Raw genomic sequence first — 56375 nt, forward strand, 5'->3', positions numbered from 1 at the left:
CAGGTCAGGCCGACATCCGGGTTGTCGACATATCGAGCGATATGATCACGCTTTCCGTAGATTGGCCGACCTATCCTCTTACGAACCCCATCAGGCGACGGCCTTGCGCCGATCCCGTACAGAAGCAGGTTTCCGGCGAGCGGATGACGCAAAAGGGATTGACTAATCGAGGCCCGTTACAGAAGCCCGGATGGAGCGTAAGCGTAATCCGGGGCGACTCCGGCCGCTTGCGCCATTCCCCGGATTGCGCTTCGCTTTATCCGGGCTACGAATAACAAGGAAAATTCCGGCGTGACCACTAAAGACCTGCACTTCTACGAGCCGAAGAACGGCCACGGCCTCAAGCACGATCCCTTCAACGCCATCATCGCGCCACGCCCGATCGGGTGGATTTCCTCGCGCGACGGCAACGGCAACGTCAACCTGGCGCCCTACAGCTTCTTCAACGCCTTCTGCTATGTGCCGCCGATCATTGGCTTTTCCTCGACCAACTGGAAAGACAGCGCAGGCAATATCCAGGACACCGGGGAATTCGTCTGGAATCTCGCCACGATGGATCTCGCAAAGCAGATGAACGCGACCGCCGCCCATCTTGCCCGTGATGTCGATGAGTTCAAGATCGCAGGGCTGACGGCTGCGCCCTGCAAGCTCATCAACGTGCCGCGCGTGGCGGAAAGTCCGGTCGCCTTCGAGTGCAAGCTGACGCAGATCATCCAGTTGCAGGGCAAGGACGGTGAAAAGGCGCAGGCCTGGCTGACACTGGGCGAGGTCGTCGCCGTGCATATCGACAAGGCCTTCATCAAGGACGGCGTCTACCAGACCGGGCTCGCCCACCCCATCGTCCGCGCCGGCCGCCGCGGCGATTATTTCGAGATCAAGCCGGAAAACATGTTCGAGATGATCCGCCCGGATTGATTGTCGAATGTACGGGCTACGCGGCTCTCTTTGTGCCAGCCACCAGCACGGAACTCCGACCCGTCCAAATTCTTATTAGACGGTATTTTGGAGATTCCCGATGATCCGCGTTTTGGTCGGAATAGTCCTGCTCGCGTGCCTCGTCCGTCCCGTCGTTGCCGGCCCGGACGCCGCCACGGTCAACAAGGCGGAGTTTAGGGGCAGGGCGCCGGCCGACGACAAGATTCATCCGGTGATCGTCAAGGCGCAGGTGCTGCTCGACCGCGCCAATTTCTCGCCCGGAGAGATCGACGGCAAGCTTGGCGAAAATGCCGAGAAGGCCCTGAAGGCATTTGCCGAAGCCAAGGGCCTGGCCGTGAACAAACTGCCCCTGACTTCTGAAGTCTGGGGTGCACTGGTCGCGACCAGTGCGGATGCTGTTATCGTCGACTACAAGATCACGGAAAAGGACGTAAAGGGTCCGTTCCTGAAGAAGCTCCCGGCGAAGATGGAGGACATGAAGAGCCTGAAGGCGCTGCGCTACACCAGTCCGCGCGAGGCCATCGCCGAAAAATTTCATATGAGCGAGACGCTTCTCGCAGCTCTAAATCCCGGCAAGAAATTTGATGAGGCCGGTCTAACGATTTCGGTGGCAAATGTCGCGGTGAGCGAGACGAAGCCGAACGGGACGAAGCCGGCTGTAACGCGCGTCGAGGTCGACAAATCGGCCCAAACCGTCAAGGCCTTCGCGAATTCCGAATTGATCTTCTTCTTTCCGGCGACCGTGGGCAGCGAGGAAAAGCCGACGCCGAGCGGCACGCTCAAGGTGGTCTCGATCGATGTCTCTCCGTATTATCGCTACAACCCGGATTACAAATTCAAGGAGGTCAGATCCAGGCGAGCTTTCACCATCAAGCCGGGCCCGAACAACCCCGTGGGCATCTATTGGATCGGACTTTCAGCAGAAGGATATGGCATTCACGGGACGTCCAATCCTTCGAAGGTCAGCAAGGCGGAATCGCACGGCTGCGTGCGTCTCACCAACTGGGACGTCGACAAATTGGCAAAGTTTCTGAAGAAGGGCGCCGAAGTGTCGTTCATCGAGCGCGCGGCGGCGAACCGGAAGTGACTTCAATCGCCCCAATGGCGAAGCTTCCCGACAAACAAACATGCGTTGGACGAGGTAATGCCATTTTCGACTGCAAGCTTGAACCGCGAGCAAAATTGAAAGCAGCTCTCGCAACCGGACGCGCTCCGGATTAACCTCAAGTTGCCAGGCCGGATCAACGGCCGGTGAACACACTGGGAGGATGCGATGACACGCCAAGAGCGGGGCGATTCACAACAGCGGCGCGATTCAGAATTCACGATTACACGACGAACCCTTGTCCACGGCCTGGCCGCCTGCGCCGGCGCCACCGTGGCAGGGGTCAGCGGCGCACTGGCCCAGAGCGGCCCTGTGGCGCCGCCGTCGACGATTACCAGCCCGCCGCGTGATTTCAGTCCGCGAGGCGCGCCGACCACCTATTTCTGGGATCCCGACATCATCGCGGTCGATCCATCTTTCAACAATCTCGCCCAGCCCAACACCGCGATCAAGCGCCTTCATACCGGGCTGTTGTGGGCGGAGGGGCCGGCCTGGAGCGCGCAGGGCCGTTATCTGCTGTGGAGCGACATCCCCAACAACAGGCAGATGAGATGGTCGGAGGATGACGGTCACGTCAGCGTCTTCCGCACGCCCTCCAACAACTCAAACGGCAACTCGTTCGACTTCCAGGGGCGACAGCTCTCCTGCGAACATCTTACCCGCCGTGTCGTGCGCTATGAACACGACGGCACCGCGACCGTGCTGGCCGACTCCTACAACGGCAAGAAGCTCAACTCGCCGAACGACGTCGTCGCGCATCCCGACGGCAGCTACTGGTTCACCGATCCGCCCTATGGCGGCATGCTCTATGAGGGCGAGCCCGACGTCGCGGGAGGTCCGAGCAACGCTGCCGGCAAGCTCAATCCGCGGATCGGCCAGCCGGCCGGCTTCGTACCGGGCAAGCGCGAATTGCCGACCAACTGTTATCGCATCGATCCTTCCGGCCGCGTCGACCTCGTGGTGACCGAAGAGCAGGTGCCCGATCCCAACGGTCTCTGCTTCTCGCCCGATTACAAGAAGCTGTACGTCGCCTCTACCGGCAAGGGGCCGGGCGATACTGGCGCGGGCGGCAAGGGCGACATGTTCGTGTTCGATGTCGGCACCGACAACAAGCTCACCAACCACAAGCGGTTCAGCGATTTCATGGTCGACGGCGTGAAATGCGGACCGGACGGCGTACGCTGCGACGTCAACGGCAATGTCTGGTGCTCAAGCAACGCCGGCCGCGCGGTCGGCTATAGTGGCGTGACGGTGTGGTCGCCGGATGGCAAGCTGATCGGCCGGATCCGCCTGCCCGAAGTGTGCGGCAACATCTGCTTCGGCGGACCCAAGCGCAACCGCCTGTTCATGGCCGCAAGCCAGTCGCTCTATGCCGTGTACACCGCCACGCAAGGCGCGGGACCGGGCTAGCCTGGTTTTGCCTCGCCGCTGGTCATTCCGGGATGCGCCCGCTTGGGCGCAGGCCCGGAATCCATCGGACCGCAGCTACTGCTGCAGAATGGATTCCGGGCTCTCGCTTCGCGAGCCCCGGAATGACGAGAGGGCGATTCACTAAAATTCGTCACAAATTGGCAACCGGCAGCGAACTGTTCCGGCAAAAGCTGGGCGTCCTTAAACCTCAGCTTTGTTGCGAGCGATGCACCCTTCCTTCGAAGAAGGGAGCCGCGTCTATCAATGCCTATTTTCAAGTATTTTACCTACGTCGGATCGGCGTTACTCGTATTGTTGTTTGTTTCAAACGCTTATCTCACCGACGACGAGAGCAATTTGCGGTTCGATGGATCGCTGTACGGGAGCGCCATTTACGCGCCTCGGGTGGAGGAAACTTCGGCAACCGCGGAAGTTCGCTTTACTCGCGACGTCACGCCTGCCGTTCGCGTCAGGGAAGTGTTTGCCGTATTCGTTCCCAACGAACGAAGACGCGGTAAGCGTTATTTGTAGATAGCATGTCTGCCCGCGCGGGTTGCTGGGGCAGGCCAGGCGAAGACCATTTCGTGTGGCTCGCGCCAGCCTTGCTAGCCGGTCTTCAAACGCCGGATAATGCAGCCACCCTGGAACGGGTCCGGGACGTCAGCCGTTATCTCCCGGTTTATCAATTTCGCTTCATTCCCGGTGCAAACTGCCTCGAATCCCACGCTTTTCAGCTAGGATGAACCGACGTTTGGCACAGGTGTGGCGCGACGTCGCGTCCCCGATCATGAGGAGGTCGCCATGAGCTTCCGCCGCGATTTCATCAGCAAGCCGATCTTCGCTTTCGCGCGTGGCGCCATGCCCGCGATGTCCGACACCGAGCGCGAGGCGCTCGAAGCGGGCGACGTCTGGTGGGATGCCGATCTCTTCACGGGCAACCCCGACTGGTCGAAATTGCTGGCGACAGCGCCGGCGACGCTGACTGATGAGGAAAAGGCGTTTCTCAACGGTCCGGTCGACGAGCTCTGCGCCATGCTCGACGAATGGAAGATCAATTGGGAATGGCGCGACCTGCCGCCGGAGGTATGGGCCTTCATCAAGCGTCACAAATTTTTCGGCATGATTATCCCGAAGGAGTTTGGCGGGCTCGGTTTCTCGCCCTATGCGCATTCGGAAGTGGTGCGAAAACTTTCCTCGCGATCGCTGACCGCGGCCGTCACCGTGATGGTACCGAACTCGCTCGGGCCGGGTGAACTGCTGATGCGCTTTGGCACCAGCGAGCAGCAGCAGAGATGGTTGCCGCGGCTTGCCGAAGGCGCCGACATTCCCTGCTTCGGCCTGACCAGCCCGGAAGCGGGCTCCGACGCCGCGTCGATGGTCGACACCGGCATCATCTGCAAGGGTAATTTCGAGGGCCGCGAGGTGCTCGGCCTGCGGCTGAACTGGCACAAGCGCTACATCACGCTTGGCCCGGTCGCGACGCTGCTCGGTCTTGCCTTCAAGGCCTATGATCCCGATCATCTCGTGGGAGATCAGGAAGACCTCGGCATTACGGTCGCGCTGATCCCGACCGACCTGCCCGGCGTCGAGATCGGCCGCCGCCACCTGCCGGCGATGCAGATGTTCCAGAACGGCCCGAACTGGGGCCGCGACGTCTTTATCCCGATGGACTACATCATCGGCGGACAGGACCGGTTGGGTGAGGGCTGGAAGATGCTGATGACGGCGCTTGCCGCCGGCCGCGGCATCTCGCTGCCGTCGTTGTCTGCGGCGGGCGCGGCCTATGCAGCACGCACCACCGGCGCCTATGCCCGGATCCGCGAGCAGTTCGGAATCTCTATCAGCAAGTTCGAAGGCATCGAGGAGCCGCTCGCCCGCATCGCCGGCACGGCCTATCTGCTCGACGCCGCGCGACGGCTGACCTGCGCGGCGCTTAATCAGGGGCATCATCCCGCCGTCATTTCCGGCATCATGAAGCTGCACGCCACCGAGCGGATGCGGATCGTGATCGACGACGCCATGGACATCCACGGCGGCAAGGCCGTGATCGACGGGCCGCAGAATTATATGGGCAACCTCTATCGCGCGGTGCCGGTCGGCATCACCGTCGAGGGCGCCAATATCCTCACGCGAAATCTCATCGTGTTTGGCCAGGGTGCGATCCGCGCTCATCCATTCCTGCTCGACGAGATGAATGCGCTGGGTGAAGCCGATCGCGCCAAGGGGCTCGACGCCTTCGACCGGGTGTTCTGGAAACACATTGGCCACAGCTTCAAGACCGTGTTCCGCGCCTGGGGCCGGAGCTGGAGCGGCGGGCTGTTTGCGCCCGCACCCGATGCCGGCGAGGCGACGCGATTCTATCGCCAGCTCTCGCGCTACTGTTCGGCGTTTGCATTATGCGCCGACATGGCGCTGTTGACGCTCGGCGGCGCGCTCAAGCGCAAGGAAATGCTCTCGGCGCGGTTCGGCGATATCCTGTCCGAGCTCTATCTGTTGTCGGCGGCGCTGAAGCGCTGGCAGGAGGAGGGACGGCAGAAGGAGGATTTCGCCGCGCTCGAATGGTGCATGGCGAGCGGCTTCAAGACGATCGAGAACCGCTTTGCCGAAATCCTCGCCAACCTGCCGAACCGGTTCGTAGCAATCATCCTGAAATTCCTGATCCAGCCGTTCGGCGCAAGGGTAATCGGCCCGTCCGACCGCGTCGTGCATCAATGCGCGCAGCTCGTGCTGGAGCCGTCGGCGGCGCGCGACCGGCTCACCGCGGATCTCTCCGCCGTCGACGACGATGGCGGCATCGCGCGGCTGCAGAAGGCATTCCTGCTGGTAACGGCCGCAGAGGATGTTGCCAAACAGATGCGCGCCGCGCGCCTGCATGACTGGAAGGACGCGGTGAAGAGGGGCGTCATCACCCAGGCCGACGGCGAGAAGCTGCAGGCGGCGCATGAAGCCGTTGCGAAGGTGATTGAGGTCGACGATTTCGCGCCTGAGGCATTGTCGCCGATTTACAGGAAGGGCACCGACGTGCATCAGTTCTTCCAGGAACTGGGTGAGCAGAGGGCGGCAGGCTGATGGCAAGACCGGTTTATATTGTCGACGGCAGCCGGACGCCGTTCCTGAAAGCGCGCTCCGGTCCCGGGCCGTTCACCCCGGTCGATCTCGCCGTGCAATGCGGCCGGCCGCTATTGGCGCGGCAGCCTTTCGCGCCCGACGCCTTCAACCAGGTCATCCTCGGCTGCGTCAATGTCATTGCCGACGAGATGAACCCGGCCCGGGTCGCCGCGCTACGGCTCGGCATGGGCGAGAAGATGGTTGCCTTCACCGTGCAGATCAATTGCGGCTCCGGCATGCAGTCGATCGACACGGCTTACCGCTACATTCGCGAGGGCGTCTCAGACCTTATTCTGGCGGGCGGCGCCGAGGCGCTGAGCCACGCGCCGCTGGTGTGGCCGCAACAGGGGGTGCGCTGGTTCGCCGGCCTTGCCGGCGCCAAGGGCATCGGCGCAAAGATCATGGCCGCGCTGAAGGTGAAGCCGAGCTATTTCAAGCCGATCATCGGGCTGGAGCGCGGGCTCACCGATCCCATCACCGAACTCAATATGGGCCAGACCGCCGAAGTGGTCGGGCATCTCTTCGGCATCACGCGCGCGCAGTCCGACGCCTATGCCGCCGAAAGCCACAAGCGGCTGGCAAAGGCGCAGTCGGAAGGCTGGCTCAAGGGCGAGGTTGAAACCGCGTTCGCACGCGACGGAAAATTCTACGATCATGACGACGGCGTGCGCCCGGACTCGACGCCGGAGAGCTTGTCAAAACTGAAGCCGGTGTTCGAGCGTCCCTGGGGCAAGGTCACCGCCGGCAATTCCTCGCAGATCACCGACGGCGCGTCGTGGGTGATCCTCGCCTCCGAAGAGGCCGTCGCCAAGCACGGGTTAACGCCGAAGGCGGTCATTCTCGACAGCCAGTGGTCGGCGCTCGATCCCGGCATCATGGGCTTGGGCCCGGTGCTGTCGGCAACGGAGCTATTGAAGCGCAATGAACTGACGTTTGCCGATATCGAGACCTGGGAATTGAACGAGGCGTTCGCGACGCAGGTGCTGGGCTGTCTTGCCGCCTGGAGCGATGAAAAATTCTGCAAGGAAATTCTCGGCCTCGACGGCGCGGCCGGCGGACTCGACCAGGGCAAATTGAACGTCGATGGCGGGGCGATCAGCCTCGGCCATCCCGTGGGCTGCAGCGGTAATCGCATTGTGCTGCATCTCGTCAATGCCATGAAGCGATTGGGCACCAGGCGCGGCATCGCCACCGAGTGTATCGGCGGCGGGCAGGGCGGCGCGATGCTGATAGAGACGGTGTGATCATGGAATCACAGATCATGGACGTTCTCGGCGATCGCGTGCTCGAGCTCGGGCCGACGCCCGATGCCGGGGGTCCGTACAAAAACTTCAAGCTGACCCGCGATGGCGACGGCGTCGCCTGGCTGCTGTTCGATCGCGAGGGCACCAGCGCCAACACGCTGTCGGCTGATCTGATTGAGGAGCTGGACAAGATAATAACCGAACTCGAAGGCCAGCGGCCGACGGGTCTCGTCATCCGCTCCGGCAAGAAATCCGGCTTCATTGCCGGCGCTGACGTCAACGCGTTTCGCGGCGCGACCGACGCAGGCGCGGTCGAGACCGAGATCGGCCGCGCCCATGCCGTGATCGACCGCTTGGAGGCCTTGCGGATTCCGAGCGTGGCCGTGATCCATGGCTTCTGCCTCGGCGGCGGCCTCGAGGTGGCGCTGGCCTGCCAGATGCGGATTGCGATCGAGGACGCACGGTTCGGATTTCCCGAGGTGATGCTCGGCCTGCATCCCGGCCTTGGCGGCACCGTGCGCTTCACGCAGCTCGTCAATCCGATGCAGGCGATGCCGCTGATGCTCACCGGCAAGACCATCGATGCGCGCAAAGCGAAATCGCTGGGGCTGGTCGACGCCGTGACGCAGGAGCGTCACGTGCGCAATGCGGTCAAGGACGCCGTGTCCGGCCGCCTCAAGCGTGCGCGGCCCGGCTTCCTCAACACCGTCTTTTCGCTCGGCCCCGTCAGGGGCTTCCTTGCCTCGCGGATGCGCAGCGAGGCTGGCAAGACCGCGCCGGAGGCGCATTATCCCGCGCCCTATGCGCTGATCGATCTCTGGGAAAAGCATGGCGGCGATCGGGCGGCGATGCTCAACGCCGAGAAGGCGTCGTTTGCCAAATTGATGGTGACGCCGACCGCGCAGAATTTGATCCGCGTATTTTTCCTGCGCGAGCAAATGAAGAAGCTCGCAGGAGACGGTAACAAGATCGAGCACGTTCACGTCATCGGCGCCGGTGCGATGGGCGGCGACATTGCCGCCTGGTGCGCCGGCCAGAATTTGCGGGTGACGCTCGCCGACATGAAGCCGGAGCCGATTGCGGGCGCGATCAAGCGTGCCGCCGATCTCTACGGCAAGATCCTGCGCAAGCGCACCGCGGTGCGCGATGCGCTCGATCGGCTGATGCCGGACATGCAGGCCGAAGGCGTCCGCAACGCCGATCTCATCATCGAAGCTGTGCCGGAAAAGCTGGAGCTGAAGCAGAAGGTCTATGCCGGGCTCGAGCCGAAGATGAAGCCCGGTGCGATCCTGGCGACCAACACGTCCAGCATTCCGCTGCAGGACCTGCGTACCACGTTAGAGAAGCCCGAGCGGTTGCTGGGACTTCACTTCTTCAATCCGGTCTCGCGACTGCAGCTTGTCGAGGTCGTCAGCCATGACGGCACCGATCCGCAACTCCTGAAGGAGGCGCTCGCTTTCGTCGGCGCCATCGACCGCCTGCCGCTGCCCGTAAAATCGTCGCCTGGCTTCCTCGTCAACCGCGCGCTGACGCCTTACATGCTGGAAGCGATGCTGATGCTCGACGAGAAGATCGACAAGATGGTCATCGACGCTGCCGCGAAGAAGTTCGGCATGCCGATGGGCCCGATCGAGCTCGCCGACCAGGTCGGCCTCGATATCTGCCTCGATGTCGGCGACATGCTGCGCTCGAAGTTCGGCAACCTGCTGCCGTCGACGCCGGCGTGGTTGCGCGACAAGGTCGCGAGAGGCGAGCTCGGCCGCAAGACCGGCAAGGGTTTTTATACCTGGAAGGACGGCAAAGCCGATACTTCGGGCGCGCTCGCGATGTCGGAACCGTCGGCCGAGATGATCGATCGTCTGATCCTGCCTATGTCGAATGTCTGCGTCGCCTGTCTGCGTGAAGGCATTGTCGACAACGCAGATGTGGTCGACGGCGCCGTCATCTTCGGTACGGGTTACGCGCCGTTCCGCGGCGGTCCCTTGAACTATGCGCGAACCCGCGGCGTGGAGAACGTGGTCTCGACCCTGGATGCGCTGACCGACAAATTCGGCGGCCGATTCACACCGGATGTTGGCTGGGAGACTTTCAAGTGACCGAAACTCACGTGCACGCGCCGGTTAACACCGAGACCGAGCCGCGCGGCGATCTCTGCATCCGCACGCTGGCGATGCCGGCCGACACCAATGCCAATGGCGACATTTTTGGCGGCTGGCTGCTGAGCCAGATGGACATCGGCGGCGGCGTGTTCGCCTCCAAGATCACTAAATCACGCACGGTGACGGTCGCGATCGAGGCGATGAATTTCCGCAAAGCGGTCTATGTCGGCGATCTCGTTTCGGTCTACGCCAATCTGGTGCGGGTCGGGCGCACCTCGATCACGGTCCATCTTGAGGCGTGGGTCGTGCGCCGCAAGGAGTTGCAGTCGATCCTGGTGACCGACGGTAACTTCACCTACGTCTCGATCGACGATAATGGCCGCCCGCAGCCGGTCAGCCCGGACGGCATTATCACGACCTGAATCTTATGGGCAGGGACGCTCGTAGCCGTCGCGGCCGATGAACGTGCCTCGGCGCGGATCATAGGAGCGATAGCGCGTGCAGGCCGGCGCATCATAGACCGGCGCCGGGGCGTATTGCGCCTGGATGCCGCAATAGCGCGGCGAAACTTCCTGCCAGCCGCCGGGCTGCTCCACGTAGCAGCCGCCTTGATAGTAGCGATAACCGCCAGGCCGCGGCTCGCCCTGGGCGCCGATCGCGGCTCCCGTCGTAGCACCCACGATCGCGCCAACTGCCGCACCCCGGCCGCCGCCGAGCGCACCGCCGAGAATGGCGCCGGCGGCGCCGCCGAACAGCGCGCCCCCGAGCGTGCTTTCCTGCGCCGCCGCCTCCTGGAGCGGTGCGCAGACCGCAAGGGCAACCAGCATCGAGAGCGCGAATTTCGGCATCATGTCAGTTCTCCAGCCATTTCAACGATTCGCCAGCGTACTTCGCGACCAGCTTTGACATAGGTTGGCCTTGCGGCGCAACGCTGGATGCAGGGAACGATTTGCCCTGCAACCGGTTGTAGGCCCGGAAGAAATCAGAGGCTGGGTCATGTCGGACACCTATATCATCGAAGTCGGCTCGCAGCCGGCTGGGATTGTTGTGCGCACTCCCGGCGGCTACCGGTTCTTTGCCGCTACGCACCAATTCAACCGGCTGGAAGGGCAGGTATTCCGCAACGCTCGCGAGGCCGAGCGTGCTGCCCAACGCCTCGCCAGCGGGATGCCGCTGGCGGCGTAACCGCCAGCGCCCGCCTGTCAGAGCTTGGTGGCCGACCGCGATAGCAGTTTCCAGTCCGAGCCCTGTTTTTGCCAGTTCATCAGGATGTGAAGGTTCTGCGGAACCTTCTTGCCATCGGCCGCAAATTCCTGCTCGCCAACAAAATTGAAACGTACGATGGCGGCCGGACCGACGATGCGGATCGTGGGGTTCTTGTATTCAAGCGACGTCCATTTGTATTTCGCATTCTTGACGCCCGCCAGCAGTGCCGCCTTGTCGTCGACAGCTCCACTGGAGTGGCTGTAGCTGAGCTCTTCCGCGCAGAGCGGGGCGATCCCCTCGGCATTGCCAGCCGCCTGCGCCGCACGGAAGGCTTCGACGTTCTTTGCGATGGCATCCTCGTCCGCACCGGCAAAAGCGGGGACGACGCTCATGAGCCCAACCCCAAGCCCAAGTGCGAGGACAGGCAAGGCGAGCTGACGGCGATCGATGTTCATGGTTTCCTCCACTCGTTTCTGGTTGTGATCACAGTGTTGCAGCCACAAATTGCTTTGTCGAGCGGCTGCGCGCATGGTGCGGGCTCGCTTGGCTTCGGGCGTCGCCTTAACCAGGATTCGTCGCTTCGCCCCGCCAAACGCCTTCGCAGTCGATCTCCCTCGTTGACCGCGGCCCCAATCAGCCGCACCATAACGGCAACTTTGTGCCCCCAGTCGATATCTCAAGGGTACCAGCCGTGGCCGGACTGTCCCACCGTCAGACTGAAATCCTCAACATCGCCCGCGCCTTTGGCCGGGTGATGGTGGAGGACCTCGCCAAGCGTTTCGAGGTTTCGGCGCAGACCATCCGCAAGGATCTCAACGATCTCTGCGACCAGCGCTCGCTGACCCGCATCCATGGCGGCGCCATCATCGCCTCTGGCGTCGAGAACCTCGCCTATGAGGCGCGGCGCTTTGTGGCGGCGGAAGAGAAGCGGGCGATCGGCATAGCCGCGGCGTCGCGGATTCCGAACGGCTGCTCGTTGTTCATCAACATCGGCACCACGACGGAAGAAGTCGCAAGCGCGCTGACCTCGCATGAGGATCTGCTGGTCATCACCAACAATCTCAACGTCGCCATGCTGCTCTACCGTCACCCGCGCATCGAGGTGATCGTGGCGGGCGGCGCGGTGCGCCGTGCCGACGGCGCGGTGATCGGATCGACCGCGATCAGTCTGATCGGCCAGTTCAAGGTCGATTACGCCATCATCGGGGCCTCCGCGATCGACGAGGAGGGCGCGCTGCTCGACTTCGACTATCGCGAGGTGCAGGCCGCGCAGGCGATCATCGCCAACGCCCGCAGCGTCATGCTGGTCGCGGACTCGACCAAACTCCGCCGCAGTGCCCCGGTGCGCATCGCCCATCTCAGCCAGATCCAGACGTTCGTGACCGATGCGCCATTACCGGCCGGTCTCGCCAACATCTGCCACCACCGCGGCATCGAGGTCGTCGAGGCGATGGAGAAGTCGGCGGCTGATATCGACGATCCCGGCGGCGAGCCGGCTTCGACCGTGGTGCGGTTGAAGTAGCGCTATCAGCACGGACCACAAAGCGCCCTTAGTCCAAAAGTGTGCCCAATCGAGCCCGAGTTCCCCTCTTTCGCCTTGCTTTCGTTTTTTGTTGTGATTAACTCCCATCCGAAAGTTAAATCGCCGAAGTGAAGAGGCGATCGCCGGGGAAGCGTTTCGTTGGACAGGGTATTCGACCTCGCCATCGTCGGAGGCGGCATCAATGGCTGCGGCATCGCGCGCGATGCGGCGGGCCGAGGCAATTCCGTTTTCCTGTGTGAAATGAATGATTTGGCGAGCGGAACGTCGTCCTGGTCGACCAAGCTGGTGCACGGCGGGCTGCGCTATCTCGAATATTACGAGTTCCGGCTGGTCCGCGAGGCGCTGATCGAGCGCGAAATTCTTTGGCAGATCGCGCCCCACATCATCAGGCCGCTGCGTTTCGTTTTGCCGCACCACTCCGGCTTGCGGCCGGCCTGGCTGCTTCGGCTAGGGTTGTTCCTGTACGACCATATCGGTGGCCGCCATCTGCTGCCGCCGACGCGCTCAGTCGATCTGGTCCATGACGAGGTGGGCAAACCCTTGATCGCCAACCGTTACAAGCGCGGTTTCGAATATTCCGATTGCTTCGTCGACGACGCGCGCCTTGTCGTGCTCACTGCACGCGACGCGGCCGATCACGGCGCCGAAATCCACACCCGCTCGCGCGCGGTCGAGATCCGGCAGGTCGACGGCATCTGGCAGGTCACCGTCGAGAACACGATCAGCGGAGAGCGCACGACCATCCAGGCGCGCGCGCTGGTCAATGCCGGCGGCCCGTGGGTCGAGCAGGTGCTCTCGTCCGGCTCGGGCGTCAACGCGCGTGCGAAAGTGCGGCTGGTGCAGGGCTCTCACATCGTGGTGCGCAAGCTTTATGACCATGACCGCGCCTACATGTTCCAGAACGCCGACGGCCGCATCATCTTCGTCATTCCCTATCAGGACGACTTCACCCTGATCGGAACCACCGATCGCGATTACGACGGCGATCCGGCCAAGGTGAAAGCTAGCCCTGAGGAGATTCAATATCTCTGTGCGTCGGCCAGCGAGTATCTGAAGAAGACTGTGCTCCCTGCGGATGTCGTCTGGACCTATTCCGGTGTGCGGCCGCTCTATGACGATGGCGCCAGCGAGGCCAAGGCCGCGACGCGCGACTACGTGTTCGAACTGGACACGCCCGGCGGTGCGCCCTTGCTGTCGATCTATGGCGGCAAGATCACGACCTATCGGCGGCTGGCGGAAGAAGCGCTGGAACGGCTCGCGCCCTATCTGCACAGCGCGAAAGAGAAAGAAGGTTGGACGGGCAAGGCGCCGCTGCCGGGCGGCGACATGGATGTTTCGGCGGTCGCCGCGCTGACGGCGGAACTGACGCGGAAATATCCGTTCCTCGCGCCGGCGCATGCCAACCGGCTCGCGCATGCCTATGGCACGCGTGCGACAAAATTGCTCGGCAACGCCAAATCTTTTGCCGATCTCGGCCAGTCGTTCGGCGCTACCTTGACCGAGAGCGAGGTCCGGTACCTGATGTCGAATGAATGGGCATGCACCGCCGAGGACGTGGTGTGGCGAAGGTCCAAGCTCGGCTTGCGGCTGTCGCCAGATGAAATTGCCGCGCTCGACGAATGGGTCAAAGCCCATCGCGGCTCCGGCGAACGTCCCTTGCGTGAAGCGGGAGGGCGGCCATGAGCGTCACGCTCGAACATGTCACTCGAACCGTGGACGGCATCCCGACCATTCGCGATGTCTCGCTGACGCTCGAACGCGGCACGCTGAGCGTGTTGCTCGGACCGACGCTCTCGGGCAAGACCTCGATCATGCGGCTGCTCGCCGGACTGGACAAGCCCGCCAGCGGCCGCGTGCTGGTCGACGGCAAGGACGTTACCGGCGCCGACGTGCGGCAGCGCTCGGTCGCGATGGTCTACCAGCAATTCATCAACTACCCCTCGCTGACGGTCTATGAGAACATCGCCTCGCCCCTGCGCGTGCAGGGCCGGCCGCGCGAAGAGATCGACCGGCGCGTTCAGGAGGCGGCAAAACTCCTGCGGCTCGAGCCCTTTCTGAAGCGCACGCCGCTGCAATTGTCCGGCGGCCAGCAGCAGCGCACCGCAATCGCGCGCGCCCTGGTCAAGGGCGCCGATCTGGTGCTGCTGGACGAGCCGCTCGCCAATCTCGATTACAAGCTGCGCGAAGAACTGCGCGCCGAACTGCCGCGTATCTTCGAGGCGTCGGGCGCGATCTTTGTCTATGCGACGACCGAGCCCTCGGAGGCACTGCTGCTCGGCGGCGACACCGTGTGCATGTGGCAAGGTGAGGTGCTTCAAGCCGGCAATACCTCGAAGGTGTATCGCCACCCTGACACGCTGCGGGTCGCGCAGGTGTTCTCCGATCCGCCGCTCAACATCGTCGGCGTCGAGAAAAAAAACGGGCAGGTCGCATATGCCGGCGGGATCCAGGCGCCCGCCGCCGGGCTCTATGCATCGCTGGCCGATGGTCCTTACCGTGTCGGCTTCCGCGCCCATCAGCTAGAAGTGGCCAAAGGCATCGCCGGCCGCCACGCGTTCCATGCCACCGTGACCGTGACCGAGATCACTGGTTCGGAAAGTTTTGTGCATCTCAACCGTGGTGCCTCCAACTGGGTCGCGGTGCTGCAGGGCGTGCATGAATACGAGCCGGGACATGTGCTCGATGCCGTGCTCGATCCCGAGAATGTCTTCGTGTTCGACGCCGCCGATCGTCTGGTCGCCGCGCCGGCCAGGGCCTGAGGGAAAACCGCATGGCCCGCATTGACCTCGTCGATCTCGCGCATTCCTACGGCGGCAATGCCGCGCCACCGGAATCCTTTGCGCTGAAGCCGGTGACGATGACCTGGCGGCAGGGCGGCGCCTATGCGCTGCTCGGTCCCTCTGGTTGCGGAAAGACCACGCTGCTCAACTTGATTTCCGGCATCGTCACGCCCTCGCGCGGGAAAATCCTGTTCGACGGCGCCGACATCACACCGCTGTCAACGCAGAAGCGCAATATCGCGCAGGTGTTCCAGTTTCCGGTGATCTACGACACCATGACGGTCGGGCAGAACCTCGCCTTCCCGCTGCAGAACCGCGGCGTGCCGAAGGCCGAGGTCGAGGCGCGGGTGAAGCAGATCGCCGATCTCCTTGATCTCACGCCTTATCTTGGCCGCAAGGCGACGCGCCTGACCGCGGACGCCAAGCAGAAGATTTCGCTCGGCCGCGGCCTCGTCCGCTCCGACGTCGCCGCGGTGCTGTTCGATGAGCCACTGACGGTAATCGATCCCGAGTTGAAATGGCAGTTGCGCTCAAAACTCAAGGCGCTGCATCGCGAGCTCGATCTCACGATGATCTACGTTACCCATGACCAGACCGAGGCGCTGACTTTTGCCGATACCGTCGTCGTCATGCATGATGGCCGCGTGGTGCAGAGCGGCACGCCGGCCGAATTGTTCGACAAGCCCGCGCATACGTTCGTCGGCTATTTCATCGGCTCGCCCGGCATGAACATCGTGCCGGCCGCGGTGAGCGGACACGAGGCGCGCGTCGACGGCCACACCATCGGCCTGCATCGCAATTACGGCGTGCTGCCGGCCGGCGCGAAGATCGAGATCGGCGTGCGGCCGGAATTCCTCCATGTCGCGGCGCCGGCGTCCGGGCTGTTGTCGGCCACGATCGAGCGCATCGACGATCTCGGCCGTGCCCGCTTCGCCCGCGTTCGCGTCGGCGATGAAAAGTTTTCCGCCCGCATGCCGCCGGGATTTTCCGTCCCCGACAACATGGTCGGGCTGGTGTTCGATCCGGCGCATGTTCACGTCTATGCCGACAGCCGTCTGGTCGAGGGGGTTGCCTGATGGACAAGACCATCAACCAGAAAGCCTGGTTCCTGGTGCTGCCGGTATTCGCGGTGGTCGCGTTCTCCGCGATCCTGCCGCTGATGACGGTCGTGAACTATTCGATGCAAGATACGTTCGGCAACAACCAGTTCTTCTGGAACGGCGTCGGCTGGTTCAAGGAGTTGCTCGACCCCTCGACCGATCTCGGCGGACGCTTCCTGGCTTCGCTCGGCCGCAACCTGTTGTTCTCCGCCATCATCCTGGCGATCGAGGTGCCGCTCGGTATCGTGGTCGCGCTGTCGATGCCGCGCGAAGGCTGGACCGTCGCCGTGTGCCTCGTCATCCTGGCGCTGCCGCTGCTCATTCCGTGGAACGTGGTCGGAACGATCTGGCAGATTTTTGGTAGGCCCGACATCGGCCTGCTCGGCTATACGCTCAATAGTCTGGGTATCGATTACAACTACGTCTCCAACGAGTTCGATGCCTGGGCCACCGTCATCGTGATGGACGTGTGGCACTGGACCAGCCTCGTCGCGCTGCTCTGCTACGCCGGGCTGAAGTCGATCCCCGACGCTTATTACCAGGCCGCTCAGATCGACGGCGCCTCGCGCTGGGCGGTGTTCAAGGCGATCCAGTTGCCGAAGATGAATCGCGTGCTGCTGATCGCCGTGCTGCTGCGGTTCATGGACAGTTTTATGATCTACACCGAGCCGTTCGTGGTGACCGGCGGCGGGCCCGGAAACTCGACCACCTTCGTTTCGATCGAACTGGTCAAGATCGCGCTCGGGCAGTTCGACCTCGGCAAGGCGGCCGCGCTGTCGCTGGTCTACAATCTGATCATCCTGATCGTGTGCTGGGTGTTCTACACCGTCATGACCAATGCCGGGGTTGAGCGTCCCGCCAAGAAGGGAGGCGCCTGATGCATTCGATTCCCGGACGCCGACTCATCATTTCGCTGTTCCTGATCTTCCTGCTGTTGCCGATCTACTGGCTCGTCAACATGAGCTTCAAGACCAATGCCGAGATCGTCACCACCATGACGCTGTGGCCGCACCAGCCGACGCTGGAGAACTACAGGCGCATCTTCACCGACGAGAGCTGGTATTCCGGCTACATCAACTCGCTGACATACGTCATCATCAACACCGTGATCTCGATCGCGGTGGCGCTGCCGGCGGCCTACGGCTTCTCGCGCTATCGCTTCCTCGGCGACAAGCATTTGTTCTTCTGGCTGCTGTCGAACCGGATGGCGCCGGCCGCGGTGTTCGCGCTGCCGTTCTTCAATCTCTACTCGGCGATCAACCTGTTCGACACGCCATGGGCGGTCGCGCTGGCGCACTGCATCTTCAACGTACCGCTGGCGGTCTGGATCCTCGAAGGCTTCGTCTCCGGCGTGCCGCGCGAGATCGACGAGACTGCATTCCTCGACGGCTACTCGTTCCCGCGCTTCTTCGTCAAGATCCTGGTGCCGCTGATCGCGAGCGGCATCGGCGTCGCGGCGTTCTTCTGCTTCATGTTCTCCTGGGTCGAACTATTGCTGGCGCGTACGCTGACGGCCGTCAACGCCAAGCCGATCTCGGCGATCATGACGCGCACCGTCTCGGCTGCCGGAATGGACTGGGGCTTGCTCGCCGCCGCCGGCGTCCTCACCATCATTCCCGGCGCTCTGGTGATCTGGTTCGTTCGCAACTACATCGCGCGTGGCTTCGCGCTGGGCAGGGTGTAGCCATGGAAAACATCGCATGGATGGCATGGACGCTCCCGACCGCGATTTTCTTCGTGATGCTGGCGCTGACGCTTGCCGCCATGACGTGGCTGGCGGTTGCTTATCCCGAGGCCGAGCGCGTCGGCATTCTGCGCATTCCGACCACGCGCGGCGACCGGTTGTTCATCTCGCTGGTGCTCGCCGCAGTCATTCATCTGCTGTGGATCGCCTTTGCCGGCACCGATCCGCTTCTGACGCTCCCGATCGGCGAGGGCGTCGAAATATCGAGCCTGTGGCTCGCAACCCTGATTTCGCTCGTTTCGGCCGTTGCGATTTTCCGCACCGTCTGAACAGCGAAAAAAGACAGATCCGGGATCAACCCGGGCCTGAGTTTGTGTTTGTCGTTGCAACCGGAGGATCCAACATGCGACGTAGTACCAAGGAGAGCTTTCTGACGATGACCAGCGCGGCTGCGCTGATCGCCGCTTCCGTGACCATTGCCGCACCTGTTCGTGCGGACGACGCCGTCAATCAAAGGTGGATCGACACTGAGTTCCAGCCCTCGACGCTGTCGAAGGTCGACCAGTTGAAGGAGCTGCAGTGGTTCGAAAAAGCCGCCGCACCCTTCAAGGGAATGGAAATCAACGTCGTGTCGGAAACCATCACGACGCACGAATATGAAGCGCGGACGCTGGCGAAAGCCTTCACCGAAATCACCGGCATCAAGGTCAAGCACGACCTGATCCAGGAAGGCGACGTGGTCGAGAAGCTGCAGACCCAGATGCAGTCCGGCAAGAACGTCTATGATGGCTGGATCAACGATAGCGATCTGATCGGCACCCACTTCCGCTACGGCCAGACCGTGATCCTGTCGGATTACATGGCCGGCGAGGGCAAGGACGTCACCAATCCGCAACTCGACGTCGACGACTTCATCGGCAAGTCGTTCACGACGGGTCCGGACAAGAAGCTCTATCAGCTTCCCGATCAGCAGTTCGCGAACCTCTATTGGTTCCGCTACGACTGGTTCTCCAATCCGGAGTACAAGGCCAAGTTCAAGGCCAAGTACGGCTATGAGCTCGGCGTTCCCGTGAACTGGTCGGCCTATGAAGACATCGCCGAGTTCTTCACCAACGACATCAAGGAGATCAACGGCGTCAAGGTCTATGGCCACATGGACTACGGCAAGAAGGATCCCTCGCTCGGCTGGCGTTTCACAGACGCCTGGCTGTCGATGGCCGGCAACGGCGACAAGGGCATCCCGAACGGCCTGCCGGTCGACGAATGGGGCATCCGCATGGAAGGCTGCCGCCCCGTCGGCTCGTCGGTTGAGCGCGGCGGCGACACCAACGGCCCGGCTGCGGTCTATTCGATCACCAAGTACCTCGACTGGATGAAGAAGTATGCTCCGCCGCAGGCGCAAGGCATGACCTTCTCCGAAGCAGGTCCGGTGCCGGCGCAGGGCAACATCGCCCAGCAGATCTTCTGGTACACCGCCTTCACCGCCGACATGGTGAAGCCCGGCATTGCGGTCGTGAACGCGGACGGCACGCCGAAGTGGCGGATGGCGCCGTCGCCGCACGGCTCGTACTGGAAGGAGGGCATGAAGCTCGGCTACCAGGACGCCGGCTCCTCCACGCTCCTGAAATCGACCCCGCCCGATCGCCGCAAGGCGGCCTGGCTCTATCTCCAGTTCATCAACTCCAAGACTGTCAGCTTGAAGAAGAGCCATGTCGGTCTCACCTTCGTGCGTGAATCCGACATCTGGGACAAGTCGTTCACCGAGCGTGCGCCGAAGCTCGGCGGCCTGATCGAGTTCTACCGCTCGCCCGCGCGCGTGCAGTGGACCCCGACCGGCAACAACGTGCCTGACTATCCGAAGCTTGCGCAGTTGTGGTGGCAGAACATCGGCGATGCGTCGTCCGGTGCGAAGACGCCGCAGCAGGCGATGGATGCGCTGGCCGCAGCCCAGGACTCGGTGCTCGAGCGTCTTGAGAAGTCCGGCGTGCAGAAAGAGTGCGGGCCGAAGCTGAACAAGAAGGAGACGGCCGAGTTCTGGTTCGCCAAGGCGGAGAAGGACAAGACCATCGCGCCGGCGCGCAAGCTGGCGAACGAGAAGCCGAAGGGCGAGACCGTCGACTACGACGCGCTGATCAAGTCGTGGCCGGCCACTCCGCCCAAGCGGGCGGAGGCGAAGTAAGCTTCGCAAACTACGAGTGATGCAAACACGCGAAAGGCCGGGAGCGATCCCGGCCTTTTTTGTCATTCCGGGGCGCGCGAAGCGCGAGCCCGGAATCCATCTCAACACGGGTTATGCGGCCCGATGGATTCCGGGCCTGCGCCTAGCGGCGCATCCCGGAATGACGGCGAGGGTGTCCGCCCCTCACTCCGCCGCTTGCGCCGCCGCCAGCGTCGGATAATCCGTGTATCCCTTCGCACCGCCGCCGTAGAACGTCGCCTTGTCCCACTCATTCAGCGGCGCGCCCCTCTTCAACCGCTCGACCAGGTCGGGATTCGAGATGAACGGCTTGCCGAACGCGATCAGGTCGGCCGCGCCGGCTTCGAGCACTTTGGTCGCGAGATCGAAATCGTAGCCGTTGTTGGCGACGTAAGCCTGCTTGAAGCGCTTGCGCAGGCTCGCGTAGTCGAACGGCGCGTTGTCGCGCGGGCCACCGGTTGCGCCTTCGATGACGTGGATATAGGTCAGCTTCAGCGCGCTGAGCCCGTCCACGATATAATCGAACAGCGGCTGCGGGTTGCTATCGGAGACGTCGTTGGCCGGCGTCACCGGCGAGATGCGGATGCCGGTGCGCTCGGGGCCGGCGATGGCGGCAACCGCCTTCGACACTTCCAGCATCAGCCTGGCGCGGTTCTCGATCGAACCGCCGTAAGCGTCCGTGCGCTTGTTGGTGCCATCCTTGGCGAACTGATCGAGCAGGTAGCCGTTGGCGCCGTGGATCTCGACGCCGTCGAAACCGGCAGCCAGCGCATTCTCGGTGCCGCGCTTGAAGTCCTCGATAATTCCCGGAATTTCCGAAAGCTCCAGCGCACGCGGCTCGGAGATTTCGGTGAAGGTGCCGCCCACGAACGTCTTGCCCTTGGCGCGGATCGCGGATGGCGCCACCGGCTTGCCGCCGCCGGGCTGCAGCGTGGTGTGCGAGATGCGGCCGACATGCCAGACCTGGATGAAGATGCGCCCACCCTTTTCGTGTACGCGGTCCGTCACCTTGCGCCAGCCTTCGACCTGCTCTTTCGAATAGATGCCGGGCGTGTCCTGATAGCCCTGGCCCTGCTGCGAGACCTGGCTGGCTTCGGTGATGAGGAGGCCGGCGGAAGCGCGCTGGCCGTAATAGTCGACCGCGAGCGGGCTCGGCACCATGCCGGGCGGCACCGCGCGGTTGCGGGTCAGCGGCGCCATCACGAGGCGGTTGGGAAGCGCGATCGGGCCAACCTTGAAGGGCTCGAACAGTTTGGTCTGGCTCATGTCAGGGATGTCCGGGTGGATGAAGATAGAAGAGAGTTGGGCATTGTGGCCAATTCTTGCAATCCCCGAGCCATTCGGCTTGCGCAGACGAGCTGCGCCCGATCCAGGCCTTGGGCCGGCGTTGGCCAACAGCGCATGCGCGTCGGCATAGAATGATCCATTCGCAATCAGGGGACGGCGCAGCATCGGCGCCCTTCCGGCCGATGCCCTGAGAGCCGAACAGCACTGTCGGCGGACCGCCGGCGGGTTGGCGCCGCGGCGCGCCACCCGCTATTCCGCTGCAAATCCCATTCGCCTGCTGTCGAATTCCGCGATCGGCCCTGCGGAATCGACCTGCAGCAGCTCAAATGTGAGGCACTCGCAACCGATCGCGCGAAGCGCCTGGTTGGCGGTCTTCTGGGCGTTGTTGCTGAAGCTCTGGTGATCCATTTGAATTTCGAGGCGGGGCTTTCGGCTGCATACCGCCTTCACGACCGATTGCACGCGGATGGAGATTTCGTCCCGGTAGTTCTGCGTGCTTTCGAAAGAGGCTCGCGCGTCGACGATTTGAGTCCGGGCGACATAGACGAGGTGGACCGCAATCCGGTCCGCGGAGACGGCGCTTTGCGCAAATCGAAACACCTCGGGGCGTTTGTCGATCCTCGCCACTTGGCGGCTGCCGGCGCCAATCCAGTGCCGGCCGGGCGGCAGGGCTTTTTCAAACCACCCGTTCCTGTAGAGCAGCACGGTCTCGAACGATTGAACGCCGACCCGCTCGAAGCCGAGCAGCGCCATCATCCCTTTCCTGAACAGCGTCGAGATCCAGGCCCAGGCGCCGGCGATTACGGCGATGACAATCAACGAAAATGCGATAGACCCCAGAAGTTCACCCACTTGCTTTCTTCCCCCGCCACCGTCTTCCTCGCTGGCGCTACTTGCGACTTCAGTTCTTTTTCTTGCTTTTCTCTTTTCTGTTGGCTTCCCGTGCGTCGAAAATAAGTCATCGCAAGTTCAATCAGAACGGGCAAATAAAAAAATAGTTCTAATGTGGCGCGGTCATTTGCGTTTTGAATGAAGGCATTGTGACGCTCGATTGTTCGCAGGGGTCATAGTCATAGCCTATGATGGTGCCTTCGGGCGCGCTGCGGACTATCCGCGTCATTGCGAGCGAAGCGAAGCAATCCATAGCGCCGCGCGGGGATAGATGGATTGCTTCGCTGCGCTCGCAATGACGGGTGTATACAGCTTCTCATTCTCGCGGCTCATCATCCGAGGTTTGCGTCGTCGCTTCCCACCCTCATCGATAAGAGGGCGCAGGGAAAGCCGGGTGCACGCTGCACCCGCGGTCTCGTGTGCAATCGCGCACAATGAACGCGCACACGAGCATACAGGTCCAGCGGAGGCATCCCGGCTTTCCCTGCGCGATGGCTTTACGGCTTACTTCGTGCTCTCCCCGGCGAACGGCTTTCTTGCCACCGTCGCCCCTGAGAAGCTTGCTTCTCGGGAGCTTCATGCCAGCACCGCGACATCAGGACCACACGACTTCGCCGTACACAACAGCCACGCACGTCAGTCATGGCTTTCGTGTCCACCGCATCCCACCGCGCGTTCGTGACGATCGCGACCCGCCCCTCTCATCGGGTGAGACGGGCGGAGTTATGCGAGTGATTTGGGTGAGAACGAAAGCGGAATATTTTTGTGCGAAGGGCTGGACAGGTTTTAGGTGATTTGCCCGTCGTGCCAGTTTGTCGCAGACGGCGCAGAGGATTTGCGCTTGCGCGCGGAGCAAATCAGCCCGCAGGGCGCGGGTCCGTCGCAACCATTAAACCCTCATGGTGAGGAGGCGCGTAGCGCCGTCTCGAACCATGCGGCCCCGCTGGTGCCATTCATCCTTCGAGACGCGCGAAGACGCGCTCCTCAGGATGAGGTCTGGCACGCGCAAACGTGCTCGACCTAGCTGTGCGCGGGAATGTCGACGCCGTCAGTCGCATACTGCCGGATCTTGTTCCGCATCGTGCGCACCGAAAGTCCGAGCACCCGCGCGGCGTGGGTGCGGTTGCCGTGGCAGCGCGCCAGCGTTTGCAGCACGAGCTCGCGCTCGATCGCCTCGACCGTGGAGCCGATCAGCATCGGCACAATCTCGTGGGGTGAAAGGGTCTGAGAATCCGGCAGCGGAATCTCGCCCGCGCGGCTGCACTCCGCGCCAACGTACACGTCGCCAAGGTACTCCTGGGGCATCAACACCTCCCGAACAACGCTAGCTCCGAAACGCGGAGCTGAAGCATCAGGAATCAACGGCCCCCTGCCACGAAGCAGAGTGGGCGAGTTTGGTTAATGAAAGGTTAATTGGCACGGAAAGGTTTCGGTTCAGCATTGTCACACCCGGAGATATATGCCCAGCAGCAGGGCAGATAGACGTGTCGGCGCAGCCTCACAGGCCGTAGGGTGGCAAAGGCGCGAAGTGCCGTGCCCATCAACGCATCAGTGCTCATGAAGGTGGGCACGCTGTCGCTTTGCCCGCCCTACGCTCCAGCATTCTGCTCGAAATGGTGGTTACGTTTTGTTTTCAAACCATAGCGCATGCATTGCCCGCAAGAAATGCTGGTCGCCCACAGGATATCCCGACGCGGAGCCGAGGACCGAGTCTACGCCGCAGTACGGGCAGATCGCAGTCCCATCGTGATCGTCTACCCAGTCTTCGACGGCGGTAGCGGTAAAGGTGCGACAGCAGTAGAAGCAGCCGCAAACATCACTCCGCTCCAGCTCCTTGCGATGGTTAATGCAATGGCGGTGTGCGGCCTGCAGCGTGGCACGTATGTGATCCATGAACGTCATCGTTCCCGTATACTAATTCCCGCGATGGCTCAGTTTTGCGGCATAGTAGTCGTAAGGGGCAAAGGCGCGCTAGCGCCATACTGCCCATCTAACACAACGCTCGGAATGGTGGCACGCTTTGGCTTTGCCCACCTACGAAGTCACGCCTTCAGCGCCGCCACGCCCTCGATCTCGATCAGCATCGCAGGATTAGGCAGCGCGACCACCACGCAGGTCGTGCGCGCCGCTGGCCCGAACGCTTCCGCGTAAAAGCCCGTTCAACGTGGCGACGTCGGCTGCGCGCGCCAGCAGCACGTTGACCTTGACGAGGTCGCGAAACGTCGCGCCCGCTTCATCGAGCACGCGCCTGATGTTGGTGACGACATTGCCGAACTGGGTCTCGAAGCCGTCGGGCAGCGCGCCGCTGGCGTCGAAGCCGGGGATGCCGGAGATAAAGGGGAGGTCGCCGACGCGGGTGGCGAAGGAGAGCGGTGGGGCTTTGATGCCGGGCGGGCGAGAGAAATGCTGGATTGGGGCAAGGATATGCTTCCGCGCTCACCGCGGACTACGCTTGCTTCAACCTAAAATTGACAAATCGCTTCGGCGTGAGCATGTTAGGCATAGTCTTGTTCTTGACGGGGCGTCGCGCGAATGGATTGGAAGCAGTTTTTGGCGAGTATAGTTGGATCGCTGGCGTGGCCCGTGGCGGCCGTGGCCATCGTGTACATTTTCAAAGACCAACTCCGACTCCTAATTGGGCATATAAAGAAAATTGGAGCCGGAGGTTGGAACGTCGAACTTTCCGAAAAAGTTGAGGAAGCCGTAGACGCGGGCAAACTGGTGCAGGCAGAAAAGGGAATTGTTGCGCCCGATGTCATTGGGCTTGATCCCACGCTTTTGCAGTTAGCAAAATCCTTTCCAGAAGCAGCACTAATACAGTCATTTAAGGAGCTTGAAGCTCTGATCTTGGAGATTCGTGAGCGGTTGCCGGACGGGCGACCCTATAGGAACCTGTACGAGGTTATGAAGGTCTTAGAGAAATCTCAGTTCATTCCCGCCAGCGCAGTCGCTCTGTTTCAAAGTTTGCGCGAAGCGCGGAATGCGGCCGCTCACGGCAAAGCCGAAGAAGAGTTGTCGTCGAGTGAAGCTCTCGATCTCATCAGGCAAATTAAGCTCTTGCAAGCTGTTTTGATGCCTGTCCTCGATCAGCTGCCGCGAAAAGAATCGCGCGTCTAGGCGAAGGAAGGGCCGGTCCGTCGTGGATCTAACCCCACTGCGATCTCATCGTGGTGTGAGCTGTTCAGGCCAAGTTTTCAGATGTCTAATTTGTAGATGACTAATTAGGGGGCTGCCGAAATGGAGCAAAGGCTAGATATTCAGACTGTCAAGATTAGGCAGATAATTGAGGATTATCGCAGTGGCCGTCTCGTCATCCCTGAATTTCAGCGCGAGTATGTTTGGAAGAAGAGCAGAGCTCCGCATCTAATTGATTCGATCTATCGATCGTTTCCAATCTCCGCACTGCTATTGTGGTCGAGCGATGCAGACGTTCGATCTCGTCGGCGGGATCCCAAGCCCGTTAGGGGGAATTCTATATCGTGGCTCATCGATGGTCAGCAGAGGGTTATTACGCTTTCACGGATACTCAGTGGAGACGAGGGCATTGAGGTTGTATTTAATCCCGATGAAGATACTTTCCGACTTGCTAACGCTGCGACGGCCAGAGACGATAATTGGATACCTGTCAGTGAAATCTTGGACGATGAGCTTTATCGGCAGCTAAGAAAATCGTTGCCCGACGGGTTAAAAGGAGAAAAGCGGGAAATAAAATTTGAAAACGTTAGAAGGTTGCTCGAGTACGAAATCCCAGCAGTTCATATGAGGGATTTTTCGTTTGACCAAGCGGTCGACGCGTTCACCCGAATCAATACGCTTGGTGTCAAACTTAAGACGGAAGATATTGAGAGCGCGCGCGTAGCGGCAAAACATACTGGCTTCATCGCTGACGAAGTTACTCCTTTTGTTGTGGAATTGAAGAGACAAGGCTTTTCACGATTGAATGTTATGCACTTGTTCAGGGCGTGTGCTTTTGTCGCGATGCCTGACGGGAGAAGCCGAACCCCTCTTCATGAACTGAGCCGTGCCGAAGTTGTTAGCGCTTGGTCTACGACCAAGAGGGCGACCAAAGAAGCGATTGCCCTCATTCGCAATGAATTTGGATTGGTCAATATGGATATTCTTTGGAGCGGCGCTCTGCTTGTTCCTGTAATCGCAATTTGTGCGTCACGGAGTGCGAGGGATCGGGATCCTAGGGGTGTGGCGGGTTGGCTAGCAATGGCGTCACTCCTGCATCGCTATAGTAAGGCAGCGGAGACAGCGTTGGATCAAGACTTGCGGGCCTGCCGGTCGGACGATCCAATAGGCAAGCTCCTAACTAATGTCCGACGTGAGGCCGGAGCTTTTGGAGCGATAGCTAACGATTTTAGAGGAGCATTAAACGATAAGGGAGCTCTATTCGCAGCGTATATCGCGTGCCGCCACAAAGGATTGAACGATTTGTTTTCAAATTCGCAGATACTGCTGCAGGCGAACGTGGACAGGCACCATATTTTGCCGAGAGCGCAATTTGAAGAGTCGAGAAGAGCAAAAGCTGATGCCGTTGCAAATATTGCGTTTGTAACGGGCGAGGCTAACCGATCAGTTGGTGCGGCCTCTCCAGATGTTTATCTGAGGAAGCTTAGCAAAGAAACGTTAGAGAGTCAGTGCATTCCCCTAGATTCGTCCCTATGGCACATTGAACGGGCAGAACATTTCATGGAGGCGAGGCGCGAACTGCTTGCCGAGGCTTTCAACGGTTTCTTGCGGAAGATGCTGCCGAATAGACGGATACTGATCTGATCTTAGCTAGACTGAGTTGGGTCGCACAAAGGCCGGACTCTCGCCCGGCCTTTCACTTTCCGATGGATGCCCGGGTCAAGCCCGGGCATGACGAAGAGAGAGCGTCCCCTCACAACACCCGATTACTCTCCTTCACCTTGTCCGCATCCAGATAGAGATCGCTTCCCATCTCCTTGAACTTCGCACTCATCTTCGCCATCCCCTCCTTCGCCAAGGCTTCCGAGGGCAGGCCATCCGCAAGCGTGCCGCTCACCGACATCCCCACACTTGCCGGATCGTTCAGCGTTGCCGCGTAATCCCGCACGTCCTGGGTGATCTTCATCGAGCAGAATTTTGGGCCGCACATCGAGCAGAAGTGGGCGACCTTGTGGGCTTCCTTCGGCAGGGTCTCGTCGTGGAAGCTTTTTGCGGTGTCCGGATCGAGGCCGAGGTTGAACTGGTCGGTCCAGCGGAAGTCGAAGCGGGCGCGGGAGAGGGCGTCGTCGCGCAGTTGCGCGGCGGGGTGGCCCTTGGCGAGGTCGGAGGCGTGGGCGGCGATCTTGTAGGTGATGACGCCGACCTTGACGTCGTTGCGATCGGGCAGGCCCAGATGCTCCTTCGGCGTGACGTAGCAGAGCATGGCGCAGCCGAACCAGCCGATCATGGCGGCGCCGATGCCTGAGGTGATGTGGTCGTAGCCCGGCGCGATGTCGGTGGTTAGCGGCCCGAGCGTGTAGAACGGAGCTTCGCCGCACTCCTTGAGCTGCTTGTCCATGTTGATCTTGATCTTGTGCATCGGCACGTGGCCGGGGCCTTCGATCATCACCTGGCAGCCCTTGTCCCACGCGATCTTGGTCAGCTCGCCGAGCGTCTCCAGTTCGGCGAACTGCGCGCGGTCGTTGGCATCGGCGATCGAGCCGGGACGCAGGCCGTCGCCGAGCGAGAACGAGACGTCATACTTGCGCATGAGGTCGCAGATCTCGTCGAAATGCGTGTAGAGGAAGCTTTCCTTGTGATGCGCCAGGCACCACTTCGCCATGATCGAGCCGCCGCGCGAGACGATGCCGGTGACGCGGTTGGCGGTCAGGTGGATATAGGGCAGACGCACGCCGGCGTGGATGGTGAAGTAATCGACGCCCTGTTCGCACTGCTCGATCAGTGTGTCCTTGTAGAGCTCCCAGGTCAGCTTGACGGGATCGCCTTCGCATTTTTCCAGCGCCTGGTAGATCGGTACGGTGCCGATCGGCACCGGCGAGTTGCGCAAAATCCATTCGCGGGTGGTGTGGATGTTGCGGCCCGTCGAAAGGTCCATCACGGTGTCGGCGCCCCAGCGGATCGCCCACACCATCTTGTCGACTTCTTCCTCGACCGAGGAGGTGACGGCGGAGTTGCCGATATTGGCGTTGATCTTGGTGAGAAAATTGCGGCCGATGATCATCGGCTCGAGTTCGGCATGGTTGATGTTCGAGGGAATGATGGCGCGGCCGCGCGCGATCTCGCTGCGGACGAACTCGGGCGTGATGAAGGCGGGCACCTCGGCGCCAAAGCTTTCGCCATCGGCCAGCGCCGCTTCCGCGCGCTCGAGCTGCTGCTTGCGGCCGAGGTTTTCGCGCTCGGCGACGTAGATCATCTCCTTGGTGATGATGCCGGCGCGGGCGAATTCGAGCTGCGTGATCTTGTGGCCGTCCAGGCCGCGGATCGGCTTGTGATGCGCGGTGAACGCCTTTGCGGCGTGGGACGCGCCGACATTGCCGTTGTCCTCCGGCTTGATCTCGCGCCCCTCATATTCCTCGACGCCGCCGCGCTCCTTGACCCAGGCGAGACGGTTGCGGGCTAAGCCGGCGTTGACGTCGATGGTCACGGACGGATCGGTGTAGGGGCCGGAGGTGTCGTAGACAGGAAGGTTCGGCTCACTCGCGCCTTCGCTGAGAATGATCTCGCGCAAGGGCACGCGGAGATCGGGCGCGGCGTCGGGCGATGAAAAGATTTTGCGCGACGAGGGAAGCGGGCCTGTGGTGACGGCGGGCAGGGTGGTGTCGGGGTTGGAGCGAATGTTCATATTGTATCCTCCGTTTTATGGGCGTCGTTCCGGACGGACCGCGAAGCGGACCGATCCGGAACCTCGAGTTTGTTGAGCGAGATTCTCAGGTGCGCAATTGCGCACCATAGTTCGCGCTTGCGCGCGCCCCGGAATGACGCCGGTGGAAATTTCTTCCGTCATTGCGAGGAGCCAACGGGTCCGGCCTTCGGCCGGCCCGATGATAAACTCCGCGACGAAGCAATCCATTGTCACCGAGCATGCGATCCCAATGGATTGCTTCGCTTCGCTCGCAATGACGGGGAAAGAGTGGGGCATCACGCGGCCTCGGCGCTCTGGCCCAGCCACTGCCGCACCCTTGCATCGGGATCGGCGTTCTGGGTGACGTCGCTGACGACGGCGATGGAGTCGGCTCCGGCCGCAAAAATCTCGGCCGACTGTTCGAACTTGATGCCGCCGATCGCAACCAGCGGGATGTTGCCGATGCGCTTCTTCCACTCGGTGATCTTTGGAATGCCCTGCGGCGCGAAGCGCATCGATTTCAGCGTGGTCGGGAAGATAGGGCCCAGTGCGACGTAATCGGGGTTGACGCGAAGTGCGGTCGCCAGTTCCTCGTCGTCATGGGTGGAGATTCCGAGCGTTAGTCCGGCTTTGCGGATTTCGCCGAGGTCGGCGCCAACGAGGTCTTCCTGGCCAAGATGCAAATGCTTGGCGCCGGCGACGATCGCCGCGCGCCAGTAGTCGTTTACCACGAGCTTGGCATCGGTGCCCTTGATGACCTCGAGGGCGTCGGTCACGATCTGCAGCGCCTCGGCGTCGTCGAGGTTCTTGGCGCGCAACTGGATGGTGCCGGCGCCGAGCAGCGCCAGCCGTGCCACCCAGGCGACGCTGTCGACCACGGGATAGAATCTATCAGGATACGGCATGCCAGAACGGGGTCCCGATCACAGGGGTTGAGGGGGAGGCGAAGTCGCGGGCTTCCATCAGGCCGGCCTCGTAAGCGGTGCGGCCGGCTTCGACGCCGAGGCGGAATGCGTTCGCCATCGCGACGGGATCGGCGGCCTTTGCCACGGCGGTGTTGAGCAGCACGGCGTCGTAGCCGAGCTCGAGGGCGTGGGCGGCATGCGAGGGTGCCCCCATGCCGGCGTCGACCACCAGCGTCACGTCAGGCAGGCGCTCGCGCATCAGCTTCAGCGCGTCGCGGTTGGTGATGCCTTTGGCGCTGCCGATCGGCGCGGCCCATGGCATCACGACCTTGCAGCCGGTGTCGACCAGCCGCATCGCGACCGAAAGGTCTTCAGTGCAGTAGGGGAACACCTCAAAACCGTCCTTGACCAGGATGGCGGCGGCTTCGACCAGGCCGACCACGTCGGGCTGCAGCGTGTCGTTGTCGGCGATCACCTCCAGCTTGATCCAGGGCGTGCCGAATAGTTCGCGCGCCAGCTTTGCCGTCGTCACCGCCTCGCGCACGCTGCGGCAGCCGGCGGTGTTCGGCAGCACCGTCACGTCAAGCTCGCGGATCAGCGACCAGAACGTGTCCCCGGTCTTGCCGCCGGCGGCCTCGCGCCGCAGCGACACGGTGACGATGTTGGCGCCTGAGGCGCGGATCGCGTCCTGCATGATCGCGGGCGAGGGGTACAGCGCCGTGCCGATCAGTAGGCGGGAGGAGAAGGTTTTGTCGTAGAAGTTGAGCATGGTGTCCAAAACTCTCAATCGGTCGTCCCTGCGAAAGCAGGGACCCATACCGCGTGATTTCTCTTGTGGCACAGTGGCAGACGCCGTCCTACGAAACGAGGGTCGGTGGTTATGGGTCCCTGCGTTCGCAGGGACGACTGGGGGAGCGTGCGTGCTTCCATCTTCACCCTCCCTGCCGCGGCGTGATGATTTCGATCTCGTCGCCGGCTTTAAGCCGCGTCTCGGCCCAGCGGCTTTTCGGCAGCACGTCGTAATTCACGGCGATCGCGAAATGCGTGCCTTCGTATTCGAGTTCGCTGAGCAGGGCGTCGACGTTGGCAGAAGTGATCTCCCGCTCTTCGCCGTTGACGGTCACACGCATCGCATCACCTCATTGTCGAGCGCGCCGCGTCGCACGTAACCAAGCGTCAGCTCGGCCAGCGCAGGCGCCAGCAGGAAGCCATGGCGGTAGAGCCCGTTCACGGCGATCTTGTTCTTGCTGACCGTGATCCGCGGCAGATTGTCGGGGAAGGCGGGACGAAGCCCCGAGCCGAACTCGACGATGCGCGCTTCCGCAAACGCCGGATGCACGGCATAGGCGGCGCCGAGCAATTCCAGCGCCGAGCGCACACTGACGCCGGTGTCCTCGGCCTCGATCGAGGTCGCGCCCAGCATGAATTTGTTGTCGCCGCGCGGGATGACGTAGAGCGGCCAGCGCGGATGGACCAGCCGCACCGGTCGCGACAGCTCGACCTCGTTCGTCTCGATCACGATCATCTCGCCCTTGACGCCGCGGAGCTCCGGCTGCTCGTCGCGCGCGGACAATCCACGGCAGTCGATCACGATGCCTTCGAGATCCTCGGCATCGATGTCGCAGTCGAATTTGATCGTGCCGCCGGCAGCCTTGATCCGTGCATGCAGCTCAGGGAGCACCTTTCGCGGCTCGACATGGCCTTCGTCGGCATAGAACAGGGCGTCACGGAAGCGGCCATCGAGCGACGGTTCGAGGTCGCTTAACCCGCGCGCATCGAGCCAGGCGTGGCCAGTGGTCAGTTTCGCAAAGCGTTCGAAATCGGCGCGGTCGCGCGCATGCGCCACCACCAGCGAACCGTTGAACGGGGTTTCCGGAAAATGCTCGCGCCACATATCGAGCGAGCGGACGCCGAGCCGGCCGATCAGCGGCTCCGAGGTCTCGGCCTCGCAATAGGGTGCCAGCATGCCGCCGGCCCAGTGGCTGGTGGAGAGCGTCATATCGGCGTCACTGCGCTCATACAGAGTGACGGCGTGGCCGGCCTCTGCGAACAATAGCGCCTGCCACGCGCCGGCAATGCCCGCGCCGATGATGGAAACGGGGGAATCCCCGCGCAGATCTGACTTCTGGTACATCCCTGTCCCTTCGCCGGCATGACCCGGATCAGGTTCAAAGGGTCACCGCGGTCTCAGGCTGCACTGCCCAAGCTTGCGGTATCTCAGCTCCTCATCGGAGCACCCCTCGGAACAGGACTAATGTAGGCGGTTGGGCAGAGGTGTCAACGCGGCTTTGCGGGAACTTGCACTCGTGCCCCGGACGCGGCGCAGCGCCTCTTGGCGGTGCGCCGCTGAGCCGGGGCCCAGAGACTGTCTTCGCATGGGTCCCGGTTCTGCGGAGCAGCGCTACGCGCCGCACCGCGCCCGGGACACGAGATTTAGCTATTTTGCGGTCTGCAGCGCGTTCGCGTCGGCGGCTGTTTTTGCCGGCTTGCCGACGATTTTCGGCGGCGCATCGCTCGCGAGCACCGGCGCGATCTGCAGGGGCTTTTCCTGCCGCTGGCGCTTTGCAGCGTAATAATAACCGCTGGCATAATAGCGCATGGCGCGGCCGTGATCGCCGTTGGCTGCGCGATAGGCGCCAGCGAGATATTTGATGCCCCAGGCGAGATTGGTGTCGGGATTGCGCAGGCCCGCGGCGTCGCCGGTATAGCCGAGGCCGCGCGCGGTCGGCAGCTTGATCTGCATCAACCCGATGGTGCCGCCGCGCCCGACGAGACCAGGATGGTATTTGCTCTCGCGCACGATCACCCGGTGCACCAGCGCTTCCGGCACGTTGTTGGCGCTCGCATGGGTTGCGACCATGCTCTCATATTGCGCGCGGCTCTGCGCCATCGCATCGGGCGAAACCAGCAGCGTCGCCATGGCTGCAAGCCAAGCAAACGTTGGTAGACTTTTCATGGAAACAACCTCGAGGCGAGCGGCGCGGTAACGACCTACGTTTTCGGTTAGTTCCATTACCGGGCGAGGATGTGGCGAAAAGCGGACGACATCGCGGCGATATGTCTGCGGCTGACACACGCGATGACGAACGCGACGAGCGTGACGCTTACGTTGTGCGTGCGATGCATCGCTCTGTCGGCGCGAAGCTGCGTCATGCCGACGCGCAAGATTGTCGTGCAAATGGCGCAGTCAAGGTGTAAAGAAGTTTTCCCGACGAAAAAGCGTTCATTCCGGCAGATAGTCTGTCTCATTCCATTAAATAATAAAACATAACAAAAATCAGAAGGGAGATGCGCCTATGGCTCGACTCGACTCCAGCTATCTGCCTCGTGGTAATCCATGTGCCCAGTGCGGCAAGCCGATTCCGAGACCCGATTGGGTCGAGAGCAGTCCGGGCCGCACATCCTTCCTCTGGTTCTGCCGCGCTTGCGACTATCGCTTCGAGGCGATCGCAATCTACGAAGAAGCCGATCCCGACGCGCTCGCAGCCTGACGCAAATATCCAGGTCGCGGAGTTCGTGTCCGCATGCGATTGCCGACGCATCAGAACTGCGGCGGCTAAATCTGCATCGCGTCTTCACGCAGCAACCATCCTTTCCGAAAGGGAAGGATGGTTGTCTCATTTTTGGCAGTGGGAACCGGGCGGCGGTTGTCACGTTGGTTCCCTACGGAAGATGTGTGGAGGGTCCAATGGCAAGCGATGTCATGGCCAAGCCGCATCAGCTGATCGCGAGCGACCGTGTCGAGGGGACGGCGGTGCGCCGGCCGAACGGGGACATGATCGGCCACATCGAACGGCTGATGATCGACAAGGTCACCGGTAAAGTATCCTACGCAATCCTGAGCTTCGGCGGGTTTCTCGGCATCGGCACCAACCTGATTCCGTTGCCGTGGGGACGGCTTCGCTACAACACGAAGTTCGAAGCCTACGAACTCGACATCGATGATGAAGAGCTCAAGCGCGCGCCGTCGTTTCGTGCGGACAAGGATTTCGATTGGGGCGATCGCGAGAAGGAGGCCGAGCTGCATCGCTATTACCGCATGCCGCCCTACTGGGGCGGCTTCTGACCGCAGTGCGGCGCGACTGTTCCGTGTGGAATGCGTGGAACACTTGTTGAAGTGACGGGTTCTTCCAGAGCGTTTCTGAACTGAGGAGAACGGATATGTTAACCAAATATGCCGTTGCCGGCCTCGCGGCCTCCGCGATGCTGGCGAGTGTCGCATTCGCGCAAGGTCCTTCGGCAACGACCGACAGCGCCACCACCGCCGCGCCTGCGGCGGCGTCCGATACCTCGTCGTTCAAGGGCAACTGGCGAACCTCGAAGCTGGTCGGCCTGAACGTGTACAACGACAGCAACGAAAGCCTTGGATCGATCAACGATCTCCTGGCCGACAAGAGCGGCAACATCAAAGGCGTGGTGATCGGTGTCGGCGGCTTCCTCGGCGTCGGCGAGCATCTGGTTGCGGTGCCCATAGACAAGGTGAAGTTCGTCGATGAGCCGATTGCCTATACCGGCACGGCAGGCGCGCCTGCCACCGGTGGCGCACGGCCGGGAGCGGGTACAACGGGAACGGGCACGACGACGGGCGCTGCGCCGGCCGCGACTCCCCCCAAGAAGAATCCGTGGTATCCGGATCACGCCGTGTTCAGCGCGACCAAGGATCAGTTGAAGTCGATGCCGGAGTTCAAGTACTCGACCGAGTGAGGCATCGGCCGCGTAGCAACGATTTTCACAAATGGCTGGACGGCGTAAGCCGCCCGGCCATTGTGTTTTATGGGCGCGCGCTGACGTAAACGCTCGTAATGGTGCAGCGCATCCTATCAGCGCGCTCCTCCCGATGTTAGGTTGTATCGCGGCAGGCGCGCCTGCGTTCTGCCTTGCATGGACCCTTGCAGCAACGGGAGGACGACATGGCTGATAGCGTCTACAAGGTCATCGAGCTGATCGGCACCAGCACGGAATCCTGGGAGAAGGCCGCTGCCGCCGCGGTGAGTCGCGCCGGAGAATCCTTGCGCGATCTGCGCGTCGCCGAGGTCGTGAAGCTCGATCTGCAATTGGACGCCAGCGGCAAGGTCGAAGCCTATCGCGCCAAGCTGAACCTCTCGTTCAAGTTCGAGGGGTCGTAGCAGTACGTAGGGTGTAGGGTGGGCAAAGGCGCGTACGCGCTGTGCCCACCATCCATCAACGGATCGCAGCTTGAATGGTGGGCACGCTTCGCTTTGCCCACCCTACGGACCTCGATTTTCGCTACAGCGCCGGCAGCGCGCTCACGTAGACATTGATCGCGCCTTCGGCTTCGGCGATCACGCGCAGCGTTTTGGAATCGAAGGCGATATCGGCGAGCCGCAGCTTGCTGATCTCGGCCGAGACCCGCAGGCCGTCCTCGTTCTTCTGGAAATCGGCGATCACGGCCGCAATCTTCTTCTGAGCGTTGGCGGCGAACGGCTTGAGGTCGACGGTCGCCTTTTCAGCCAGCGTCTTCTGCAAATGCGGGATGGCAGCGCGCGCGGCAGTGCCGAGCAGCCCGAAGGCGGCTTCCGACTCCACCGCGAGCTCGATATCGGTCAGCCGCAGCGTCTGCTCGGCCTGGTCGAGCACCGGCTTACCCCAGATGTGCACATTGGCCTCGCCGCCGAGGCCCAGGAAGCTCTTCTTCTCCCTGGCGCTCACCAGTAGCGAAATCAGCAGGCGGTTGCCGGACGCGGCCACGCTGGCGCGCTTGACGGTGACGTCGACCGCGCCCGAACCATCCTCCGGAAAAGTCTTACCAGCGAACTGCGCCTCCACGATCTTGTTGATCTCGGTGAAGGGCATGTCGATGGGAACGCCGATGGCGACCCGTCCCGGCGTCGGCGGCACGATGGCGATGGTGGCGGGGAACGGGCAGGAGGGCTTGGTCTCAGTCGGCGTGATCCGGGTCTCGGCCTCGATGCCGAGCGCCAGGGTCAGGTTCGAAGCATCGACACGCGGCTGCGCGGCAATCGCGCGCGTGGGGCGCAATTCGAGCCACAGCGCCGGCATCGTCGAACCGGCGGCAGCGCCCTGCAGCGGGATCGAGCGGCAGGCCTTGGCCCATTGCGCCTGCGCGTTCCGTTCGAAGGTCGGATCGTTGCGCATGCGCGCCTGCACCAGCGCGATCTGCTCGGCGACATTCTGGTCAATCAACGGTTTGACCTGCGCCGGCACGTTGACGCGCGCGCCGGCTACGCTCAGGCTGGTATCGCCGAGATTGACCTGGCCTGCGAGGTTAGGCTCGATGCGCCAGTTCGTGGCGATCATCGGCCGCGCTGATATGACGACGTTGCCCTTGATCTCGGCGCTGGCGTTGAGGTTCTTGATGTTCACGCTGCCGATCTGCTTGGCGACATTGCCGCCGAGCAGCCCGCCAAGCGCGTCGCCGACGGCACCCGTCGCCTTGGCCGACAGCGAGCCGGTTACGTTCAATGTGCCCGTCAGCGGCGTCGCCAGCGACAGCACGTCCTGCGCGCCGGTCGCGCTGATCGGCCCGCGCGAGGCGGTCCAGCCGATATCGGCGTTCTGCAGGATCTGCGATATCGGATTGTCCGCCTTGCCGGCGAAGGAGCGCGGCGCGCCGCGATCGGCCGCGTCGCGGATCGCGGAGAGCGCGATCGCAATCGGAGCCATTACTGTCGATGCACGCGGCGCCGGCGGCAGCGGCGGCAACTCGGCGAGCGGGGGCGAGCGGTTCGTGGCGCGCGGCGCGACGAAGTCCATCACCTTCAGGCTGACGGCAAACGAGATGACGAGGACCGCCAGCGCGATCGCAATTGTCTTGAGACGCATCGTCCCCCGGCCCCCATTGAATCGCCCCAAGGGGTTTTACAGGGGCGGCGAGGGGGACGCCACTGCACATTGCCGCGACCTCAGGTCAATAGAAAACGGCCTCGGCGAATGCCGGGGCCGTTCCGGGTCGTTCAAACTTTATTGGCCTAGCGGATGGTCCGGCCGAGATCGGCGCGGCGATCCGTCATCGGCAGCACGATCACCTTGGTTCCGACGCTGACCCGCGAATAAAGGTCTTTGACATCTTCATTGGTGAGGCGGAGGCAGCCCGAGGAGACGCGGCTTCCGATCGTCGAGGGGTCATTGGTGCCGTGGATGCGATAAATGGTGCCGCCGAGATACATCGCGCGGGCACCGAGCGGGTTGCCGGGGCCGCCCGCCATGTGGCGCGGCAGATAGGGCTGGCGCGCAATCATCTGCGGGGGCGGGGTCCAAGCCGGCCATTCGGCCTTGCGCGTGATCGTCTGCGTGCCCGACCAGGTGAAGCCGTCGCGGCCGATGCCGATGCCGTAGCGCATCGCCTGGCCGTTGCCGAGCACGAGGTAGAGATAGGTGTTGGGGGTATCGATGATGATGGTGCCCGGCGCCTCGCGGGTGGCGTAGTTCACGACCTGGCGGCGCAGGCGAGCCGGCAACTCGACCGTCCGGTCTTCTTCATCCTGGGGCGCAGCCTGCACCGGTGGCAGGGCTGCTTCGATCTGCGGCAGGAAAAACGGAAACAGCGGCAGCGGGGCCGCGGCGGCGGGTGCGGAAAATGCAGTCGCGCCGATCGCCAGCGCAGCGAAGGTGGCGGCCGCGAAGCGCGGCAGTCTGGATGAATTGGACATGATCGTCCCCCTGTTGGTCGCACCAGTTCGGCGCGTCGTTGGGGAAACCTCTACCGATGAACCGTTTCAGGACATTTGCACGAAATCGCCAAAATGGTTTCGCGGCGTTAGGGAATTGTTTCATTAAGGTTTCGTTGACGGACGCGCAGCCGGCGGGACTGTGGGGGCGCTCCTTCTCCCCTTGTGGGAGAAGGTGGCGCGGACGCAGTCCGCGACGGATGAGGGGTCTGTCTCCGCGGAGAGAAACCCCTCACCCGTCTCGCCGCCGCTTCGCGGCGTCGATCCACCCTCTCCCACAAGGGGAGAGGGAAGTACCTACTTGATCGGAGGAAAAGCCTGCCGAACCAATCAGGTCTACCCGGCGCGCATTCGCGGCATTCCGGCCTCGCCGGCATTGAGCACCGTCCGGCGGTCGGCGACTGCGTGGTGGAATTGCTCGAGCGCCAAACCGATCACCGAGAGGTCGCCGTCCTCGACTGCGCCGTCGTCATAGCAATCGAGCGCGTGACGCAATATGCCGTCGGCGGTGTTCTGCATCTGCGCCAGCTCTTCCGGCGTTTCCGCCTTGCGTACCCTGGAAATCAGGTCGAGCAGCTCATCGCGATGGCCGACATACACCTCGCGTTCGTCCCTGTTCCAGTAGTGCTTGAACCAGGCGCCGACCGACCCCAAGCCTGAGAGAATCAGGATCGCGCCCCAGATATAGTCGGTGTACTTTTCGAGGAACGTTCGCTCGTTGCCGTCGATATAGGCCGCCGCTCCCGCATGCGCCGGTAATGCTGCGTCCTTGTCGGTGTCAGGCTTTTCGATCTGCGAGGCGGTCGGCAGTTCACGCGCGAGCTGCTGGCGGTTGGTGAAGAGCTGCCGTGCGAAGGCGGCGACCGCCGTGTCCGACAACGACTTCGGCGCGATGATCAGGTGGTTGACCGCAACGGTGTCGACCTTATCTTCCGGCCGCTGCGGCGAGGAGCCGAAGATGCTGGCGGGAATCTCCTCGGATTCGTAGATCGGGTTTTTCTTCGCGATCGCATCGGAAACCTCGATCGGCAGGAATTTCGGCTCGCCGCGCGCCGACGCCGTTGCCGCGATCGCATCCACGGTGATCTTGCTCTTGAGCGGGCCGACCGCCATGAAGGCGTCGACCGACTGATCGCGTGCCATTTCGGCGATCTGGTTGGTGGCAAACTGGCTGATCGTGACCTTGTCGGGATTGATGCCGGACTCTTTTAGAATACTGCGCAACAGCGCGACATTGGCTTGCGTCCGCCCGATCACGCCGACGCGGTGGCCGGCGAGTTCGTCGAGACTCTTGATCTTGGGCGTGGGCTGCCTCTTCGAGCCCTTGGCGGGAAGGCCGGAAGGCGCCCACAGCACGACGACATTCTTGCGCAGGATGGCGACCGACTCGGCGTTATCCGGCAGGTTCAGGTCGCCGCGCGCTACCGCCAGATCGGCCTTGCCGGCGGTGAACAACGCGATGCTCTCCACCGCCCCTTCCGTCGTGACCGGCGTCAGCCGCACCGAGCTGCCCTCGCGCGCAAAGGTCTGCGCCATCAACTGGATCAGCTTCTGGTCGTCGCTGCCGGCAGGCCCCACCGCAATCCGCAGCGTCGTCGGCCGCAGCACGTAATACAGCGTGCCCGCAGCGACGCAGAACGCGAGCATGCCGGCGGCAAGGATCAAAAGCGCATAGCTCTGGCGCTTTCGCCGTCGGCGGGATCGCGCAGGATTGTCGTTTGGGTCTGACATCGTTCTGTCACGTTACATGAAAATGCGTGGAGACGAGCTTAAAAACATCCTTACAGAACGATGACGTCATACGCTTGAAATATCCATGTCCCAACGTCGCACTTGAGAATCATTAATCTCGGGCCCGGGACATGAAGATACTGATTGCGACCGATGCATGGCATCCGCAGGTGAACGGCGTCGTCCGTACGCTGACGTCCCTGGCGAAGAGCGCCTCCGCGCTTGGCGCCGATATCAGCTTTCTCACCCCGGACGGATTTCCGTCGATGGCGCTGCCGACCTATCCGGGACTGCGCATCGCGCTGCCGAACCGGCGCGAGATTGCGCGGCGGATCGAGGAGGCGGCGCCGGACGCTATTCACATCGCGACCGAGGGGCCAATCGGCTGGATGGTGCGCGCCCATTGCCGACGCCGCAAGCTGGCGTTTACCACGTCCTATACGACGCGCTTTCCCGAATATATCGCCGTCCGCACCGGGCTCCCCGTCAGCGTCGGCTATGCGGTGCTGCGGCACTTTCATGCCGCGTCTTCCACGACCATGGTCGCGACCGACTCGCTGCGGCAGGAACTCGGCGCACGGGGTTTTCGGAAGCTCGGCTTCTGGACACGCGGTGTCGACACCGGGCTGTTTAACCCGCATACGCCTGCGGCGCTCGATCTGCCGCGGCCGATCTTCATGACCATGGGCCGCGTCGCGGTGGAAAAGAATCTCGAAGCGTTTCTATCGCTCGACCTGCCGGGGTCGAAAGTCGTCGTCGGCGACGGCCCGCAGAGGGCGCAGCTCTCGAAACAATACCCGGACGCGATTTTCCTCGGCGAGAAGAAGGGCGCGGACCTGACGGCGCATCTGGCTGCAGCCGAGGTCTTCGTGTTTCCGAGCCTGACCGACACCTTCGGTGTCGTACAGCTCGAGGCATTGGCCTGCGGAACGCCGGTCGCGGCGTTCCCGGTCACCGGCCCGAAGGATGTCATTGCCGATCACCCGATCGGCGCAATTGACACCGATCTGCACAGCGCTTGCTTGCGCGCGCTGACGATGTCTCGCGAGGCCTGCCGGAATTTTGCGCTTTCGCGTTCCTGGGAAAACAGCGCGCGCCAGTTCATCGGCAATCTGACGGCGCTGCAGCCGAGCCGCGTGCTGCGGCCGGTGCGCCGGGCGCCCGCCACCAGCGCGGTGCAGGGCTGAACACAAAATTCGATCATCATAACCAGTTGCGTGAGACGAGAAGGCAGAACCAACCATGGCAGACATTATCAAGCTTGACGGGACAAGGCCCCTGGATTTCGACCGCGAAACGGTCGAGCAGGCCTATGATCGCTGGGCACCGGTTTACGACCTCGTGTTCGGGGGCGTGTTCAGCAAGGGCCGCAAGGCGGCCATCCAGGCAACCAACAAGATCGGCGGCCGCGTGCTCGAGGTCGGCGTCGGCACCGGCATTTCGCTGCCGCTATATGCGCCGCATCTGCGCATCTTCGGCACCGATATTTCGGAGGCGATGCTGCAGAAGGCGAAGAAGCGCGTCGACGAACTCGGCTTGAAGAACGTCGAAGGGCTTGCGGTGATGGACGCCGAAAATCTTGAATTCCCCGACGATTCGTTCGACGTGGTGATGGCGCAATATGTCGTCACGGCGGTGCCGAACCCCGAAAAGGCGCTCGACGAATTCGCCCGCGTGCTGCGGCCGGATGGCGAACTCATCATCCTCACCCGTGTGAGCGCCGATGCCGGCATGCGCCGCTTCATCGAGCAGCGCCTGCAGCCGGTGGTTCGTCCGCTCGGCTTCCGCACCGCCGAGTTCGCCTGGTCGCGCTACGCGCAATGGCTGGCGGGCGCGCGGGGCATGGAATTGGCCGAGCGCCGCCTGGTGCCGCCGCTCGGCCATTTCTCCCTGGTGCGTTTTCGAAAAACCGACGTCGCCGCGGCGGCCTGACGCGCAAGCGTTGCCGTCTCGCGGCGTCGCGCCGCTGCGCTCCGTCACATGTCAACTTCATGATGTCACATGCCGGACATCGAATCTCGTTAAACGTCAAACCCGAAAGAACTTGGGGGTAGAGAATGATCAAGAATTTCCTGCAGGAACTGCGAACCCAGCGCTGGGACGACCATCGCTACTATCACCACAGCCGCATCAACCAGTCGCTGCACTTCGTCAGCGCGGCGAGCTTCCTGTTCGCCTACGGGATGCTGTTCTTCGATCCCGTGGTGTCGGCGCTGGTCGGCTGGCTGGTGTCGATGACCACGCGGCAGGCCGGTCACTTCTTCTTCGAGCCGCGCGGCTACGACCACGTCAACCAGGCGACCCATGAGCACAAGGAAGAGATCAAGGTCGGCTACAACCTGCAGCGCAAGGTCGTGCTGATGACGGTCTGGGCGCTGTCGCCGCTGGTGCTGTATCTCGATCCGACGCTGTTCGGATTGTTTACGCCCTGGACCTCGAGCGCCGACTTCATGCGTCAGGTGGCCAAGGTCTGGCTGGCGGTCGGCATCGGCGGATTGTTGTTCCGCACCGTCCACCTGTTCTTCATCCGCGACGTCGAAACGGGTCTCGTCTGGATGACCAAGATCCTTACCGACCCCTTCAGCGATCTCAAGCTGTACTACAAGGCGCCGTTGGCTCTCATGAAGGGCGAACTGATCGATCCCGGCCTAGAGAAGCACGTCAAGCACGCCTAAGCGTTGAACTTGATCCATCAACCACCGTCATGGCCGGGCTTGTCCCGGCTATCCACGTTCTTAAGCACCAGTTGTGAGATCGTCATTGCGAGCGAAGCGAAGCAATCCACCTCTCCGTGCGGGGATAGATGGATTGCTTCGTCGCGGAGCCTGTCATCGGGCGCGCATTCGCGCGACCCGGTGGCTCCTCGCAATGACGAAGGAGGCCAGCCTGGCGATGTCGGCAGCTAATAAGACGTGGATGGCCGGGACATCTGCGCGAAGACGCGCTTCGCGCTTTTGCCCGGCCATGACGACAGGCGATAAAGCCTCAGCGACCAAATCGCTTCCGCAGCAGCTCTCTCAGAATCCGCCGCTTGATGTTCTTGTTGGTCAGGGAAGCGCCGTGCCACCACCAGCCGTCGCGCTTCATCTTTTCGGTCGCCGCAACGAAACGGTCGGCGACTTCGCTGAAATCGGCGTCGGTGTAGTTCAGGCTGAAGATCAGCCGTCCCGTTCCGACCCAGCTCAGCGCCAGCCCCTCGGCGCGCAGATAGTATTGAAGCATCCAGTTGTAGCGGGACGGCTCGGTGTATTGCACCATCCAGATCGAGGAGAGATTGCTGACGCGGACGGGCAGGTCGTCTGCCGCCAGCCGTGCGTTCAGCGCCTCGGCGCGGCCGTTCCAGGTCTCGTCGAGCCCCTGATAGACGGCGTTGAAATTGGGGCTGGCGAGGCGGCTGAGGAATTCGTCCATCGCCGTCATCACGTAGGGGTGCGAATTGAAGGTGCCGCGGGCGAAGCAGACATCCGCGGGGCGATCGTCGCGGAAGCGGCGCATCAGATCCTTGCGGCCGCAGACCACGCCGACCGGAAGACCGCCGGCAAGGCTCTTGCCGTAAGTCACCATGTCGGCGCGGATGCCGAAATATTCCTGCGCGCCGCCGGCGGCGAGGCGGAAGCCGACAAAGACTTCGTCGAAGATCAGTACGATGCCGCGCGCGGTGCAGACCTCGCGCAGTTTCGTCAGCCACTCGGTGTAAGCAGCGCGATCGAAGTTTGCCTTTCGCGAACTGTCGACGAGCGCGGAATCGCCGGGCGCGTTGGCATTCGGATGCAGTGCCTGCAAGGGATTAACCAGCACGCAGGCGATGTCCTTGCGCGTGCGCAGCACATGCAGGGTGCGGTCCGACATGTCGGCGAGCGTATAGGTCTCGTGCGGCGACACCGGGTTGCCGACGCCGGGCTGCACGTCGCCCCACCAGCCGTGATAGGCGCCGGCGAAACGAACCAGGTGCGAACGCTTGGTATGATAGCGCGCCAGCCGCACCGCCTGCATGACGGCTTCGGTGCCGGACATGTGGAACGAGACTTCGTCGAGCCCCGAAATCTCGCACAGCCGCCGTACATTCTCGGTGATGACGGGATGATAGGGGCCGAGCACGGGGCCGAGCGCATGGGCGCGCTTTTCGGCTTCCGTGATGCACTCCTTGTAGAAGTCGTTGCCGAAAATGTTGACGCCGTAGGAGCCGGTCAGGTCGTAGAACACATTGCCGTCGACGTCGGTGACAGTGACGCCGGCCGAGGATTCCATGAAGGCGCCGGTGCCGAGATTTTCGCGAACCAGCCGGCTGTACTGGAATGGCACCCGGTAGGTTTCGGTGAACTGCAGGTCAGAGATGTGCGTCGCGGCGTCGGCCGTCATCTGCCGGCCCTTGGCATAGCGCTCTTCATAGAGGCGGGCGAGCCGGAAGAAACCGTCCTGCCGCTGCATGGCGACGTCGCCGGGCGCGCCGTCGGAACAGAAGAAGTTGTCGATATCGAATTCGTAATGCGGTACCAGCCGCGCGACCATCTTGGACATTTTGGAATGTCCGGTCAGCGAGCGGTGCTTGGCGCGCGACAGCGCCAGTCGCGCCTGCAATTTGGGGAAGACTGCCGCGGCGCCAGCGACCGCAGCGGCGGACAGGGAAAGAATCGGAAGGGACGAATCCATGCCTGAAGCGCTAGCCAATCCTGCTGACAGATTGATGACAATACGGGGCCTGATCGCCCGTTTCACGCAGCAGGAGGATCTCAACTTCCTCCTGACCAATCGTATCCCACGGGCGGCGCTGACGCGCTTCATGGGCTGGTTCAGCAAGATCGAGAATCCTTTTGTGCGCGATTTCTCGATTTGGTGCTGGCGGCTGTTTTCCGATCTCGATCTGTCGGAAGCCAAGAAGACCGAATTCAAGAGCCTGCACGATTGCTTTACGCGCGAACTGCGCCCCGGGCTGCGGCCGGCGGATCCTGACCCCTGCGTCGTGGCCAGCCCTTCCGACGGCATCATCGGCGCGTTCGGCAGAATCGCGGATACCGAGCTGTTCCAGATCAAGGGTGCGCCTTACTCGCTGCTCGATCTGCTCGGCGATCCCGCGCTGGTGGAAAGCCATCGCAACGGCCGCTTCCTGACGCTCAGGCTGACGTCGAGCATGTATCACCGCTTTCACGCGCCGTATGACGCCACGATCGAACGGGTCACGTTCATCCATGGCGACGTCTGGAACGTCAATCCGATCGCGCTGAAGCGGGTCGAGCGGCTGTTCTGCAAGAACGAGCGGGCGGTGCTGCAGGCGCGGCTGCCATCGGGCGAGGCGCTGACGCTGGTGCCGGTCGCCGCCATCCTGGTCGCCAGCATCCGGCTGCATTTCCTCGATCTCACGCTCAATGCGCAGAGCAGGGGGCCGGCGGTGTTTCCGTGCGATGCGAAAGTCAGCAAAGGCGACGAGCTCGGCTGGTTCGAGCACGGCTCGACCATCATCGTGCTGGCGCCGGATCATTTCGAATTTGCCGGCCATGTCGCGGAAGGGGCGCGAATTCGCGCGGGCGAGCCGCTGTTGCGTAAGCCGCAGGTTTAGTCTCGATTCTCATCGCCCTTGTCTCTATAAGCTCGCGGTCGTTCTGCATTCGCAGTCACGAAAAACGCGGGAAGAGAGATGGCGCGAACGCCGGTGCTGGCAGCTGGAGGCATTGTGCTGCGGCAGGCGGAGCCGCCGCTGGTCGCCGTGGTGCGCCTGCGCAAGCGCAACGAATGGGTCCTGCCCAAGGGTAAGCTCGACGACGGCGAAACGCCGCGCGCCGCGGCCGAGCGCGAGGTGATGGAAGAAACCGGGCACGATGTTTCCGTGCACGAATTTCTGGGGACGCTGGTCTATGACTCCCGCGGCGGCTCCAAGGTGGTGCATTACTGGCGCATGGAAGCCGGCCACAAGCCCACGCGCAAATTGATGCGCGACGTGAAGGCGGTGGACTGGCTGCCGCTTCGGGAAGCCGTCGAGCGGCTGTCGCGCGGCTATGAGCGCGCGTTTCTCGAACATGTCGGCCCGGTCGCGCTGGCCGCGGCGAACGGTGTTGCAGGCGTGCCGTTGCCGGAAGTGGCGCAGCCTGTGCTGCGAGAGCACAAGGCCGAGCACGTGGGCTTTCTTCAAAATCTGCTTCGACTGTTTCGCTAGCTCGTGTCGCGAGTTATCGTCAGCTCACACGCTTCCAGGTCTGGCCGCCGCAGAACATGCCGCCGAAGGCGCAGCCCTGGACCTTGAGCGTAGTGGTGCCCTTCAGCGCAATCGTCGAGTCGTAGTTGCGGCCGCTGCTCGGATCACGAATCCGGCCGGTCCACTTGCTGCCCTGCGGCTTCATGTTGATCAGAATCCGTTCGCCGGTGTTGACGGCATAGCCGCACAGATTGGCGCCGCATTCCTCGATGCGAACGTTGCCCTTGTTCTCTTCCGTCGCCCAGATGCCGATGGGCGAGTTCGGATCAGAGGCTGTGGCTGCGGCCACCGGAGCCGGCTGCGGCGCGGGCGCAGGCGCGGCGGCGACCGGCGCGGGCGGCGGAGGCGGAGCGGGCGGCGCAGCTTCGGTCCGTGCCGGCGTAGCGGCCGCGACGGTTGCTTGAGCGGGCGCGGGCGTAGTCGTGGCGGGAGCGGCGGGCTGCGGCGCGGTGGCCTGGGCCGGCGCTGGAGCGGGCGCCGCCGGTTTCGCCGGCGCATCCGCGACGACGTCATCGTCGTCCTTGCTCTTCGAGCCGAGGCCCTTGAGATCGATATTGCCGAGCGTGCCGTTATAGCCGGGCGCGGTGATCTTGATGCAGGAAATGGCGTTGCAGTTGCGCGGCGCCTCAACACGAACGCGCTCGCCATTGATCTGGAGGGTAATTCCGCCGGCATGCGCCGAGGTGGTGGCCATCAACAATGCGGCGAGGATGTAGAGCTTCTTCATGAGAGTCTCCCGAGCGGCCTGTGAGCGTGGCGTTGAATCTGGGCAGACCCTATGCGCGGGCGCGGCGACCTTCCGTGATGCACATCACAAGGCGCCCGGAAGCGCCGGAGCGAATCGGTGATGCAAATCACATCCGTGGAGGCTCCCCGCGGCTAGGCTTTCCGCATCACCTGCGGGAGGCTTCGATGAAACGATTTTGTTGTCTCGCCGTGCTGATAGCGCTGACGACTTCGGCCTATGCCGGCAGTTCGATTTCATTCCGCGTCGGCGGCCATCGGGTGCACATCGAATCCCCCAGGCATTGCCGTTCGGCCTCGTGCACCTCGGTGTCGATCTCCAGAAGCCTCGACTGGCGCCGCAAGCACGACCGCTATGACGACGATCGCGACGCGGGCGTGCCGGCGAAGCCGGCGCCATCAGCGCCACAGACGGTTTCGCCACCCGCACCGCCGGCAACCACGGCGCCGGCTAAAACCATCGTCACCGCTCCGCCGCCCGCCGTCTACACGCCGGCCGCATCGACAACCCGAATCGTCGCTGCGCCTCCAACGCCGCCGCCCGCTCCGCCATCGGCTCAACAAGTTTCGATTCCGGGGCCGCCGCCTCCGCCGGTCGCGAAACCGGTCGAGACCGCGCAGCCTGCGCCGCAGGTTGAACGCGTCTCGCATCAGGCCGAGGAAGGGCCGCCAGATTCTCCGATCGGTGATTGGCAGACCGAAGGCAAAGGGACGGTGCGGATCGCCAAGTGCGGCAATGCGCTGTGCGGCTATGTGCTCAATTCATCGTCGAACGAGAAGGGCGAGGCGATCCTGATCAACATGAAGCCGAAGAGGGAAAGGCAATGGACCGGCAGCATCTACAGTCAGGACAGCGGCGAGACGTATTACGGCACGATGTCGATGAAGGGGCTCAACACGCTTCGCGTCGAAGCCTGCGCGCTCGGCCGCTTCTACTGCTCCGGCAACAACTGGAGCCGGATCACGCGCCGCGCCGACAGCCTGGTTAGCTCACGGCCGGTGTCTGCCGAGCAGCGCTCGTAGTGCCTCCATCGGTTCTGATTGAATCAGAACCGGGCTCCGGCCTTTTGTTTTGACGCGTTTTACGCGAACCGGGCTCCACTTCGCTCGAAAACGCTTTGGCCAAGAAAACGCCCGGTGACGCGGCCACCGGGCGAGCAGGTCCATGTCAGGACGGGATGTCTAGAACACGCCGAGCACAATGGCGCCGACGAAAGCGATAGCAAGATACGCGGTTACAACACTAAGCCTGCTGACGAGAGGACTTACGAAATCCATTGGGAGAGCTCCCTGGGTTCACGTCGTGCCGGCACATAACACCCAAGGCTAGCAAGACGTTCCCGGCCTAAAAAGTCAGTGTTGCTGTCTATCCCTCTCTTTCCCACCGCGGGTGCAGCGCGGTAACATGGTAAAAAATTAGTTAAATCAACGCGTTGAAGAGTCCTTAAATAAATTGGTTGAACGTGCGGACGATGACGCGCGGAGTTCGTTTGTATCTCGTCGGCTCCTTCGTCCTCGTCTCGCTAGCGGGTTGTGGCCGCGGATTTTTTCAGTCCGCCGAGCGCGAACCGTGGCGTACCGAGGCCGAACTCGCTTGTCTGAAGTCCGGCGCGGTCAAGGAGAGCGCGGAACTGGTCCGGATCGACCCGATCTCCGGCCCCGGCGTGTGCGGCGCGGAATACCCGCTGAAAGTGGCGGCGCTCGGCGAAAACATCACCAGCTTCGGTTTTGCCGACGAGAGCCTTCGGCCACCCGGCAATATCGGAGGCAATCAGCCGCGCTGGCCGATCGCGCGCGCGCCGGCGGCGGCTCCGCCCCAGGAAAATTATCAAGGGAGCTATTCGGGAAGCTATCCGGGAACCTATCAAGATCCCGCACCCCGCCAGCCGAATTATGCCGCGCCGTCGAACGGCCCGATCTCGCTCTCTGCACCGGGCGTCGCACCGCAAGCGGAGGACATCGATCTGCCGCCCGAAGGCACCCCTGCATCGCGCAACGGCGGCTATATGGCGGCACCGTCCTATCCGCCGCGCGACCGTCACACGGCACCTTCTTCTGCGCCGTATCCGCGGCCGTCCTATTCGCCTTCGCCGGCGACGCCGCCGGCCGCGCCGCGGCTTGGGCCCGCGCAGGGCAATTCCGTCAGCGCCTTCGGGCAGGTCTCGATTAAGCCTGCGGCGACGCTGGCGTGCCCGATCGTCTCGGCGCTCGACCGCTGGCTCACCGATTCGGTGCAGCCGGCGGCGATGCGCTGGTTCGGCGTGCGCGTCGTGGAGATCAAGCAGATCTCGGCGTATTCCTGCCGCGGCATGAACGGTAATTCGCACGCGCATATTTCCGAGCACGCGTTCGGCAACGCGCTCGACATCGCAGCCTTCACGCTCGCCGACGGCCGTCGCATCACGGTGAAGGGCGGCTGGCGCGGCATGCCGGAAGAGCAGGGCTTTCTGCGCGACGTGCAGGCGGCCGCCTGCCAGCAGTTCAACACCGTGCTGGCGCCGGGCTCCAACTCCCACCACGAGGATCACATTCACGTCGACCTGATGCGCCGCCCCTCCCGCCGCACCATCTGCCAGCCGGCTGCTGTGTCGGGCGATCAGGTCGCCGCGCGCGCCGGCCAGCGCAACCCTTACGCGTCACGCGATCCATATTCGACGGGATCGCTCGGAGCCAAGAAGTCGATCTCGCGCTGGTTCAGGGGCAACAGCAAGGTCAACGAGGAAGACGAGTTCGAGGATCATTAGATCCGCGGCTTCCGTGGATGGGTGGAGCGAAGCGATACCCATCAATCCCGTTCGCGAAGTGATGGGTTTCGCAAGGGCTCAACCCATCCTACAGGCTACAATCCACCAGACATGGAAAGTCCTGCCGCTATCGGCAAGACTTTCCGGCCTGCGGCCCCTTTCCGAGAAGAGGAGACCCGCCTTATCAATCATTTCCGCGTTGGCATGGTGATTGCTTCATCCTGAAATTGCCGAGGAAGGGGTGTATCCATGATAACGAGTCTGGCCAATCCCAGGAGCTATTTGCGTCCCACACAATCGCACCCATCGAAGACGACATTGACAACGGCCGATGCGCTGCCTGTGGCTGGAGCCGACGCAGCAACGGCAGCAGGTAATACGAAGCCCGGCATTCCGGCTTCGGCCGTTAAGAAACTCGACACCTCGGGACTGAAGACCATCTCGATCAAGGACGTCCCCGAGCTTCGCGACCGGATGGCGGCGATGTGGTTGGACATGCAAGCCGCAAAATCGGCCTTGGCCACGGATGTGCCGGACAATGCCCCGCAAAACACCTATGCGACCGTCAAGGTCAACGGCAAGGTCGTTGCGACACTCTATAACGGCGGCTCTGTGGCGATGACGAACGAAGCCGCAGGAAAGGTTGGAGATCTGCAAGATCCTCCCGGCCTGAATGGCGGGCCCGACTTGGCGCAATGGCGTGCGGAGCGTATCGCGAAGGCCGTGGGCGGCACGGTCGAGAAGGCGCCCACCGCGATTGCGCAGTCCGAATGGAAGCCACGTCAGACGACCTCGACAAACTATAGCCGCGCGCAATTGGATGCGGCCTTCGATGCAATGATGGCCGAACAACAAAAGGCGATCGGGCCGAGGTCAGCGGGCTATTCAGCCCAGCGCGAGTCCTCCGGCGGCCATGCAGACTTCAACGCCTGAGGCTTCTCCAATCCCGGCGGTAATGAGTCCACGCCCTATCACCCCGCCAGCCGCTCCAGCAAGTCATGCACAACGCCCTTCAGCAGATCGAGCTTGTATTCTGTCATCGGCAATGGCTTTGCGCCCGATGTCGCCTGCGATGCAGCGTCCGCGATGGCAGAGGCGGAAACTTTCTTGCCCTGCAACGTCGCTTCCACCGCCACGAGCCGTAGCGGCACCGGGGCGATGCCGCCGGCGGCGAGGCGGACGAACTGGAACGCGCCGTCCTGGATCACCGCGCGAGCGCAGAGTTCGACCAGCGGCCATTCGGCATGGGTGCGGCTGATCGCGCGCTTGTACAGCGCGCGCTCGCCTTGCAGCGGTGATGCAAGTGTGACGCTCTTGATCATCTCGCCCGGCTCCAGCGCGTTGTCGGCGGAGCCATCCGAGCCGTCGCCGAGGAGATCGCCGATCGTCAGTGAATTTCTTCGATCGGTGGTTACCTTCGCTTCATAGGCAAGCAGTGCCGCCGCCATAGTCGAGGGGTGCGGCGCCACGCATGGACCGAGATCGAAGACGACGTGATAGAGATGATTGCCTGACCGCGCCGGACAATCCGATCCGCCCTTCTTGAGACAGGCGATGTGCGGATTGCGGTAGTACCAGCAGCGCGAACGTTGCGCGAGATTGCCGCCGAGGGTGGCGAGATGGCGGACCTGCGGCGTCGCTAAACCCTGTGCGGACGCCGCAATGCCCGGATATGCCGCAGCGAGGCGCGCATCGGCTGCGATCGCGGCAATGGTGGTGAAGGCGCCGAGACGCACACTTCCGTCGGCGCCCCAATGCATCCCGATCGTGTCGGGTGCGGCTGATATATCGATCAGCGGTCCCGTCGAGACGCCACTGCGCCGCCGCTCGGAGAGGTCGGTGCCGGCGGCGCGGAATTCGCCTGCTTGCGTGGCGGTCATGGCTGTCGGTGTCATGCGGCGGCCCTCCCTTTGAGTGCGGCGACGAGACGGTCGGGACGTATCGGCAGGTCGGTCAGCCGAACGCCGGTGGCGTTGAGAATCGCGTTGGCGACTGCCGGCGAGGTAGGCACGGTTGCGACCTCACCGATGCCGACGCTGCCGCCGAGCACGTGATCGAATCCAGCCTGGTCGAAATGCACATCGATGACAGGCGTGTCGGCGATTCCGGGAATGCGATAATCCTCCATGCCGCCGCTGAGCACATCGCCGGTGCGGGAATCGACTTCGCGTGCCTCATAGAGCGCGTAGCCGATGCCCTGAATGACAGCGCCGGCCGCCTGGCTGTGCGCCAGCGCCGGCGCCACGATCTTGCCGACCGCAATGCCGGTGTGAACGTTGACGACGCGGACATGGCCGAGCCAGGTATCGACTTCGACCTCGATAACCTGCACCGAACTCGGCATGCCGGCGCCGATCACAAGGTTGGAAAAGCGCCGCATCATCCAGCCGAAGATCCAGCCCATGAAGCCGGCCTGCCTGAGCGGCGACTCGATTCCCGGCGCCATCTGCCTGGAGTCTTCCGGCCGCACGCCTGATACGGAGAGGTCGGGCGACGCCGCGAGCCATTCACGCCATGGCGCGTTGGAGCCGGGGGCCGGCTGCCGTTTTGCATTTTGCTGGATCGCAGCTTTCAGCTTCTCTATCGCGAGCAGCATCGGCGGGATCACCGAAGCCGTGACCCGGCTGCCGCCCGAGCCCGGTCCCTCCGGCAATTTCGAATCGCCGATCCTGACGTCGATCTCATGCGGCTCCAGCCCGAATTCGCGCGCGACCGTATTGGCGATCACGGTGCGGGTGCCAGTGCCGATGTCCTGGGTCGCGGTGCTGGCGACGAGGCGTCCGCCCTTCACGGCGACCTCGACCTTCGAACCGGGTTGCCACAGATAAAGCCAGTAACCGGTGGCGACGCCGACGCCGCGGCGATAGCGGCCGCTCTGCGCGGCTATCGGTTTCCGGTTGCGCCAGACGTCAAGGCTTGAGGCCCAATCGTAGAGCCGCTGGCGGTTGGGATCGGGATCCCAGCGTTTACGCAGCGCAATCGGATCGACATTCATGCGCAGCGCGGCCTCGTCGATCGCCTGTTCCAAGGCGAAGGCCATCGGCGGTCCGCCGGGGCCGCGGAACGGTGCACCGGCCGGCAAATTGCTGATGACGTCGAAATCGGCGAGCTCTTTTCCTTCCGCCGGATAAATCAGGCGCGCCAGCGCGGCGATAGTGGAATTCGTCGCCGCGCCCGTATCGGCGTGGGCAGTCAGCGACAGCGCTTTCAATTCGCCCTGGTCGGACGGCAGCAGCGCGATCTTCATCTCCGCCGCCGGCCGATAGCCGGTGACCGAAAGCTCCTCGTGCCGGTCATAGGCGATCCTGACCGGCGCCTTGGCCTCGCGCGCCAATTCGATCGCGGTGGTCGTTTCCACGCCGAGCGCAGCCTTCGAACCAAAACCGCCGCCGACATGGTCGGCAATCACACGCACCTTGTCGTGGCCGAGCTTGTAGCGTTTCGCGATCAGCTCCATCAGATGAAACACTGCCTGCGTCGAAACATGCACGGTGAGTCGGTCGCCATCGAAACGCGCGACCGCCGCGTGCGGCTCGAGGCAGGCATGCTGTTGCGTGCCGGTGCGGAAGGTGCCCTCCACCAGCAACGGATTGTTCGCCGCGCGCGCGCCCTCGACCCAGCTCCGCACCTTCTTCGGTTTCTTGGAAAAAGCCGCCGACGGTCCGCGGACATTGCCTTTCCAGGAGGCCGGCGCACCGCCGCCTTCGGAGACGTCGCCGGCCTTCTTGCGCGCGGATTTTTCGAACACCACGGGCGCATCCGCCTTGCGCGCTTCATCGAGCCCGATCACCGATGGCAGCCGCTCGCTCGTGACCTTGATGGCGGCGATCGCGGCCAGCGCAGTCTTGCGGTCTCTGGCCGCGACGGCTGCGATGGGTTCGCCGACGAAGCGGACGATGCGATCGTCGCCGAGCAGCGAGATCGCTGCGCTCACGCCTGGGATCGCGCGCGCCGGTGCCAGATCGAGCTCATTGACGCGCGCATGGGCGAACGGCGAGCGCAGGATCACGCCTTCGAGTTGGCCGTCATGATGGATGTCGACGGTATACTTCGCCGATCCCGTCACCTTGTCGCGCGCTTCCATGCGCGGCGGAACGAACTCATCGCCGTCGAAACGTCCGGCGCAGGCATCCGCCACGGCACGGAAGATGCCGTCATAGGCGCCGCAGCGGCAGAGATGGCCCGACAATGCGGCGCCGATTTCCTCGCGCGCCGGCACGGCCGTTCCCTTTGCCGCGCGCCAAGAATCGTGAAACGCCGCGGCTTCGACGATGAAGCCCGGCGTGCAGAAGCCGCATTGCAGGGCGTCGTGCGCCATGAACGCCTTCTGCACCGGGTGCAGTTTTGCAGCGCCGATGCCTTCGACCGTCGTCACGTTCCTGTTCGCGGCCGACCCTGCCGGCATCAGGCAGCTCACGGCGGGCTCGCCTTCGACCAGCACTGTGCAGGCGCCGCAGACGCCAGCCCCGCAGACCAGCTTGGTGCCGGTGAGGTCGAGCGCGTCGCGTACGACGTCGACCAGCAGCGCATCGGGATCGTCGGGGAGGGGAGCGAGCTTGCCGTTGATCGTCATGGTGCTCATCTGCGATCTCCAGGTTTACGTGTGGATTTTTTGGCTGGTTTCACTATGGCCGCGCGCGGCTTGTTCGCGGGGCCAACGGCGCCGGCGATCAGCGTGCGCAGCATGATTTCCAGATCCTTCAGGAAGGCGCCGGCCGGCTGCATCGCCGGGTAGGCGGATTTAGTGCCGTTGACCGCCATCTCGATGCATCGCGCCAGATCGCGCGGCGTCATGCCGGCGTTGAGAACGAGGTCTTGTTTGCGGCAGACGCGCGTGATCGTCGCGGCGAGTTGCTCCGCATAGGCCGTGGCATATTTCTGGTAGAGGTCGCGGGCCTGCAGGAGGTGCTCAGAGAACAGCTCCTCGACATGCGGTGAGCCGTCGAGCGAAGCGGCCAACTGTCCGAGCTTGGCGGAGACGGACGCGACGACAATATCGGCGAGGCTGCCGCCGGCCTTCTCGGCTGTACCGGCCGCCGCGATTTCGGCGGCAAGCGCCTCCTCATGCAGCCGTTCGATGACGGCGCGGAACAGCGCTTCCTTGGATTTGAAATGATGATAGAGCGCCTGCCGCGTCAGGCCGGCGGCGTCCGCGGCCTGCTCGATCGACGAGCGCCGGAAACCCTGCCGGCGGAACACCAGCATCGCAGCATCGAGAATGCGGGTACGCGGGCCCATTTGGCGATTTTGACAAAATAGAAAGAAATGTCAAATAACGAATCTGAGATCAGGTCCTGGCGGATTTTGACCCGATGCCGGGCATTAGCCGGGATGCAGGAACAGCGCGATCAGAATGATGATCGGCAGTGCACCGCCGACCAGCCAAAGAAGAGCGCCTTTTAAAGATATCATCCCAGCCTCCCCGCCGGGTCAGACAACTGGCCGCTGCAACGGAGTTCCTGTTGACGCCCTTGGGAAGCGCTACGGTGTTGAGCTTGGTGTTCGCCGCTTTCTCTTCGTTGAGGTTCGTTGTCAGGAAGCGAACCACGTCGTCATGGCCGAGCTCTTCTACCCATGCGATGAGCGTGCCGTAGCGCGCGATCTCGTAGTGCGAGGTGTGTCTCTGTTTGACTGTGTTGATCTGTGCGACCGTACTCGCGCGAAATCACGCGTCGCACGCCACTACAACTGTGGTGTGGTGCGCTTAGACCAATACTAGTTCTAAACTTCTGTTTGATGGCCGCTGCTCAAGTCATTTGGAGCAATACTAATTCTAAACGCGTGATTGACGCGCCGCTGTATCCTTTACGCACTTCATCGCAGTGATCGCGCTTGTTACTGGTCCCGCGCGAAGCGATGAGGACTGGAAATGACTGCAAGTTTGAAGACCGCGGGATGGCTCGGCGCCGCGCTGCCGATGCTCGCCGCGATGATCGATGTGACGCCGGCGGAAGCACAATCGTCCGCGCGAGAATTGCCGGCTGTCGTCGTCGACCAGCCCTCACGTCCGCAGGCCGCGCAGTCGCGTCCCGCATCCAGACGGCAAGCCGTGTCGACGGCGAGCCGTCGCACGGCCCAGCGAGGGGCGGTGACTTCGGATGCCGCGGCTGCAGCCGGCACGCGCGCGGAAACGGGGACCGGCCCGGTGCGCGGTTATCTCGCGGGCCAGAGCGGCACCGGCACCAAGACCGACACGCCGCTGCGGGAAACCCCGCAATCGATCACGGTGGTCACCGCCGACCGCGTCACCGACCAGGGCGCGCTCACCGTGCAGGAGTCGCTGCGCTACGTGCCCGGCGTGTTCGCCGACGCCTATGGCCCGGATTCGCGCGGCGACTATCCGCGCATTCGCGGCCAGGACCCGAACATCTATCTCGACGGCACACGCGTTGTGAACACGTGGCAGTTCAACGAATGGCGGCCCGATCCCTTTACGCTCGAGCGCATCGAGGTGCTGCGCGGCCCATCATCGGTGCTCTATGGCGACACCTCGACGGCGGGCCTGTTGAACCTGATCTCGAAACGTCCGCAGGTGGAGGCCTTCAACGAGATCGGCGTGCAGTTTGGCAGCTTCAACCGCAAGCAGGTGCAGCTCGACTCGACCGGCAAGCTGACCAAGGACGGCGAGTGGCTCTATCGCTTCATCGGCGTGTTCCGCGACAGCAATACGCAGACCGATTACGTGCCTGATGATCGCATAGTGCTGGCGCCATCGCTGACCTGGCGGCCGACCAACAACACGAGCTGGACCGTGCTCGGCACCTATCAGAAGGACAACACCGGCGTGTCCACGGCATTTCTGCCGCATGAGGGCACGCTGTATCCGGGGCCGAACGGCCTGATCCCGGTGCGGCGCTTTGCCAGCGATCCGAACTTCGAGAAGTACCAGACCGAGACCGGCGCGGTCTCCAGCCTATTCGAGCATAGCTTCAACAACGCCGTGAAGATCCGGCAGAACGTTCGCTTCGCGCATGTCGAAGGCATCTATCGGTCGGCCTATCCGAACGT

Annotated in this window: 50 protein-coding genes, 3 pseudogenes and 1 riboswitch (1 of these 54 running past the window's edge); of the genes and pseudogenes, 32 read left to right on the forward strand and 21 right to left on the reverse strand. The window is 62.7% G+C overall.

Going from position 1 to position 56375, the window contains the following annotated elements; all coding sequences use genetic code 11:
• Window positions 1–291 precede the first annotated feature (291 nt).
• The 8 genes from GWE18_RS19620 to GWE18_RS19655 all read left to right on the forward strand — a co-directional run bounded on the left by GWE18_RS19620 (window position 292) and on the right by GWE18_RS19655 (window position 10324).
• Window positions 292–915, forward strand: a complete 624-nt coding sequence (locus tag GWE18_RS19620; protein WP_275187349.1) for a flavin reductase family protein — start codon at window positions 292–294, stop codon at window positions 913–915.
• 100 nt (window positions 916–1015) lie between these two features.
• A complete protein-coding gene (locus GWE18_RS19625) occupies window positions 1016–2023 on the forward strand; it encodes a L,D-transpeptidase family protein (protein WP_275187350.1) in 1008 nt (335 codons plus the stop codon).
• 186 nt (window positions 2024–2209) lie between these two features.
• Window positions 2210–3451, forward strand: a complete 1242-nt coding sequence (locus tag GWE18_RS19630) for an SMP-30/gluconolactonase/LRE family protein (protein WP_275187351.1) — start codon at window positions 2210–2212, stop codon at window positions 3449–3451.
• A 264-nt stretch (window positions 3452–3715) separates the two neighbouring features.
• Window positions 3716–3982, forward strand: a complete 267-nt coding sequence (locus tag GWE18_RS19635) for a hypothetical protein (RefSeq protein ID WP_275187352.1) — start codon at window positions 3716–3718, stop codon at window positions 3980–3982.
• Window positions 3983–4252: 270 nt separating this feature from the next.
• Window positions 4253–6520: an acyl-CoA dehydrogenase gene (locus GWE18_RS19640; RefSeq protein WP_275187353.1), complete on the forward strand. Its 2268-nt coding sequence runs from the start codon at window positions 4253–4255 to the stop codon at window positions 6518–6520.
• Window positions 6520–7803: an acetyl-CoA C-acetyltransferase gene (locus GWE18_RS19645; RefSeq protein WP_275187354.1), complete on the forward strand. Its 1284-nt coding sequence runs from the start codon at window positions 6520–6522 to the stop codon at window positions 7801–7803. Before GWE18_RS19640 ends, GWE18_RS19645 begins: the two co-directional genes overlap by 1 nt.
• Window positions 7804–7805: 2 nt before the next feature.
• Window positions 7806–9899: a 3-hydroxyacyl-CoA dehydrogenase NAD-binding domain-containing protein gene (locus GWE18_RS19650; protein ID WP_275187355.1), complete on the forward strand. Its 2094-nt coding sequence runs from the start codon at window positions 7806–7808 to the stop codon at window positions 9897–9899.
• Complete coding sequence (locus GWE18_RS19655; RefSeq protein WP_275187356.1) at window positions 9896–10324, forward strand: acyl-CoA thioesterase; 429 nt, start codon at window positions 9896–9898, stop codon at window positions 10322–10324. The genes GWE18_RS19650 and GWE18_RS19655 overlap by 4 nt, the downstream gene beginning before the upstream one ends.
• 129 nt (window positions 10325–10453) lie before the next feature.
• Here GWE18_RS19655 and GWE18_RS19660 read toward each other — a convergent pair.
• Window positions 10454–10753, reverse strand: a pseudogene (locus GWE18_RS19660) (YMGG-like glycine zipper-containing protein); the annotation flags it as partial.
• Window positions 10754–10898: 145 nt separating this feature from the next.
• Between GWE18_RS19660 and GWE18_RS19665 the strand changes: the two are divergent.
• Entirely contained in the window at window positions 10899–11087 is a 189-nt protein-coding gene (locus GWE18_RS19665; RefSeq protein WP_275187357.1) for a hypothetical protein, read from the forward strand.
• 17 nt (window positions 11088–11104) lie between these two features.
• Here GWE18_RS19665 and GWE18_RS19670 read toward each other — a convergent pair whose 3' ends face one another.
• Window positions 11105–11638: a nuclear transport factor 2 family protein gene (locus tag GWE18_RS19670; RefSeq protein ID WP_275187358.1), complete on the reverse strand. Its 534-nt coding sequence runs from the start codon at window positions 11636–11638 to the stop codon at window positions 11105–11107.
• 161 nt (window positions 11639–11799) lie between these two features.
• Here GWE18_RS19670 and GWE18_RS19675 point away from each other — a divergent pair, with 161 nt between their 5' ends.
• The 8 genes from GWE18_RS19675 to GWE18_RS19710 all read left to right on the forward strand — a co-directional run bounded on the left by GWE18_RS19675 (window position 11800) and on the right by GWE18_RS19710 (window position 20394).
• The gene (locus tag GWE18_RS19675; RefSeq protein WP_057854973.1) at window positions 11800–12630 is read left to right on the forward strand and encodes a DeoR/GlpR family DNA-binding transcription regulator; all 831 of its coding nucleotides are present in this window, start codon (window positions 11800–11802) and stop codon (window positions 12628–12630) included.
• 159 nt (window positions 12631–12789) lie between these two features.
• Window positions 12790–14334, forward strand: coding sequence for a glycerol-3-phosphate dehydrogenase (glpD, locus tag GWE18_RS19680; RefSeq protein WP_275187359.1), 1545 nt, complete (start codon window positions 12790–12792; stop codon window positions 14332–14334).
• A complete protein-coding gene (locus tag GWE18_RS19685) occupies window positions 14331–15410 on the forward strand; it encodes an ABC transporter ATP-binding protein (protein WP_275187360.1) in 1080 nt (359 codons plus the stop codon). Before glpD ends, GWE18_RS19685 begins: the two co-directional genes overlap by 4 nt.
• Before the next feature lie 11 nt (window positions 15411–15421).
• Entirely contained in the window at window positions 15422–16507 is a 1086-nt protein-coding gene (locus GWE18_RS19690) for an ABC transporter ATP-binding protein (RefSeq protein WP_275187361.1), read from the forward strand.
• On the forward strand, window positions 16507–17409 hold the full coding sequence (locus tag GWE18_RS19695; protein WP_275187362.1) for a sugar ABC transporter permease: 903 nt from the start codon (window positions 16507–16509) through the stop codon (window positions 17407–17409). Before GWE18_RS19690 ends, GWE18_RS19695 begins: the two co-directional genes overlap by 1 nt.
• Window positions 17409–18215: a carbohydrate ABC transporter permease gene (locus GWE18_RS19700; RefSeq protein WP_275187363.1), complete on the forward strand. Its 807-nt coding sequence runs from the start codon at window positions 17409–17411 to the stop codon at window positions 18213–18215. The genes GWE18_RS19695 and GWE18_RS19700 overlap by 1 nt, the downstream gene beginning before the upstream one ends.
• A 2-nt stretch (window positions 18216–18217) precedes the next feature.
• On the forward strand, window positions 18218–18544 hold the full coding sequence (locus GWE18_RS19705) for a DUF2160 domain-containing protein (RefSeq protein WP_275187364.1): 327 nt from the start codon (window positions 18218–18220) through the stop codon (window positions 18542–18544).
• Window positions 18545–18651: 107 nt separating this feature from the next.
• Window positions 18652–20394: an ABC transporter substrate-binding protein gene (locus GWE18_RS19710; RefSeq protein WP_275187516.1), complete on the forward strand. Its 1743-nt coding sequence runs from the start codon at window positions 18652–18654 to the stop codon at window positions 20392–20394.
• A gap of 183 nt (window positions 20395–20577) precedes the next feature.
• Here GWE18_RS19710 and GWE18_RS19715 read toward each other — a convergent pair whose 3' ends face one another.
• From GWE18_RS19715 to GWE18_RS19730, 4 genes and pseudogenes are all read right to left on the reverse strand, one after another.
• The gene (locus GWE18_RS19715) at window positions 20578–21678 is read right to left on the reverse strand and encodes an alkene reductase (protein WP_275187517.1); all 1101 of its coding nucleotides are present in this window, start codon (window positions 21676–21678) and stop codon (window positions 20578–20580) included.
• A 270-nt stretch (window positions 21679–21948) separates the two neighbouring features.
• Entirely contained in the window at window positions 21949–22551 is a 603-nt protein-coding gene (locus GWE18_RS19720; protein WP_275187365.1) for an SPFH domain-containing protein, read from the reverse strand.
• Between the two features lie 1059 nt (window positions 22552–23610).
• Window positions 23611–23895 (reverse strand): helix-turn-helix domain-containing protein, encoded by a 285-nt coding sequence (locus GWE18_RS19725; protein ID WP_275187366.1) that lies wholly within the window; start codon window positions 23893–23895, stop codon window positions 23611–23613.
• Between the two features lie 737 nt (window positions 23896–24632).
• A pseudogene (locus GWE18_RS19730) lies at window positions 24633–25014 on the reverse strand (RidA family protein).
• A 108-nt stretch (window positions 25015–25122) separates the two neighbouring features.
• On the opposite strand from GWE18_RS19730, the gene GWE18_RS19735 reads away from it, so the two are divergent.
• Window positions 25123–25707, forward strand: a complete 585-nt coding sequence (locus GWE18_RS19735) for a DUF4145 domain-containing protein (protein ID WP_275187367.1) — start codon at window positions 25123–25125, stop codon at window positions 25705–25707.
• A 120-nt stretch (window positions 25708–25827) separates the two neighbouring features.
• Window positions 25828–27369 (forward strand): DUF262 domain-containing protein, encoded by a 1542-nt coding sequence (locus tag GWE18_RS19740; protein ID WP_275187368.1) that lies wholly within the window; start codon window positions 25828–25830, stop codon window positions 27367–27369.
• 109 nt (window positions 27370–27478) lie between these two features.
• On the opposite strand, the gene thiC is transcribed toward GWE18_RS19740, so the two are convergent.
• The 6 genes from thiC to GWE18_RS19770 all read right to left on the reverse strand — a co-directional run bounded on the left by thiC (window position 27479) and on the right by GWE18_RS19770 (window position 33268).
• On the reverse strand, window positions 27479–29407 hold the full coding sequence (thiC, locus tag GWE18_RS19745) for a phosphomethylpyrimidine synthase ThiC (protein WP_275187369.1): 1929 nt from the start codon (window positions 29405–29407) through the stop codon (window positions 27479–27481).
• Window positions 29408–29703: 296 nt separating this feature from the next.
• On the reverse strand, window positions 29704–30312 hold the full coding sequence (locus tag GWE18_RS19750) for a thiamine phosphate synthase (RefSeq protein WP_275187370.1): 609 nt from the start codon (window positions 30310–30312) through the stop codon (window positions 29704–29706).
• Window positions 30299–31081 (reverse strand): thiazole synthase, encoded by a 783-nt coding sequence (locus GWE18_RS19755; RefSeq protein WP_275187518.1) that lies wholly within the window; start codon window positions 31079–31081, stop codon window positions 30299–30301. Before GWE18_RS19755 ends, GWE18_RS19750 begins: the two co-directional genes overlap by 14 nt.
• Window positions 31082–31244: 163 nt before the next feature.
• Window positions 31245–31442 carry a sulfur carrier protein ThiS gene (thiS, locus tag GWE18_RS19760; protein WP_275187371.1) on the reverse strand — a complete coding sequence of 66 codons (198 nt, stop codon included), beginning with the start codon at window positions 31440–31442 and terminating at the stop codon, window positions 31245–31247.
• Complete coding sequence (locus GWE18_RS19765) at window positions 31433–32446, reverse strand: FAD-dependent oxidoreductase (protein WP_275187373.1); 1014 nt, start codon at window positions 32444–32446, stop codon at window positions 31433–31435. Before GWE18_RS19765 ends, thiS begins: the two co-directional genes overlap by 10 nt.
• Window positions 32434–32563: riboswitch (TPP riboswitch) on the reverse strand. (Overlaps the previous gene by 13 nt.)
• Before the next feature lie 186 nt (window positions 32564–32749).
• Window positions 32750–33268, reverse strand: coding sequence for a transglycosylase SLT domain-containing protein (locus tag GWE18_RS19770; RefSeq protein WP_275187374.1), 519 nt, complete (start codon window positions 33266–33268; stop codon window positions 32750–32752).
• 340 nt (window positions 33269–33608) lie between these two features.
• Here GWE18_RS19770 and GWE18_RS19775 point away from each other — a divergent pair, with 340 nt between their 5' ends.
• The 4 genes from GWE18_RS19775 (at window position 33609) to GWE18_RS19790 (ending at window position 35438) form a co-directional block, all read left to right on the forward strand.
• Entirely contained in the window at window positions 33609–33803 is a 195-nt protein-coding gene (locus tag GWE18_RS19775; RefSeq protein ID WP_057854958.1) for a hypothetical protein, read from the forward strand.
• Between the two features lie 197 nt (window positions 33804–34000).
• Window positions 34001–34378 carry a PRC-barrel domain-containing protein gene (locus GWE18_RS19780; protein ID WP_057854957.1) on the forward strand — a complete coding sequence of 126 codons (378 nt, stop codon included), beginning with the start codon at window positions 34001–34003 and terminating at the stop codon, window positions 34376–34378.
• A gap of 95 nt (window positions 34379–34473) precedes the next feature.
• On the forward strand, window positions 34474–35016 hold the full coding sequence (locus GWE18_RS19785; RefSeq protein ID WP_275187375.1) for a PRC-barrel domain-containing protein: 543 nt from the start codon (window positions 34474–34476) through the stop codon (window positions 35014–35016).
• A 206-nt stretch (window positions 35017–35222) separates the two neighbouring features.
• A complete protein-coding gene (locus tag GWE18_RS19790; RefSeq protein WP_275187376.1) occupies window positions 35223–35438 on the forward strand; it encodes a dodecin family protein in 216 nt (71 codons plus the stop codon).
• A gap of 121 nt (window positions 35439–35559) precedes the next feature.
• Here the strand turns inward: GWE18_RS19790 and GWE18_RS19795 are convergent, their stop codons facing one another.
• The 3 genes from GWE18_RS19795 to GWE18_RS19805 form a co-directional block, all read right to left on the reverse strand.
• Entirely contained in the window at window positions 35560–37116 is a 1557-nt protein-coding gene (locus GWE18_RS19795; RefSeq protein WP_275187377.1) for a DUF4403 family protein, read from the reverse strand.
• 146 nt (window positions 37117–37262) lie between these two features.
• Window positions 37263–37943, reverse strand: coding sequence for a L,D-transpeptidase (locus GWE18_RS19800; protein ID WP_275187378.1), 681 nt, complete (start codon window positions 37941–37943; stop codon window positions 37263–37265).
• A 354-nt stretch (window positions 37944–38297) separates the two neighbouring features.
• Window positions 38298–39692, reverse strand: a complete 1395-nt coding sequence (locus tag GWE18_RS19805) for a TAXI family TRAP transporter solute-binding subunit (protein WP_275187379.1) — start codon at window positions 39690–39692, stop codon at window positions 38298–38300.
• A 131-nt stretch (window positions 39693–39823) separates the two neighbouring features.
• Here GWE18_RS19805 and GWE18_RS19810 point away from each other — a divergent pair, with 131 nt between their 5' ends.
• From GWE18_RS19810 to GWE18_RS19820, 3 genes are all read left to right on the forward strand, one after another.
• A complete protein-coding gene (locus GWE18_RS19810) occupies window positions 39824–40879 on the forward strand; it encodes a glycosyltransferase family 1 protein (RefSeq protein ID WP_275187380.1) in 1056 nt (351 codons plus the stop codon).
• A 55-nt stretch (window positions 40880–40934) separates the two neighbouring features.
• A complete protein-coding gene (locus GWE18_RS19815; RefSeq protein ID WP_275187381.1) occupies window positions 40935–41624 on the forward strand; it encodes a methyltransferase domain-containing protein in 690 nt (229 codons plus the stop codon).
• A 125-nt stretch (window positions 41625–41749) separates the two neighbouring features.
• Entirely contained in the window at window positions 41750–42367 is a 618-nt protein-coding gene (locus tag GWE18_RS19820) for a hypothetical protein (RefSeq protein WP_275187382.1), read from the forward strand.
• Between the two features lie 310 nt (window positions 42368–42677).
• On the opposite strand, the gene GWE18_RS19825 is transcribed toward GWE18_RS19820, so the two are convergent.
• Entirely contained in the window at window positions 42678–44342 is a 1665-nt protein-coding gene (locus GWE18_RS19825; protein ID WP_275187383.1) for an aminotransferase class III-fold pyridoxal phosphate-dependent enzyme, read from the reverse strand.
• 34 nt (window positions 44343–44376) lie between these two features.
• Here GWE18_RS19825 and asd point away from each other — a divergent pair, with 34 nt between their 5' ends.
• Together asd and GWE18_RS19835 are read left to right on the forward strand one after the other, a co-directional pair.
• A complete protein-coding gene (gene asd, locus GWE18_RS19830; protein WP_275187519.1) occupies window positions 44377–45246 on the forward strand; it encodes an archaetidylserine decarboxylase in 870 nt (289 codons plus the stop codon).
• Window positions 45247–45324: 78 nt separating this feature from the next.
• Window positions 45325–45840, forward strand: coding sequence for an NUDIX hydrolase (locus tag GWE18_RS19835; protein ID WP_275187384.1), 516 nt, complete (start codon window positions 45325–45327; stop codon window positions 45838–45840).
• 19 nt (window positions 45841–45859) lie between these two features.
• On the opposite strand, the gene GWE18_RS19840 is transcribed toward GWE18_RS19835, so the two are convergent.
• Window positions 45860–46606 carry a DUF2147 domain-containing protein gene (locus tag GWE18_RS19840; protein ID WP_275187385.1) on the reverse strand — a complete coding sequence of 249 codons (747 nt, stop codon included), beginning with the start codon at window positions 46604–46606 and terminating at the stop codon, window positions 45860–45862.
• Between the two features lie 185 nt (window positions 46607–46791).
• Between GWE18_RS19840 and GWE18_RS19845 the strand changes: the two genes are divergently transcribed.
• The 3 genes from GWE18_RS19845 (at window position 46792) to GWE18_RS19855 (ending at window position 50300) form a co-directional block, all read left to right on the forward strand.
• Window positions 46792–47646 (forward strand): DUF2147 domain-containing protein, encoded by an 855-nt coding sequence (locus tag GWE18_RS19845; RefSeq protein ID WP_275187386.1) that lies wholly within the window; start codon window positions 46792–46794, stop codon window positions 47644–47646.
• Between the two features lie 449 nt (window positions 47647–48095).
• Window positions 48096–49367: an extensin family protein gene (locus GWE18_RS19850; RefSeq protein ID WP_275187387.1), complete on the forward strand. Its 1272-nt coding sequence runs from the start codon at window positions 48096–48098 to the stop codon at window positions 49365–49367.
• A gap of 318 nt (window positions 49368–49685) precedes the next feature.
• Window positions 49686–50300: a hypothetical protein gene (locus tag GWE18_RS19855; protein WP_275187388.1), complete on the forward strand. Its 615-nt coding sequence runs from the start codon at window positions 49686–49688 to the stop codon at window positions 50298–50300.
• Between the two features lie 38 nt (window positions 50301–50338).
• Here the strand turns inward: GWE18_RS19855 and GWE18_RS19860 are convergent, their stop codons facing one another.
• From GWE18_RS19860 to GWE18_RS19875, 4 genes and pseudogenes are all read right to left on the reverse strand, one after another.
• Window positions 50339–51262, reverse strand: a complete 924-nt coding sequence (locus tag GWE18_RS19860; RefSeq protein WP_275187389.1) for an FAD binding domain-containing protein — start codon at window positions 51260–51262, stop codon at window positions 50339–50341.
• Complete coding sequence (locus GWE18_RS19865; protein WP_275187390.1) at window positions 51259–53949, reverse strand: molybdopterin-dependent oxidoreductase; 2691 nt, start codon at window positions 53947–53949, stop codon at window positions 51259–51261. The genes GWE18_RS19860 and GWE18_RS19865 overlap by 4 nt, the downstream gene beginning before the upstream one ends.
• Window positions 53946–54605, reverse strand: a complete 660-nt coding sequence (locus tag GWE18_RS19870) for a helix-turn-helix domain-containing protein (RefSeq protein WP_275187391.1) — start codon at window positions 54603–54605, stop codon at window positions 53946–53948. Before GWE18_RS19870 ends, GWE18_RS19865 begins: the two co-directional genes overlap by 4 nt.
• A gap of 208 nt (window positions 54606–54813) precedes the next feature.
• A pseudogene (locus tag GWE18_RS19875) lies at window positions 54814–55008 on the reverse strand (DUF892 family protein); the annotation flags it as partial.
• A 228-nt stretch (window positions 55009–55236) separates the two neighbouring features.
• On the opposite strand from GWE18_RS19875, the gene GWE18_RS19880 reads away from it, so the two are divergent.
• On the forward strand, window positions 55237–56375 hold the 5' portion of the coding sequence (locus GWE18_RS19880; RefSeq protein ID WP_275187392.1) for a TonB-dependent siderophore receptor. Its footprint extends 1126 nt past the window's final position; only the first 1139 of its 2265 coding nucleotides appear in the window; it begins with the start codon at window positions 55237–55239; its stop codon lies off the right edge, out of view.

The sequence above is a fragment of the Bradyrhizobium sp. CSA112 genome (assembly GCF_029051645.1).
GTDB lineage: Bacteria > Pseudomonadota > Alphaproteobacteria > Rhizobiales > Xanthobacteraceae > Bradyrhizobium.

Excerpts from the sequence above, each read along its gene's own strand:
- GWE18_RS19625 (WP_275187350.1), top strand. The coding sequence starts at position 1,016 with ATGATCCGCGTTTTGGTCGGAATAGTCCTGCTCGCGTGCCTCGTCCGT.
- GWE18_RS19630 (WP_275187351.1), top strand. The coding sequence starts at position 2,210 with ATGACACGCCAAGAGCGGGGCGATTCACAACAGCGGCGCGATTCAGAA.
- GWE18_RS19635 (WP_275187352.1), top strand. The coding sequence starts at position 3,716 with ATGCCTATTTTCAAGTATTTTACCTACGTCGGATCGGCGTTACTCGTA.
- GWE18_RS19640 (WP_275187353.1), top strand. The coding sequence starts at position 4,253 with ATGAGCTTCCGCCGCGATTTCATCAGCAAGCCGATCTTCGCTTTCGCG.
- GWE18_RS19645 (WP_275187354.1), top strand. The coding sequence starts at position 6,520 with ATGGCAAGACCGGTTTATATTGTCGACGGCAGCCGGACGCCGTTCCTG.
- GWE18_RS19650 (WP_275187355.1), top strand. The coding sequence starts at position 7,806 with ATGGAATCACAGATCATGGACGTTCTCGGCGATCGCGTGCTCGAGCTC.
- GWE18_RS19665 (WP_275187357.1), top strand. The coding sequence starts at position 10,899 with ATGTCGGACACCTATATCATCGAAGTCGGCTCGCAGCCGGCTGGGATT.
- GWE18_RS19670 (WP_275187358.1), bottom strand. The coding sequence starts at position 11,638 with ATGCGCGCAGCCGCTCGACAAAGCAATTTGTGGCTGCAACACTGTGAT.
- GWE18_RS19685 (WP_275187360.1), top strand. The coding sequence starts at position 14,331 with ATGAGCGTCACGCTCGAACATGTCACTCGAACCGTGGACGGCATCCCG.
- GWE18_RS19690 (WP_275187361.1), top strand. The coding sequence starts at position 15,422 with ATGGCCCGCATTGACCTCGTCGATCTCGCGCATTCCTACGGCGGCAAT.
- GWE18_RS19695 (WP_275187362.1), top strand. The coding sequence starts at position 16,507 with ATGGACAAGACCATCAACCAGAAAGCCTGGTTCCTGGTGCTGCCGGTA.
- GWE18_RS19700 (WP_275187363.1), top strand. The coding sequence starts at position 17,409 with ATGCATTCGATTCCCGGACGCCGACTCATCATTTCGCTGTTCCTGATC.
- GWE18_RS19705 (WP_275187364.1), top strand. The coding sequence starts at position 18,218 with ATGGAAAACATCGCATGGATGGCATGGACGCTCCCGACCGCGATTTTC.
- GWE18_RS19710 (WP_275187516.1), top strand. The coding sequence starts at position 18,652 with ATGACCAGCGCGGCTGCGCTGATCGCCGCTTCCGTGACCATTGCCGCA.
- GWE18_RS19715 (WP_275187517.1), bottom strand. The coding sequence starts at position 21,678 with ATGAGCCAGACCAAACTGTTCGAGCCCTTCAAGGTTGGCCCGATCGCG.
- GWE18_RS19725 (WP_275187366.1), bottom strand. The coding sequence starts at position 23,895 with ATGCCCCAGGAGTACCTTGGCGACGTGTACGTTGGCGCGGAGTGCAGC.
- GWE18_RS19735 (WP_275187367.1), top strand. The coding sequence starts at position 25,123 with ATGGATTGGAAGCAGTTTTTGGCGAGTATAGTTGGATCGCTGGCGTGG.
- GWE18_RS19740 (WP_275187368.1), top strand. The coding sequence starts at position 25,828 with ATGGAGCAAAGGCTAGATATTCAGACTGTCAAGATTAGGCAGATAATT.
- thiC (WP_275187369.1), bottom strand. The coding sequence starts at position 29,407 with ATGAACATTCGCTCCAACCCCGACACCACCCTGCCCGCCGTCACCACA.
- GWE18_RS19750 (WP_275187370.1), bottom strand. The coding sequence starts at position 30,312 with ATGCCGTATCCTGATAGATTCTATCCCGTGGTCGACAGCGTCGCCTGG.
- GWE18_RS19755 (WP_275187518.1), bottom strand. The coding sequence starts at position 31,081 with ATGCTCAACTTCTACGACAAAACCTTCTCCTCCCGCCTACTGATCGGC.
- thiS (WP_275187371.1), bottom strand. The coding sequence starts at position 31,442 with ATGCGTGTGACCGTCAACGGCGAAGAGCGGGAGATCACTTCTGCCAAC.
- GWE18_RS19765 (WP_275187373.1), bottom strand. The coding sequence starts at position 32,446 with ATGTACCAGAAGTCAGATCTGCGCGGGGATTCCCCCGTTTCCATCATC.
- GWE18_RS19770 (WP_275187374.1), bottom strand. The coding sequence starts at position 33,268 with ATGAAAAGTCTACCAACGTTTGCTTGGCTTGCAGCCATGGCGACGCTG.
- GWE18_RS19775 (WP_057854958.1), top strand. The coding sequence starts at position 33,609 with ATGGCTCGACTCGACTCCAGCTATCTGCCTCGTGGTAATCCATGTGCC.
- GWE18_RS19780 (WP_057854957.1), top strand. The coding sequence starts at position 34,001 with ATGGCAAGCGATGTCATGGCCAAGCCGCATCAGCTGATCGCGAGCGAC.
- GWE18_RS19785 (WP_275187375.1), top strand. The coding sequence starts at position 34,474 with ATGTTAACCAAATATGCCGTTGCCGGCCTCGCGGCCTCCGCGATGCTG.
- GWE18_RS19790 (WP_275187376.1), top strand. The coding sequence starts at position 35,223 with ATGGCTGATAGCGTCTACAAGGTCATCGAGCTGATCGGCACCAGCACG.
- GWE18_RS19795 (WP_275187377.1), bottom strand. The coding sequence starts at position 37,116 with ATGCGTCTCAAGACAATTGCGATCGCGCTGGCGGTCCTCGTCATCTCG.
- GWE18_RS19800 (WP_275187378.1), bottom strand. The coding sequence starts at position 37,943 with ATGTCCAATTCATCCAGACTGCCGCGCTTCGCGGCCGCCACCTTCGCT.
- GWE18_RS19805 (WP_275187379.1), bottom strand. The coding sequence starts at position 39,692 with ATGTCAGACCCAAACGACAATCCTGCGCGATCCCGCCGACGGCGAAAG.
- GWE18_RS19810 (WP_275187380.1), top strand. The coding sequence starts at position 39,824 with ATGAAGATACTGATTGCGACCGATGCATGGCATCCGCAGGTGAACGGC.
- GWE18_RS19815 (WP_275187381.1), top strand. The coding sequence starts at position 40,935 with ATGGCAGACATTATCAAGCTTGACGGGACAAGGCCCCTGGATTTCGAC.
- GWE18_RS19820 (WP_275187382.1), top strand. The coding sequence starts at position 41,750 with ATGATCAAGAATTTCCTGCAGGAACTGCGAACCCAGCGCTGGGACGAC.
- GWE18_RS19825 (WP_275187383.1), bottom strand. The coding sequence starts at position 44,342 with ATGGATTCGTCCCTTCCGATTCTTTCCCTGTCCGCCGCTGCGGTCGCT.
- asd (WP_275187519.1), top strand. The coding sequence starts at position 44,377 with ATGACAATACGGGGCCTGATCGCCCGTTTCACGCAGCAGGAGGATCTC.
- GWE18_RS19835 (WP_275187384.1), top strand. The coding sequence starts at position 45,325 with ATGGCGCGAACGCCGGTGCTGGCAGCTGGAGGCATTGTGCTGCGGCAG.
- GWE18_RS19840 (WP_275187385.1), bottom strand. The coding sequence starts at position 46,606 with ATGAAGAAGCTCTACATCCTCGCCGCATTGTTGATGGCCACCACCTCG.
- GWE18_RS19845 (WP_275187386.1), top strand. The coding sequence starts at position 46,792 with ATGAAACGATTTTGTTGTCTCGCCGTGCTGATAGCGCTGACGACTTCG.
- GWE18_RS19850 (WP_275187387.1), top strand. The coding sequence starts at position 48,096 with ATGACGCGCGGAGTTCGTTTGTATCTCGTCGGCTCCTTCGTCCTCGTC.
- GWE18_RS19860 (WP_275187389.1), bottom strand. The coding sequence starts at position 51,262 with ATGACACCGACAGCCATGACCGCCACGCAAGCAGGCGAATTCCGCGCC.
- GWE18_RS19865 (WP_275187390.1), bottom strand. The coding sequence starts at position 53,949 with ATGAGCACCATGACGATCAACGGCAAGCTCGCTCCCCTCCCCGACGAT.
- GWE18_RS19870 (WP_275187391.1), bottom strand. The coding sequence starts at position 54,605 with ATGGGCCCGCGTACCCGCATTCTCGATGCTGCGATGCTGGTGTTCCGC.